This is a genomic window from Microcosmobacter mediterraneus, from assembly GCF_031846265.1.
GTDB lineage: Bacteria > Bacteroidota > Bacteroidia > Flavobacteriales > Flavobacteriaceae > Microcosmobacter > Microcosmobacter mediterraneus.
In genome coordinates, this window is record NZ_JAVRIA010000003.1 from 228,984 (window position 1) to 286,654 (window position 57,671).

The window sequence follows — 57,671 nt, forward strand, 5'->3', positions numbered from 1 at the left end:
TGGAATTATAATGTTGATTCTTCAATTTTTATTCAAACCACTTCATCGGATTAAATATGGGAGATATATTGCTCTAATTTGCATTACTATATTTCTGTGGAGCTTTGCTGTTATTGCTGGTTTATCACCTTCAGTATGCAGAGCAGTAACTATGTTTACGATTGTAGCTTTTGCGCTAAATATAAAACGGTTCACCAATATTTATAATACACTGGCAATCTCAGCCTTTGTCTTGTTACTATGGAATCCTATGTTTGTTTTTGATGTTGGTTTTCAACTAAGCTACATCGCTGTTATTGCTATAGTAAGTATTCAACCATTACTTTTTAAGTTATGGATCCCAAAATGGGTTATTCCAAGAAAACTATGGGAAGTCTTTACTGTTACAACAGCAGCTCAGTTAGGTGTTCTACCTTTAAGTCTATTTTATTTCCATCAATTTCCAGGATTATTTTTCTTATCTAATTTAGTAATCATTCCATTTTTAGGTATACTGCTTGGAACAGGATTAGTAATAATTCTACTCGCTTATTTTAATGTATTACCAGATTTAATATCAGAGGTTTTTGGTACTGCTATATATTTGCTTAACACATTTATAGCTTGGGTTTCCGAACGAGAATCTTTTTTATTTACAGAAATATCTTTTGGTATTCTGCAAGTTATGGCCTGTTACGTACTCTTAAGATTGTTATACAAATATTACATAAATAAGACCTATAAGAATCTACGTTATGCTCTTTTTGCTGTGGTTCTATTACAGCTGTCTTTTATCTATTATACTTGGCAAAGAAACGACGATTTATTAATTGTATTTAATAAGAATAGAGCAAGTTTACTTGGTGTTCAAAACAACTCTAAACTAGATCTATATAGTAATTTGGAGAGTCTACAAAATGATTATATCTTATCAAATTACAAGATAGGAAACAGGATAAGAGAGATCACTTCAAAGCCTTTAAAATCCGTTTTTAAATACAAAGACAAAACAATCTTAATTATTGACAGCTTAGCAGTTTATAATGTAAGCTCTTTTAAACCTGATGTTATTTTGCTAACTAACTCTCCAAAATTAAATTTGAATCGATTACTAGATTCTTTAAAACCTCAACATGTTATTGCTGATGCTAGTAATTATAAATCTTATGTAGAACGCTGGAAAGTAACTTGTGAAAACAAAAAAACCCCTTTCCATAGTACTTATGAAAAGGGAGCATTTATGTTATCTGAATGATTAACCCTTAAACGTTGGTTTAAACGCTGTATAATAGGTATTAAAATCTTCTTGAGATTTCATGTTTTTGTAATCATCATCTTTAAAAAGTTTCAAATATAACTCTAACTGTTGCGGCTTTTGATAGCCTCTTAATGGTGTTATAAAGTTAGACTCTTCATCTAAAAATACAATGGTCGGAAAAGCCTGAACCTTAAATGCTCTTGCTAGCTCATGTGTAGCGTTTCGCCTTTGAGCTTTTGCAGGATCATAACCAGGATTAGAGAAGGTTTTACCTTGATAATTTATAGTAGAGTTTCCTTGCGCATTAAACTTTACTGCATAATAATTTTTGTTGACAAAATCTGCCACATCCTGATTTTGAAATGTGTTTTTATCTAACATTTTACAAGGTCCACACCAAACAGTATAAACATCTATCATTATCTTTTTGGGTGACTTTTTTTGAAGCTCTAAAGCCTCTTCTAAAGATACCCAATTAATCTTGTCTTGTGCTGAACTAATTGTTGAATATCCAACAACTAGTAGTAATAGTATTAATTTCTTCATAACTCGATTTGTTGCAATTTCTATTCCGAACTTACAAAAAATGCATCTTTACAGATGCATTTTGCGTTTATTTTAACGTTTTACTCGATTATCGTACACCATGCATGAGTTTTTTGAGTGTAGGGTTCAGTACCATTGATACAAATCCTATGGCAACAGAAACAAGTGTGAAAATTAAAAAGAAAGTACTTAAAGAGTACTGCTCAGTAATTTTATCTATCATGCCTCCCATAGTACCTGCTGCTTTTTGACCAATAGCAATAGCTAAATACCAAATACCAAACATAAAACCAATCATACGACCAGGAACTAATTTACTGAGGTAAGATAATCCAACTGGTGAAATACATAATTCTCCCATAGTATGAAACAAATAAGCAAGAATTAAAAATATCATACTTACAGATGCGGTTTTAGCGCCTTGAGGAATTCCCATTGTACCAAATACTAAAATACCAAAACCAAGACCTAACAATACCATTCCGATACCATATTTCATGGCTGCACTTGGATTATATTTACTTTCCCACCACTTAGAAAAGAATGGTGCTAACGTAATGATAAAGAACGAATTTAAAATACCAAACCAAGAAGCAGGAACTTCAGTTGCCTCTTTACTAAACTCACGATTCAATTTGTAGTATACTATATACCATAAGAAAACAAAGGATAAAGCAAGAATAATATTGGAGTACGGGATTTTTGAATATGTTTTTTTGAATAATAAATAGAGCACCCAAGTTATTATTGCTAAAGGTCCAACAGTTAAAACTAAATCTATAATCTTGAATATCATTGCTGAATTTCCTGTTAAAGCTCTCTCTGTGTAGTCCCTTGCAAAAAGGGTCATAGACCCTAAAGATTGTTCAAAAGCAGCAAAAAAGAATACTGTAAATATCCCAAATACAGATACTGCGATAATTTTGTCTCGAACAATCTTAGTATATCGTGATATTCTGGTAATTATTAAATACAAAAACATAGCTAAACTAGCGAGTATTGTAACATTAGAACCATCCATATCTCCTAGGCTAAAATCAAGCAGATTGATGTTTCCAATAGCAGACATAGGACCATTAAATAAGTATAACAATCCACCCAAGGATGATAATACTATTAAAGCTTTATCAATACTTGTAAATGGGTTTAATTTTTCTTCTGAATCAACACTTTCAGAAGGAGAATCTTCATTTATATTTTGTGGTAATTCAACTTCATGAACTTTTGAAGGTCGTTCACCAATTTGCCCAAATAAATCTTTGGCTAACCAAAACTGAATTAAACCTAATAACATAAAAATACCAGCTAAACCAAAACCATAGCTCCAACCTATATTTTCTGCTAAATAACCACAAAGCATCATTCCGAAAAAGGCACCAGCATTTACTCCCATATAATAAATCGTATACGCACCATCCTTTTTAGATTCTTTGCCTTTATACATTTCAGAAATCATAGAGGTCATATTTGGCTTAAAAAAACCAGTACCAATAATTAACAATGCTAATCCTAAATATAGAGACCAAGGAGTTTCAACAACCATTGCTGCATGACCTAACATCATGATAAAACACCCAATAATTACTGCCCACTTATAACCTGTATACTTATCTGCTAGCCATCCTCCAAGAATTGGAGTCAGATATAACAAAGCACCATAGGTACCAATTAATTCTAAAGCATGTTGACGTGGCCATTCCCAACCTGGATTGTCACTAATTATTGGTGCTGTTAAAAATAGTATCAATAATATTCGCATTCCATAAAATGAAAAACGTTCCCACATTTCAGTAAAAAATATCACAAACAAGCCAGCAGGATGACCAATAACCTTGTCTTTAAATAAATTTTCAATATCTGTACTCATAATAGTTAGTTTAGTTATAAGGAAAAACCCTCAATAAAGAGGGTTTGTATTTTAATTATCCGCTAATTCAAAGCCTTCAGCTTCTTCATATTTTAAATCTCTTTCTTGATCTTCAACACCATGAGTTAATCGTTTTAGTGGTTTTAAAATTGCAATAAACAAACCTCCTATTATGACTGTGAATATCACAATTCCAGCAAAAATGGTTTTCTCGCCATAATCGGTTGCAGATTCTCCTACAATACCTGCAACTTTATTTCCTAATCCTGTTGCTGCAAAATATACTCCCATCATTAAAGATGCATATTTAATAGGTGCTAGTTTTGTAATAAACGATAATGCTACTGGAGAAATACATAACTCTCCAATGGTATGGAATAAATAAGCTAAAACTAACCAAATCATACTTGAAGATCCTGATTTTTCAAATTCCATAGCTGCAAATACCATGAATAAAAATCCAAATCCCATAATGATAATACCTAAAGCCATCTTAAACAAAGATGAGGCTTCTCTACCTTTTAATTTTCGTTTAGCCCAATAACCAGCAACTCCTGTTGCGAAAAGGATAATAAATCCTGCATTTAAACTTTGAAACATTACAGTTGGTATTTCCCAACCAAATAACATTCTATCAGTATTGGTTTCTGTGTATAAATTCATTAATCCACCTGCTTGCTCAAAAGCGCCCCAAAAAATAATTACCATAATAAATGACAATAATAGTACAAGAAAACGATCTTTATAAGCTTGTGAATCTAGTTCTTTATATATCATCATTAATAAAGCAGCAATTGCTGTTAAGAATAAAAATAGTAATCCGTAGCCCCAACCTAAATAATACCATCCTATCCCAGATAATACAGCTAGAATGATTGTAAACGTAAGTTGTGTGGGTGCACTAGATAATTTAGAATATAATTTACCATAAGATATCTCATTTGGGTCATCTTTTGTTGGTTTTACAAAATTTCCAACATGTGTTAAATATTTTTGTCCATATAAATAGTTTATTAATCCTAGAACCATTACAATTCCTGCTAATCCAAATCCTGCATGCCAACCCCATTCTGCTACAACAAGACCTACAATCATAGTTGCTAGTAAAGAACCTAGATTAATCCCAATGTAAAAAATACTAAAACCTTTATCTCGTCTTATATCACCTTCCTTATAAAGTCCCCCAACCATTGTAGATATATTTGGTTTCAACAAACCAACTCCTAAAATTACAAGTCCTAGGCCAGTATAAAATGCCCAAATATCTGTTAGAACTAATACACCGTGTCCTAAACATAGAACAATTGCTCCTACCAAGACAGCCTTTTTTTGTCCAATTAATTTATCTGCTATCATACCTCCAGGAATTGACATCACATAAACCAACATGGTATACCATCCATAGAGTGCTAAAGCTTCTTTACTTGTCCAGCCTAAACCAGCACCTCTATCATCTCCAATAGTCTCAGTAGTCATATATAATACCAACAAAGCTCTCATTCCATAATATGAAAATCGTTCCCACATTTCTGTTAGGAATAGAATATAAAGACCTATTGGTTGCCCAAAAAGTTCTTTTTGATGTTGTTCAGTTACTGTTGCCATAAAATTTATATTAGTTAGTTATAGTTTAGTTTATCCTTTAATTTTTGAAGTTTCTTGTTTCTCTTCTTCTTTCATTTCTCGTTTATCTCCTAATGTTTTATGAATGAAGTTGGTCATTTTTTTATACAAATGTAACCTTGTATTTCCTCCATAAATACCATGATTTTTATCTGGATAAATCATCCATTCAAACTGTTTATCTGCTTGAATCAATGCTTCTACCATACGCATGGTATTTTGTAAATGTACATTATCATCTCCTGTGCCATGAATTAATAAGAAATCTCCTTTTAATTTATCTACATGATTTATTGGTGAGTTTTCATCATAACCACTGGGATTTTCTTGTGGTGTAGTCATATAACGCTCAGTATAAATGGTATCGTAAAAACGCCAGCTTGTTACTGGTGCAACAGCGATGGCCATACTAAACACATCGTTGCCTTTAAACAAAGCATTACTACTCATAAAACCTCCATAACTCCAGCCCCAAATTCCTATCCTATCTTCATCTATATAAGATCGTTTACCTAATTGCTTAGCTGCTTCTATTTGGTCTTCTACTTCGTATTTACCTAATTCATTTTGCGTAACTTTTTTAAATGCCGCACCTTTTAATCCCGTTCCTCGGCCATCAATACAAACCACTATATAGCCTTGTTGTGCGAGATGCTGATACCAATAATCATTGACTCCATTCCAACGATTGGATACTTGTTGCGAACCAGGTCCAGAGTACTGATACATAAATAAAGGATATTCTTTGTTAGCATCAAAGTCTGCAGGTTTTATCATCCACATGTTAAGGTCATTGCCATTAACGGAAATAGTACTAAACTCTTTTCTAGAGGTTTTATAATCTAAAAGTTTCTTGGACACCTTATCATTATCAACAATACTCTTAATGACATTACCATTTTTAGAGCTGTTTAGTGTATACTCTGGAGGTGAGGTTGCGCTAGAATGTGTATTAATGTAGTATGTAAAGTCAGCACTAAACGATGCACTATTTGTACCATCTGTTTTAGATAATCTAGTTTTCTTTTTACCATTTAAACCAATGCTGTAAACATCTCTATTTATTGATCCATTCTCTACAGATTGATAGTATATACGTTTATTATTAGCATCGTAACCATAATAGTTAGTAACTTCCCAGTTACCATCAGTAACCTGATTTATTAGCTCACCAGACTTATCATAATGATAAATATGGTTGAATCCATTTTTTTCGCTTGTCCAAATAAAGCTATGATCTTCAAGAAAAGTTAAATCAAAAGTAACATCTATATAAGCATCATCCTTTTCAGCAATTGCTAATTTAGAAGTCATGTTAGATGCATTAATCATCCACAGATCTAATTCATTCTGATGGCGATTCATATATTGAGCACTAAGGATATTAGCCTCATTAGTCCACTCTATTCTAGGTATGTAAAAATCTGAATATGATTTATCCACTTTTACTTCACTAGTAGAGTTATTTTTTAAATCATGAATATGTAACGATACCAGAGAATTTGCCTCACCAGCTTTTGGATATTTAAATACTTGTTGTGTTTGATATAACTCAGATCCATATACATCCATAGAAAATTCAGGCACATTGGTTTCATCAAACCTAATAAAAGCTATTTTGTTGCTATCAGCATTCCAGTCAAAGGCTCTCACAAAACTAAATTCTTCTTCATAAACCCAATCTGTAATACCATTAATTACTTTATTGGTTTCACCATCAGTTGTAATTTGTAATACCTTACCAGAGGTTAAGTCTTTAACATACAAGTTATTTAGGTATCCATAGGCAACTTTAGTTCCATCTGGAGATAAAGTAGGCTCTTGGATTTTATTATCAGAAATCTTTATTAAATCAGAATTATTGGTGTCTAAAACATAATAAATTCCTAATCGAGAACGTCTAAAAACAGGAACTTCTTCTATAGTTAATATAACCTTAGATTCATCATTATTGAAGGTGTAATCTATAAAGTATTGAATTTCTGATAAATCTGCAGAATTGACTAAAGTCTTCTCTTTTTCAAGTGTTTTGTAATTATAAATATCAATAGAAGATGTTCTGTTTGCTCTATCAAAATTTAATACTGAATATTGCTTGCCATTTTTCATAGAATGCAAAGACTGCATTCCTTGTGTTCTAAAAGTTCCGCTCCAAATATCCTCTAATGAGATTTCTTTGGTTTGAGCATGGATAGAAATAGCTGATAAAAAGGCAATAAAAGCGAAGAACTTAATAATTTTCATTTAGTTAATTTTTGTGCAAAATGATGCCAAGTTTACTAAAAATAATGCAAAAAACCCTAATTATTTACAGTAAATCGGTATTAAAACTATAACTCGAACAATTTTCGTACCAAGAGTACTATCTTTGTATTTACAACATTTTTAATGTAAAAAATACTTTAGTGAACGGTTTCTCCAAGTTAACAAAAACTGAAAAAATAGATTGGATTGTTAATGAATACTTTTCTAATCCAACTGAAGCTCAGCAACTTCTTAAACAATATTGGAATACAGATTCTAAATTACAACAGTTGCATGATGAGTTTATAGAAAATACAATATCTAACTATTATTTACCTCTTGGTGTTGCTCCAAATTTTATTATTAATAGCACTAACTACACTATACCAATGGCTATTGAAGAAAGCTCCGTAGTTGCTGCTGCTAGTAAAGCTGCCAAATTTTGGGCAGAACGTGGTGGTTTTACAACCAACGTTATTTCTACAACCAAAATTGGGCAGGTTCATTTTAAGTATTCTGGGCATTTTAGTGATTTGACCGAGTTTTTTAAATCGATTAAACCTAAACTTATTGAGGATACTAAACCTATTACCAAGAACATGGAAGCTCGTGGTGGTGGTATCTTAGATATTGAGCTAAGAGATAAAACAGCTTCATTAGACAACTATTATCAACTACACTGCTCATTTGAAACCTTAGATGCCATGGGAGCAAATTTTATAAACTCGTGTTTAGAACAATTTGCAAAGACGTTAAAATCTCAAGTTGAATCTCATCTTAATGAAACTATTGACATTATTATGAGCATCCTTTCTAATTATGTTCCCGAATGTTTAGTTAGAGCTGAAGTAAGTTGTGATGTTATTGATTTAAAAGATAAAGGCTTAGAAAATCCTCAACTATTTGCTGAAAAATTTGTCCAAGCTGTTGCCATAGCAGAAGTAGAACCTTATAGAGCAGTGACACATAATAAAGGAATCATGAATGGTGTTGATGCTGTAATATTAGCAACAGGAAATGATTTTAGAGCTGTAGAAGCTGGTGTTCATGCTTATGCTTCAAAAGATGGTCAATATAGAAGTTTAACACATGCTACTATTGTAGATAATATTTTTAAATTTTGGATAGAAATACCATTAGCACTCGGAACTGTTGGTGGTTTAACACGTTTACATCCTTTAGTTAAATTTTCTTTAGAATTATTAAGAAATCCCTCAGCAAAAGAATTAATGTCAATTGTTGCTGTTGCTGGATTAGCTCAAAATTTTGGAGCACTTCGTTCTTTAACTACTACAGGAATTCAGGAAGGCCATATGAAAATGCATTTAATGAATATTCTCAATCAGTTTGAAGCCAATACAAAAGAGAAAGATTATATCATAACACTTTTTAAGGATAAAGCTATAACACATAATGCTGTTGTTGAAGCTTTAGATTTATTTAGACAATCTAATAGTGATTAAAAACAAAACATATTACAGCAACGGAAAATTATTAGTAACTGGAGAGTACGTCGTATTAGATGGTGCAAAATCTCTAGCTGTACCAACTTCCTTTGGGCAATCTCTTACTGTAAAATATTCAGACAATGATGTATTACAATGGAATAGCTACGATTATACTAATTCCATTTGGTTTGAAGCTAATTTTAGTGTTGAAAACAACTTTGATATTTTAGACACAAATCATCGAGATATTGCTAATAAATTAAAAGATATTCTAAAATATATTCAACGAATACAACCAGAATTCTTTAAATATTCTAGAGGAAAATTAGTTGAAACTCACCTCGATTTTAATAGAGAATGGGGTTTAGGAACCTCATCAACATTAATAAACAACCTTGCAACTTGGTCTAATGTAGATCCATATATCTTACTAGAAAACACCTTTGGTGGTAGTGGATATGACATAGCTTGTGCCAAGTATAATAAGCCTATTACATATCAGCTATCTAATGATAGTAGAGTTGTAAATACTGTAACATTCAACCCTGAATTTAAATCTCATCTCTATTTTGTATACCTTAATCAGAAAAAAAACAGCAGAGAAGCTATAGCACAATATAAAGGCAATCAACCGATTTCTTTAGCTACAATTTCTGAAGTTAGCTCACTAACAGAAGCAATTATAGACTGTTCTAATTTATCAGAGTTTCAATTTTTGATACGCAACCATGAACTAATAATATCTAAAATAATTAATCAAGAGACGATTCAAAACAGATTGTTTAGCGATTTTAAAGGTCAGATAAAAAGTTTAGGAGCTTGGGGAGGCGATTTTATTTTAGTGGCTTCAGAAATTAACCCAAAAGCGTATTTCAAAGAGCTTAGGTTTTCAACAGTAATTCCGTATTCTGATATGGTTTTGTAGACTTTCTTGTTTATAATAATCTTCAATTCTATTTCTTTATCATCGTAATATTGCAATATCACGATGATAAAGAAATTTACAAAAAAAGCCGTACGTCATGTACGGCTTTTTTTCTAGTATATTTAATTACTAATAGAATGTAGCTCTATTATCATCTATATCTGCAACTTCTTTTAGTGCATTGTATACTTTAGATTGCGCTCCATTAACTCTGGCAGTACTTAAACGATTTGCAATTGCCGAATAGTTATCTAGAGGAGTAAATTCATTTACCTTGGTAACCTCTACCATAAATACGCCTTTTTCTCCATCAATAAGTTTAGAAGTTTCGCCTTCGTTTAATCCAAAAGCAGCACCAACCACTAATGGCTCAGGTCCTGCACCTGCTAATGTTGGGTTTTTCATGTTAACTGCTGCTGCAGTTCTTCTAGATTGACTTTGGTTTTTAGCTACATCTGCTACTGTTGTTCCTGTGATTTTTTCACGAATCATTTGTGCTTTCTTAGCATTTCTAATTTCATTCAATGCTATAGCTGATGCATTTTCTGCAGACATTAATCCTTCTTCTGTTTCATTAACTAATTGCACTATTACAAATCCTTTACCAGGAATAGAAAATCGTTTGTAATCACCAATATCAGTTCCATCTTCAAAAGACCATTTAACAATTTGTCTTTGAAAGCCTAAACCAGGAATATTCTCGTCCATTTTACCAAAAGTAACTGGTCTTACAGTTAAATCTTGTTCTTTAGCTAAGGTTTCTAGATCTCCATCTTTTAAGGCAATCTCAAACTTTTGAACGTTATTGAAAATTTGATCTTCTGTCTCAAGAGAAGCCTCTATTGTTTTTGCTATAGTGGCAATTTTAAGCGCTCTGTTTTTAGCGTTCTGTTTTAAAATTTCAATAATGTGATAACCAAAACTTGTTTTTACAACTTCTAAATCACCTACATTATTTTCAAAAGAGAAATCTTTAAATTCTGGTGCCATTGCTGCTTTGTAATCAAATTCTATTTCACCATCTTTTTCATTACTCACTTTATCTGAAGACAATTCTAAAAGATCTAAGAATTTTGCGCTTCTAGATGTAATAACATTGTAAATACTATCTGCAGTCTTTTTGGCTTGTTCATCAGTTTTAGTAACATCAGCTGCTGCACGTTGTCCACCAACGAAAGGAATTAAAATATGACGTACTGTTACTGAATCTGGTATTTGTTTTTCTACTACAACTTTAGAGACTTTATAGTAAGCTCCATCTTTATATGGTCCGTAATACTCACCAACATTTAATTTAAAAATACTATCTGCTATAGCAGGAACTAAATCTGCTTTAAATGTGAAAGTATCATTATAATTAATGTCAGAATTTAGATTAACATATTCTGAAACATCTTTAGCGTCTAAAAACCCAACAATGGTATCTGCAATAGTTACACCTTCAGCTTCACTGTAATCTACTCTTGTATTAAGACTCTTTACAAGATTAGCTTTCATATCTTCTTCATCTTGTGCTGATGCAATTTCTTGAAACTCTACAAACTTCACCTCCTTACTTGCCTCTACTTTATAGTCTTCTGGGTTTTTCTTTACAAAATCATTAATATCAGATTTTGTCACAGCAACTAAACTGTCGGCAATACTTGTATAAGGCACAAATACAAAGCTTAAATCTCTGGTTTGGTTTTCTAGTGCGTAATCTGCTTCTGCTTCACCTAAGGTAGCACCAACTCCAGCTTTAATAAGATTGTAATATGAAGTTTTAAGACCTCTTGCCGCAATACTTTGCTCATTATTAGTCCATTCATCATAATTAATTTGGAAGGTACCTAATTGCGCTCTCTCTGGTCTAATCGCTTCTAAATTAGCAACAAAAGCTTTTAGTTTACCTTCATCAAACGTTCCGGCTTCATTCTGAAATTCTGGGTAAGAACCAAAACCTGGTTTTAATAATTCCATCATCTGAGCATTTTCTACTGTTAGACCTAATTCGTCAAACTCAGTAGACATGATTGCTTTTTCTAATTCTTGATTCCAAACAGAATTTACAGCTTGTAACGAGGAGCTATTGCCTCTTAATCCTCTTTGAGCATTTTCTACTCTAAAAGCAAACTCATTACGCTTTATATCTTTGCCATTAATTGTACCTACAACGTCAGCAGAGCCACCTAATAAAGCGTCGCTGTTTCTAAACAAATCTGTTAATACAAAAGCAAATAATGCCATTGCTATAACTACAATAAGTACTAATGTTCTCTGTCTAATTTTATTTAATATTGCCATTCTATAGTTTTATTTCATTAAATAAGTGTGCGAAAATAGCGATTTTAGTGCGATTATAAAAGCTGAATAACGGTTTTTGCAACCTTATAACGTATTATTCTTCTGGAAGTAATTTAAGTCTTACAACTTCGATTTTAGATGAGGAGGCTTCCAAGATTTTAAATTGAAAATGATCAACCTCCACTAATTCATCTTTTTCAGGAATTCCTTCAGTAACACTCACAATAAAACCACCTAAGGTTTCGTAGTGATCACTTTCAGGAATATTGAGCTTGTAAGTCTCGTTAATGTAATCAACCTCTAGTCTAGCCGAAAACTTAAATACATGGTCTTCTATATGCTCTTCAACCATTTCCACGCTATCGTGCTCGTCTTCAATTTCTCCAAATAATTCTTCTACAATATCTTCAACAGTCATAATACCAGCAGTACCTCCATACTCATCAATAACTACTGCTATACTTTTACGTTTTTTTGTAAGGACGTTCATGATATCTTTTACGTACATAGTTTCTGGAACAAACTCAACTGGCATTGTAATAGACTTGATGGTTTTTGGTTTTTTAAATAAATCAAAGGAATGTACGTATCCTAAAATATCATCAATGGTATCCTTGTAGATTAGAATTTTTGAGCAACCTGTATCTATAAATTCTTTACTTAAATTTTCTATGGTATTAGAGATATCTATGGCAATAATTTCTGTACGTGGCACCATAACTTCTCTAGCTTTAACATCTGAAAATTCTAATGCATTCTGAAAGATTTGAATTTCACTATCTACCTCATCATGCTCTTCTATAGATTGCATTTGTTCTGCAATGTAGTTACCTAATTCTACTTTAGTTAAGGCTAAACCAACTACGTCTCCATCAGTTTTAAAAAAACGTTTTAAAACCGCATCAGAAATCCAAATGACGGAATCTGAAATAAACGAGAAAAGCATATAAAAAACGTAAGCGGGAAATGCCAATAGTTTTAATAAGGTATTAGAATAAATTTGAAAGAAAACTTTGGGTAAAAACTCAGCTGTAAGTAATATAATTAGTGTAGAGAGAACGGTTTGCGACAATAAACTTAAATCGTCTAAAAGGTAATTAATAACATTGTACTGAGATGGTAATATAGATTGAAACCAATGCATTAAAACATCTCCCATAACAATACCATAAATAACTAAGGCAATGTTATTGCCTATGAGCATTGTTGTAATAAATTTAGAAGGTTTTTTGGTTAACTTCTGAAGGATTTTAGCTAACAATCCATCTTGTTTTTTTTCTAACTCAATATGGATTTTATTAGACGAGACAAAAGCAATCTCCATACCTGAAAAAAAAGCTGAAAGCAGTAAAGAAAAAATAATTATAACGACATTACTGTCCATGAATTATTGATTTTTATTTTGTTCAAACTTTCGTCTAAACTTTGCTCTGAAAAAGAACATAAATAGAGCAAGTACTGCTAATCCTATGTACAGGTAAGATTTGTTTCTATTGATCGTCCAGATTTGGAATGCTTCGTAAGATAGAAGCACTGCAAAAACTAAATAGACGTACTGAAAAAACTTTAAAATCTTCATATTAAAACCTTTTGGTAGTACAAAGATAGTTAAAGATTAAAACTCTTTAATAGGTTAGGTAAACTAAATGCTTGTATTAATTCTCAAACTTTAGATCGCTATCATTCATACCTATAACACGCTTGTCTTTAAAGTCGATATCAGAATCTAAATGAAGACCATAAGTGTTAATTTCTGAAGATTTAATTTCAAACGGCTTATCGGTAAATAACCATTCTATCTCTTGATTGTAATAGAGCTGCTCTGTAAACAAGGAATCTTTAGTATGCGAAGCAACGACAACATTTCCTCTTAGATCAATTAAACCACTTTCATTGAATTGAACAGCATAATCTGATGTAATGATTGTTTTCCTAGCATCTTTATCAAATAAAATAAGATTAATCCCTTCTGGAAACTCAGAATATCCAAAATCTCTATTAGAGTAATCGAGCATTTTAGGACTTATTAGGTTAGCAGTGATTGCTCCAGAATCTGTGTATTTAAGGTTAATATCTTCAGCTACACCAATAGGAGCGTTTTGTAGCATTCCTATTTGCTGTACTTCTTTAAAGTTATTTTTACATTGAAAAAACATAGCCATAGTTATTACCATGGCTATGTTTGTTATAATATGTTTTAAGCTTAACTTCATTAAAGAGTTGGTACTTTAACCGATCTTCCAATCCAACAACCAATTTTAATAGTTTTTCCTGCCATACCAGAATTAAATATTTCTGCTCTAGTAGGTGCTTTTGCTTCGTAGTTTTTGCCACTTCCACCGCCTTTCCTAGCTTCTTGTGCAGCTAACCAAAATACAGCTCTTTTATTAAAGTTAGTATCTCCACAACGGTTTGCACTCTTAGCATACATGGCTGCAATTGATAAATGAGGTTTTCTATCCGAAGGATTTAGTTTTAAAGCTTCTTGATAATATTGTCTTGCTTTTCCGTAGCTACCTTTATCCTTAAAGTCTCTTGCAATTTTCTTGTAAAGCTTAGCCTTTTTTATTGGATCTGTTTCTAATTGTACCGTTTGATCAAAATATTTTTGCTCTCCAGTAAGTAAGTATAGATAGAATGCTGTATCAGCATTTGGCTCTATAGCATTTTTTTGCTCTACTATTTTTACAAACATTGGATCATCTTTACAACCTTTGGCATACATTTTATTCATAGCTCTTTGTAGCCAAACAGGATTGTCTTTATTGCCTTCAAAATCTTTTTGGTAAATAGGTATCAATACTTCACAATTAGCTCTATCACCAATTTTCTTATTCATTCCACTCTCAATTAGATCGTAATTTTTTAAATAACTTTCGTAACTTCTTTTTCTTTGACCATCTTTTTTAGACAATGTTTCACCAGCCTCTTCTTTAGCTACTAATTTATTTAATTTGTCTTGGTAAGCACTAACCTCAATTTCTACTTTCTCACTAACATCATCAAACTTATCAAACATCTTCTGAGCATCATCTGAAGTTTTAGCACCAGCATCATAAAGATCTACTGCTAATGAAAAATAAGTATAAAGTGCTTTTGGGTTTACGAAAGATTTTAAATCTTCTTTATACGCAGCATCAAATTCATTATACAACGCTTTATCGTCCATGTTAAATAATGCTTTGTTATCGTACTTTATCTGAGTAATTTCACTCTTTGTACCACCAACAGGATATTTTTTTGGATAAAATTCCATGCCTTTATTTAATAGTGCAATATGATCTTTCAACAAGGTTAATAAATCTTGTCCTTCAGCACTTTTTTCTTTGTGCTTTAGAATTCGTTCTCCATAAATATAAATGGCACTGTTAAACTTTGGGCATTTGTTTCTTACCAACATCCAAGGCTCATAAGCCTCATCGTAACGTTTTTGCTTTGCAAGATCAGAGAATACTTGCAGATTAGCAACACACTCTTCGTCTTGTTGAGCATAACTCACATTAAAACCGATTAACAGGGCAGCAATTATTAAAGTAATTCTCGTTTTCATCGTCTTTCTATTTTATTAGTGTTAGTTAAATTTTCGTTTTTGAAACCATCTATCATTTAATGATAAACTTATACTTAGCGTAAAGAAGTTTTCTTGAATTAAATTTTGGTTTGTTGTACCTCTCTGTCCAAACTCAAAACCAATATTAGCATTAGAGAAAGCTCCGCCTACTGGTAATCCTGCTCCAAAAGATATGCCAAACTCGTTTATAGATTCATTATTAATGTTTAAACCTGTACCTTCAAACCGAACTCCAGCTCTGTAAACCACTCGTTTAAAGTAACTTGAGAAAGAATTATAATCTGGAATAAAGAATCCTCCAAATGAAAAAGATGAGGCGTCTTCAAAAGTTGTACTACTATTAGTGATAATAGGGTTTGAAAACTGACTAGTGTTTACTTTAGTATATTCTGCTCCAACAAACCACTTTAATGGTTTCCCAATACCTGCACCAAAAGAAAAACGCGATGGTAATGTGAGGTCTGTCTTTTCTAAATTATTTAATGAAAGATCCTGATCAATAGTACTCACAACAAACTCACTACCAGTAATAGCATTAATTACCACAGAAGACAATGATCTTGTATTATTAGAAGTAAGATTACTTTTTGGTGTGTAAGCTACTGATGCCATAACCTCGTACTTATCATTAATCTTTGCGTTGTAGGCTAAACCAACATCAAAATTAAGACCACTTAAATCTGATCTGTTATCTTCTCTAGTTTGAAACTGTACAGGATTTCCTTGACTATCATAAATAAAGGCGATGGCATTATTTTGAACATTGCCAAAATTATACTGTCCATCTATTCCTATTCTAAAATTATTTGTTAATTGATAGGCAAATCCAATAAAGGCTTTATTTAGACCTCCTTCTCCACTGTATCTATTGGCTGGATCTCCTGCTGTATTTAGCGATTCTAATTTATAACCAACAGAGGTAAATGGCAATAAGCCAAAACCAAAACCAAATTTTCCTAAAGGCACATTTAGCGCCAAATAATCAAAGGTAGTAGAGCTAGCTTGCTCTTCTCCATTTGCTGCAATTAGGTTTAAACTATTATAACTTCCACCAACTGTAAATTTTACAGGTCTACTTTCGTTATTGTAACGTCTAATATTTTTTCCTGTGTAAAATGCTGGGTTTCTAAGGTTAATATGAATACTATCTGAGAAGATACTCAGTCCTCCCATACTTCTATTCTCAACCGTTCCTTTAAACTTTAAAGTACCTATTCCATAAAAAGAATAAGGTGATGCTGTTCCTTGTTGCGCATAACTTTTAATAGCAAAAACAGCAATAAAAACTATAATAAGTTTTTTAATCATTAGTCTGAGTTAAATTCTAAAATAAAGTTTAAACCTTCTAAAAGAAAATTAGAGTTCGCAAATATGCTACTTTTTAATTGCTTTGACAAGAATTCTGTATCTCCACCTGTTAAAATAACTGTTAAATCCTTGTATTTTGTTTTGTATTCTTTAACAACTCCATCAATTTCTTTAACAACACCATTAATAACACCAGAATGAATAGACTCTGCAGTAGAATTACCAACAATGGTATTTGGATGTTTTGTTTCTAATAACGGCAGGTTTGCAGTTAAATTATTAAGTGCTTTGTAGCGCAGTCTAATTCCTGGAGAAATTGCTCCACCTAAATAGTGATTGTTAGAGGTTATAAAATCGTAAGTAATACAAGTTCCTGCATCAATAATTAGCACATTGCTTTTATTGTAATGCTTTACTGATGCACTTACAAGAGCTAATCTGTCTGCTCCTACTGTTTTAGGTGTTTTGTATTTATTTATAAATGGTAATTTAAGTTCAGAATCTAAGATAATGAGGTCTAGTTCTTTTTTAAGTGTATTTATTTTAGTTTGGTTTAGTTTACCAACTGATGAGATTATAGCTTTATTAAAGACATACTTCCATTTTAATAGCTCTCTTAATCCTGATATTATTTTTTTTGTTTTAGTTTTATAAAGTTTTATCTGTTTTCCTTTAGAAAAAACAGCAAATTTTACATAGGTATTTCCAACATCTATAATAAGATTCATAAGCTTTTATAAGAATTCAAATTTACAAAAGGGTTTTTTTATATTTTTATTTTTGGGAATAATAAAAATGAACATATATTTGCATCCGCTTAATTAAGCAACTGGTGCCTTAGCTCAGTTGGTAGAGCAAAGGACTGAAAATCCTTGTGTCCCTGGTTCGATTCCTGGAGGCACCACCATCAAAAACCCAATTCAAATGAATTGGGTTTTTTGGTTTAAAGATTATTTTTCAGATTAATTGCTGATAACTATATAGTTTGTAAATATTTAGACTTTTAAAGAATAATAAACTTAGAAAACTATAAAATCATTAATTTTAATTAACAATGTGTACATTAAGCATAACTTTAATGTATTTTTGTGCTATTAGCAGCTAAATTCCCATCACAATGACAATGATTAAAGACAAAAAAGTAAATGGCGAAGTGAAAGAGACAAATTCTAAAATCGACGCTATTAAAGAATTAATTTTTGGAGAAAACATTCAAGCTTATAATTCTGAATTTGAATCCGTTAAATCCGACATACTTTCCAAAAAAAATGAGCTAGAACAGCTAATTAATGATATTAGAAAGGAACTACTTACTAGTATAGATAACCTAAGTACCGATCTTAATATTAGAATTACTGATCTAGAAGATGCTATGAACTCTAAGTTAGACACATTAGATAGTAAGAAAGTAGACAGAAAATTACTAAGCAACCTCTTCATTAAACTTGGTGAAAAAATAAGCGATCAATAAGAAATTTGTTCTTATGAATCAAGAAGAGAAACTAAGTATCATTAAAGATATTCTCCTTACTGATGAGCGAGAGTTTGCATCTTCTATTGAAAAAAAAATAAATATACTACAGACCACTCTCAATAAAAAAGAACATCTTGCCGATAAAGTAGACCCTATAATTGATGATAAACTTAATGCCTTTATAAAAGAAATCCCTCAAACATTAGGACCTACAATTACTGAAGCATTAAAAGAAGAAATAACCAACTCACAGGACGCTGTAGTTGAAGCCTTATTCCCTATTCTAGGTAAAATGGTAAAACGTTTTATACAGAATGAGATGAGACTTTTATCTGAAAAAATAAATAATCAATTAAATAAAACATTTTCCTTTAAACGCTTTTTTAGCAATCCAAAGTCTAATAAAAAAGGGGTTACCAAAGCGGATCGTATTTTACAAAAACAATTTAACCCAAAAATTGAACAATTAATTTTTGTCGAAAAAGGATCTGGTATTGTACTTGCGGAGTACTCCAAGGAAAAGGCTATAGATGAGGATATGGTTGCTGGAATGCTTACAGCAATAAAAAGCTTTGTAGAGGATGCTTTTAAAAAAGAAAGTCAAGATTTAAACTACATTGAATATGACCATTTCCATATTCATTTACAAAACTTCTCATCGTATTATATTGCTGTAATTGTATCTGGTGCATATAATGTTATCTTTAAAGATAAATTAGAGGATAAACTTTTAGAATTTACGAGTACATTTGTATCTTCTAAAGATTTGAAGAACAAAACTAAATTAACTCAAAAAATTAAAGATTTCTTTAATAATGACAGCTTCTAAAAAAATCGTTTTATTAGGTCATTTTGGCGTTGGTAAGTCTTCTCTAATCAGACGCTTTATAGAAAACATCTTTTCTGAAGATTATAAGGTTACAATTGGTGTTCATATCTCTAAGAAAAAGGTGGAAATTTCAGAAAACGAAGATGTGTCTCTGATTATTTGGGATTTAGAAGGACAAGATGATATCAAAAAAACGAGGTCTTCTTACCTTTTAGGTTCTCATGCGTTTATCTATGTTTTTGATTTATCAAGACCTGCAACATTTAATAATCTTGGTACTGAGCTTAATTTTTTAAAAGATCATTTTACTAATGTTCCTGTAAAAGTAGTTGGTAATAAAAAAGATTTAGTTACAAAGGATTATATATTGCAATACAACGATGTTTTTGATGACTTAGTCGATTATTACACGAGTGCAAAAACAGGTAGTAAAGTTGAAACTCTTTTTTCTAAATTAGCTAAAGAGCTGATTTAAACCTATAAGAGATGCTTGACAACTACCAAAAAAAATACCTTAAAAATAATTTTCAACTCCTACTAGTAGATAATGAAGGTTCTATACTAGAAGTAGGCAATCCTTTTATTAAGGTAGGTAATAAATTACAAGATATTCATCCTTTTTTTGAATCTGTACAAGACTTACTCCTAATAAAAAATCAGCAGCATTCTTTTTCTTGTGTAAACCTTGATTTTGATTACGATAACTTTATTGTAGATATCATTATACACACCGTTAAAAAAAACGAAACTGTTGTTATTATTGAAAACTTAACTAAACATTATAACAATTACCAAATAACAGCTCAGCGTAGAAACGAAACAGTCATAAACTACGAGGTTCTTGAGCTAAAAAATAAATATTTACTAGAAAAAGAAACATTTAAAAATAACTTCATTGCTAACTTTAGCCATCAGCTTAGAAATCCTATCACTGCATCTGCTATTTTTAGTAAACTATTACTAGATACTAATTTAAGCTCTGAACAGAAAAATTATTTAGACATCATTCTGTCTGCAAATAAAGATCTTAAAGAGCGAATAAATGACATCTTAGATGTAGCAAAAATTGAATCTGGTAAGCTTATATTAAGTGAATCCGTTTTTAATTTCAAAGATTTGCTAAATGAACTTATCACTGGTTACAGTATAATAGCCTCAAAAAAAGGGTTAGACTTCAAAACTGAACTAGCTTTTAACTTACCTGATTATATTAGAGGAGACGCTTATAGGTTAAAACAAATATTAGGTAATATTCTTAGCAATGCATTTACATATACAACTAAAGGGTCTGTACATTTTAGTGCTTCTTTAAACTATATAAGAGCCAAAAAAGTAAACTTACATTTTGAAATAAGCGATACAGGTATTGGCATAGACCAATCTCAACAGGAAGAAATTTTTGAGCGTTTCACTAAAGTTAATGAACAAAATAACAGAAATATTGGATTAGGTTTATCTATAGTTAAACATCTAGTAGAACATATGAATGGTAATATTTCTATAGAAAGTCAACTAGATAAAGGTTCTAAATTTATTTGTAATCTAAGTTTTAAATTGGCTAATGAAGATGATATTAAATATAAGAGTAGCCTTAAAGAGCTTCGTCCTAAATTTGACACAAAGAAAAACCTACTACTTATTGAAGATTCTGAGCTAATACAACTTTCTGTTTTAAAAATATTATCCTCTGATGGTAATTTCTTTTTAAATATCGTTTCTAATGGTGAAGATGTTATTGCTTCAGTTGAAAACCAAGAGGTCGATATTATATTAATTTCTAATACTATACAACGCTATGCTGCAGAGGAGATAGCCAAGTCTATTAGAGCTATCTCTAAAGAAACAAGAAAAATCCCAATCCTTGCATTAAGCTCTGAAGTTTTTAGAGATGATATTAAACGTTATAAGTCCTTTGGAATTAAAGATGTTATCTCTAAACCATTTAATGACGTTAGCTTTTTAGATAAGATTTACAAACACGTAAAATAAAATAGCGAGCCAAATTTGGCTCGCTATTTTATTTTATTACTACCAATCTTAATCCAAGATTAATAATAACTATTATAAACTTAAAGTATTTTACATTTTAACAATTATAAATTCTGATCTTCTGTTAAATTGGTGTTCAGCTTCTGTACAAGATACACCATCACTACATTTATTAATAAGTTGACTTTCTCCAAATCCTTTAGCACTTTCAATTCTATCGGCACTAATACCTTGAGAAATAATATAATCTCTAGTAGATTTAGCTCTTCTGTCTGATAGTGCCATATTATAGCTATCTGTGTTTCTAGAATCTGTGTGCGATTCTATTTGTATAACCATATTTGGATACTCTTGCATTAGCAACACAATTTTATTTAGCTCTATAGCTGCATCGTTCTTTCTTATATATGACTTATCTAAGTCAAAATAGATAATACCAATTTTAATTTTAAGTATTCCTCCTTCTTCAACGATAAGTTCATTAACTGTTTCTAGACCAAGAGCTACAACTGTTTCTCCAGTTTCGTCTAAAGTAAGAACAGGCTTTTCTTTAGGTCCATAACCAGTTTTGGCCGCAGTAACATTAAATTCTGTAGCACAACCCAATACTTTTTCAAAAGCATAAGCTCCACTAATATCTGTTGTTGTTTTTTCTAATTCCTTACCACTTTCATCATATAGTGTCATAGCTACATTAGCAATGCGTTCTCCTGTAATAGTATTAGATACATAACCACGTATAATTTGATCACATGGTTTTGGCGCAGCTTCTGGTAAGCGAACAAATGAATAAATATCATCATCTCCTTTACCAGTTAATCTATTAGAACAAACAAAACCTGTATTTTTATCTTCTCTAATGATAAAACCAAAATCATCTAGTTCACTATTTAAAGGTGCTCCTAAATTAATTGGTGTGTCAAAAGTCTGATCTTTAATCTTACTTTCAAATACATCCAAAGCTCCTAATCCTAGGTGACCATCTGATGCAAAGTAGAGTGCTCTATCTGTAATGTAAGGAAACATTTCTCTTCCTGCTGTATTTACATTGTCTCCTAAATTTCTTGGTTTAGAATAGCCTGAATATTCTGCATCACTTGTAGCATCATCTTCTAAAATATCTACAACAAAAATATCTGTTGCACCAATAGATCCTGGCATGTCTGATACAAAATATAATAGTTTACCATCCTCACTTACAGATGGATGACCAACAGAATAGTCTTCACTATTAAATGGTAGCTCCTTTATATTATTCCACGATAAAATGCTGTCGTTATCTCTAGATAATTCAGCACTGTAAAGTTTTAAATGGTTTGTTCCGTTACCATCTCTTCCAAGGTCACCATCATAATTGTTACGAGTAAAATATACTTTCGTTTCATCTGGTGAAAAAGCTAATGTAGCTTCGTGATATCTTGTATTTATTTCTTCTGAAAACTCATTTATCTTATCCAAATCAGATTCAATATCATTAAGTTCTCCAAGATACATATCAAGAAATGGCTGTTCGTTCCAATGGTAAATCCTAGTATGATAATTAGAGGTATCTATAGCTGAAGAATACACTAATTTATCCTTATAATACATTGGTCCAAAATCTGAATATTTTGTATTCACAGAAACATTTTTTAATGTAAATCCAGGTTCTATATCTAAAACATCTTCAACCGTTTGGTTTACTTGGTTTAACTTATCAGACCTATCATCTTTATTTTCTGTACGTTTAGAAAATTCTTTCATCCAGCGCTTAGCCTCTCTGTACCTTCCTATACCTTCTAAAGTATGTGCATATCTAAATATGTACTCAGGTTCTACATCTGAATAATGATTAGACAGTAATTCATCATAACATCTGTTAGCATTTTCCATGTCTGTATTAAAAAAGTAAGCATCTCCTGCGCGTTTTAAAACTCTAACGTAATCTTGATGATCTTCACTAGAATTTCTTTTATCGTTATCGGCAAGTTTTTGGGCTTGTGCTTCGTATAATACAGAAGCTTCCTTATACCACATTCTATCAAACAAGCGATCTGCTTTCTCGGTTGAACTCTTTTGAGCAAACATCAATGATGTTGCACTAATTAGGAGTATTGTAATTATATTTTTCATGTAGATTAAGTTTAAAAGAATCGAGGTGATTTAAGTTGTCTTTCTTTAGATTTTAATTCGAAACGCAGCATTATTTCGTGAGTTCCTGTATTAAAATTTTGTAGTTCTGTAGTAGTGTAATCGTAAGAATAACCTAACAATAACTGTGGAGTAAGCTGAAAGCCTATTAAACCACTTACAGAATCATCCCAACGGTAAGCTAGACCTAATCTAAAATTATCATTAAACATAAAGTTAGCTGATAAATCAAATATCAAAGGTGCTCCTACAACATGCTTTACTAGAAAAGCAGGTTTAAATTTAGTACGCTCACTTAGGTCAAACACAGTTCCTCCAATTAAGAAAAAGTGTAAACGTTCTGCTGCAACAGATTGCTGAATATCATCGTAGTGTTGATCTGTAAAGAAATTTGGTACAGACAAACCTAAATAACTGCGTTCTCCATGTAAATAGAGTCCTGCTCCAACAGTAGGTAAAAACTTATTTCTTATGTTTTGTTGAAATACAGCATCTGGATTTTGAAATTGTCCTCTTGACCAATCTATATTCAACATTCTTCCACCTGCTTTAATACCAAATGATAAACGTTTAGTATCTGATACATTAATAGTGTAAGAAAAATTTCCGTCGATATAAAATTCATCTGATGGTCCTAGTCTATCGTTAACAATTGAGAGACCCAAACCAACATTTCTACCAACTGGTGTATCTATGGTGAACGACTGTGTTGTTGGTGCACCATCTAAACCAACCCATTGAGTTCTGTGGAGACCAAAAACTGTGAGATGTCCGCGGTTACCTGCGTATGCAGAGTTAACACTCATTGGGTTATACATATAATTAGTAAACTGAGGATCTTGTTGGGCAAAACCTATGTATGCTGACATTAGCATAACTAATCCTACTAATTTTTCGATTTTTAAATTCATTTTAAGATTTGTTAAATTATGGTAAAGCATTAAAGCTGAACATTTTAAATATTTTATTATCTATTAATATATAGCCATCCTGCTCTTCTCTCTGAACCATCTCCTAAATCTAAAATGTAGTAGTAGGTTCCTACAGGTAATTTTTCTTCTTTGTAAAGTACTGCTCTTCCGTTTGATGTACCATCAAAGGTGTTGTCATATCTATCTTTACTGTAAACAATATTTCCCCATCTGTTATAAATCTCCAATCTATTATTTGGATAATTTGCTATACAATCTATATAGAACACTTCGTTAACTCCATCATTATTTGGAGAGAACTCGTTATAGATTGTTAAACATACAGGATCTATAGTAGCATCGTCTGAATCATTATTTGCATTAGCATCGATTTGATCTAAGAATTCTAATGATGCAATGTTTAGATAATTATCAACATCTAATACAGTAACTGTTATTTCTAATGTTTCAGTTAAGCCAGCACCAACTGTTGGTATTTGCCATAAACCAGTGGTTTCGTCGTATACACCTGCTGTTGTAGTAGCAGATTCAAACTCATAACCAGATGGTAAGTTATCTCTAATTTCTACTGAAGTTGCATCTAAATTACCAAGATTAGAGGCTGTTATTGTAAAGGTAACTTGATCTCCAATTGTTGGGTTAGGATTATCTACCGATTTAGTAACTTCAATATCTGTTGTTGGTGTGTTAATTGATGCTGAATCTTCATCATCTTCACTTTGGTCACCATCATCATTATTTGGTTCACTATTAGGATCAAACTGATCGCTAGCAGTAATCTCAGCTACATTAACATATTCACCTTCATCTAGAGTTGGCATATTAACTGTTGCTTCGTAGGTTAAGATTAATCCTGTTAAAGGAATAGTTAACCCTGTCCAGTCAATTATACTTCCTGTTAAAATACCTCCATTACTTATGTTGGTAATGTTACTAAATCCAATAGGTAATATATCTTGTACTGCAACACCTGTCGCTGTATTTGCACCTGCATTATTAATTTGAAGTGTAAACGTTACAACATCACCTACATTAGCATCTACATTATTTACAGATTTATTTAAACTTAAATCTGCGGTCTGAGTTTCTACTAAAATACCATCTTCATCATCTTCACTTTGATCTCCATCGTCATTATTTGGTTCACTATTAGGATCCATAATATCGCTTCCTGTTACTTCAGCAACATTAAAGTATTCGCCTGGTGTACCAGTTGGCTCATTAATAAGAACATCAATAAATAATGATTGAGAATCTCCACTTGCAATATCACCTACAATCCACAATCCTGTTGTCTCGTTGTAAGTTCCTGAAGTTGCACTAAATAGTATGAAATCAAAACCTGGTGGTAGTAAGTCTGTGACTTCTACTCCTGTAGCTTCGTCAGGACCAGCATTAGTTACCGTAATTTGGAACGTGATCTCGTCACCAACGTTAGGCATAATATCATTATCAACAACTGTTTTAGTTAATGATAAGTCTGCCATTGCCTCAACAGGGATGACTAAAACATTATCTTCATCATTTTCACTTTGATCTCCATCATCATTATTAGGTGTACTATTAGGATCAATAACATCACTTGCTGTTACTTCTGCTATATTCAAGTATTCATTTGGCGCACCTGTTGGAGCGTTAACTAATACATCTATAAATAATGATTCTGTTTCTCCAGCACCAACTGTACCTACTGTCCATAAGCCTGTTGTTTCATCATAAGTGCCTGATGTGGCACTAAATAGTATGAAATCAAAACCTATAGGAAGTAAATCTACTACTTCTACACCTGTAGCAGCATCTGGTCCAGCATTACTAACAGTAATTTGGAATGTGATTTCAGAACCAACAAGTGGTGTAGTGTCTCCATCAACAACAGTTTTCTCTAAAGATAAATCTGCCATTGCATCTAAAGGTGTTACTAATACATTGTCTTCATCATCTTCACTTTGATCACCATCGTCATTATTTGGAGTGGAATCGATATCTAAAATGTCTGAAGCTGTTACTTCTGCAATATTCAAATAGTCTCCTGTTCCGTTAACTAATACGTCTATAAGAAGTGTTTCTGATGAACCATTTTCAATAGAACCAATACTCCATACACCTGTTGTTTCATCATACGTACCAGCTGTTGAACTGAATAAGATGAAATCAAAACCAGATGGTAATAGATCCGTAACTTCAACACCTGTTGCATTATCTGGACCATTATTAGTAATCGTTAAGATGAATGTAATTTCTTCTCCTACTAAAGGTGAAGTATCATTATCAACAACTTCTTTAGTTAAAGATAAATCTGCTGCTGCTTCAACTGGTGTTACAATAGCATTATCTTCATCATCCTCACTTTGGTCACCATCATCGTTATTTGGAGTGGAATCTATATCTAATATATCTGAAGCTGTTACTTCAGCTATATTTAAATAGTCTCCTACTTCATTAACAAGAACATCAATCAGTAAAGTTTCAGACTCGCCTGCAACAATACTACCAACAGTCCATAATCCTGTTGTTTCATCATAAGCTCCAGATGTTGAACTGAATAATATAAAGTCATATCCTGATGGTAATAAATCTGTGACCTCAACGCCAGTTGCATCTTCAGGACCATCATTAGTTACAGTAATCTGGAACGTAATCTCAGTTCCTATTAATGGTGTTGTATCTCCATCAACAACTACTTTAGTTAATGATAAATCTGCTACTGCTTCAATTGGCGTAACTATTGCATTATCCTCATCATCCTCACTTTGGTCACCATCATCGTTATTTGGAATAGAATCAATATCAAAAACATCAGACTCTGTAACTTCAGCGATGTTAAGGTAATCTCCAGAATCATTTACTAAGACATCTATTAATAAGGTCTCTGATTCTCCTGCACCTATACTACCAATAGTCCATAATCCTGTTGTTTCATCATATAATCCAGCTGTAGAACTATATAAGACAAAGTCATATCCTGATGGTAATAAATCAACTACCTCTACATTAGTAGCATCTTGTGGACCATCATTAAACACTCTAATCTCAAATGTTATTTCTGTTCCAATTAATGGTGTTGTATCACCATCAACAACAATCTTAGTTAATGATAAGTCAGCTTGTGCTGGTGCTATCGTAATAACATCCTCATCATCATCATCACCATCACCATCACCATCTTCATCTACATCATCTCCTGTGGTTGGATCTGAATCTGGATCATACTGATCACTATCTGTAATCTGTGCCGCATTGGTGTACTCGCCTGCTGCTCCTGTTGGTGCATTTACTGTGGCTTCATACGTTAAGGTTACCATACCATTATTTGCTGGTACTGTTAAACCTGTCCAACTCGCTATATTACCTGCTTGAACTCCTCCATTGTTTACTAAAGTTAATGTAAATCCTGATGGTAAAATATCTTCTACCGCAACGCCTGTAGCTACATCTGGTCCTGCATTGGTAACTACCAAGGTAAAGGTTACTGTATCGCCTACATTCGGACTCGTATTGTCTATACTTTTTACAATACTTAAATCTGCCTGTTGGATAACTACGCCTTCTGTATCTTCATCATCATCATCTATTCCATCGCCATTATCATCTGTATCTGAACCTGTGCTTGGATCACTATCTGGATCAAACTGATCGCTCGCTGTAATCTCTACACTATTTAAATACTCATCTGCTGCACCTGTTGGTGGATCTACAGTAACATCAAAAGTTAAGGTAACAGTGTCAACACCTACTGGTACAGTTAAACCTGTCCAATCTATTTGGTTACCTAATGCTACGCCTGAACCACTTATGTTAACTATATTACTATAGCCTACTGGTACTACATCTTGTACAGATACATTCGTTGCATCTACACTACCTGCATTACTTACATTTATTGTAAATGTAACTACATCGCCTACATTTGGTGTACCATCACTTACGATCTTCTCTATCGATAAATCTGAGGTTTGTGGTGTTATTTCGAATGTATCTTCATCATCATCGTCTCTATCACCATCACCATCTTCATCTACTGTTCCATCTGTAGATGGGTCACTATCTGGATCATACTGATCACTATCCGTAATCTGAGCTGAGTTTCTATACTCACCTGCTAAACCTGTTGGTGGGTTTACAACAACATCATAAGTTAGTGTAATACTTCCTCCATTTGGTATACTTAGACCTGTCCAATCTATTTGATTACCTGTTTGAATACCAGAGTCACTTATTGTTCCACCTGTAATTATATATCCTATAGGTACTATATCTTCTACTGCAACACCAGTAGCATCATTTGGACCTAAATTGTCTATTGTTAATTCAAAAGTAACTGTGTCACCTACATTTGGTGTCGCACTACTCAATGCACTAATACCTTTTGTTAGTTCTAAATCAGCTTGAGCTGGCACTACGATTTCATCATCTTCATCGTCATCATCACCATCACCATCACCATCTTCATCAACTGTATCATCTGTATCTGGATCACTATCTGGATCAAACTGATCGCTATCTGTAATCTGCGCAGTATTTCTATACTCATCTGCTGCGCCTGTTGGTGCATTTACTGTAACTTGATACATAACTACTGAACCTGTTAATGGTACACTTGCTAAATCCCAAGTAATTGTTGTGTTTCCTGCATTGAAAGTTCCTCCATTATCTATACTACCTGGCACTAATGTATACCCGATTGGAAGTATATCATCTACACTTACATTAGTTGCTACATTTGGACCATCATTTGCAATAGCAATGCTAAACGTTAATACATCACCTACATTAACTGGCGCACCGTTTACATCAGCAACTGTTTTATCTAATGATAAATCTGCAACTTCTGGCACTACATTAAATGTATCTTCATCATCATCATCACCATCGCCATCGCCATCTTCATCAACTGTATCATCTGTATTTGGATCACTATCTGGATCAAACTGATCGCTATCTGTAATCTGTACTGAATTGGTATACTCACCTGTTGCACCTGTCGGAGCATTTACTGTAGCTTCATAAGTTACTGTAATACTTCCGCCTGCTGGAACTGCTAAACCTGACCAACTTGCTGTATTACCAGCTGCTGTTCCTGCATTATTTACTGTTCCTAAAGTATAACCTACTGGTAAAATATCTTCAACAGCTACACCTGTGGCATCATCTGGTCCATCATTAGTAATAACTAATTCAAAAATCAAGGTATCACCTACATTTGGTGTTGCACTTCCTGATACTAAACCTTTTGAAATACTTAAATCCGCTTGCTCTGGTGCTATTGTGATTTCATCCTCATCATCATCATCACCATCACCATCACCATCTTCATCTACATCATCTCCTGTGGTTGGATCTGAATCTGGATCATACTGATCACTATCTGTAATCTGTGCCGCATTGGTGTACTCGCCTGCTGCTCCTGTTGGTGCATTTACTGTGGCTTCATACGTTAAGGTTACCATACCATTATTTGCTGGTACTGTTAAACCTGTCCAACTCGCTATATTACCTGCTTGAACTCCTCCATTGTTTACTAAAGTTAATGTAAATCCTGATGGTAAAATATCTTCTACCGCAACGCCTGTAGCTACATCTGGTCCTGCATTGGTAACTACCAAGGTAAAGGTTACTGTATCGCCTACATTCGGACTCGTATTGTCTATACTTTTTACAATACTTAAATCTGCCTGTTGGATAACTACGCCTTCTGTATCTTCATCATCATCATCTATTCCATCGCCATTATCATCTGTATCTGAACCTGTGCTTGGATCACTATCTGGATCAAACTGATCGCTCGCTGTAATCTCTACACTATTTAAATACTCATCTGCTGCACCTGTTGGTGGATCTACAGTAACATCAAAAGTTAAGGTAACAGTGTCAACACCTACTGGTACAGTTAAACCTGTCCAATCTATTTGGTTACCTAATGCTACGCCTGAACCACTTATGTTAACTATATTACTATAGCCTACTGGTACTACATCTTGTACAGATACATTCGTTGCATCTACACTACCTGCATTACTTACATTTATTGTAAATGTAACTACATCGCCTACATTTGGTGTACCATCACTTACGATCTTCTCTATCGATAAATCTGAGGTTTCTACATTGACTCCTGCATTATCTTCATCATCTTCATCTTGGTCTCCATCATCATTATCTGGATCACTATTTGGATCATCCTGATCACTATCTGTTACTTCAGCAATGTTGAAATACTCTCCACTTGTTCCTGTTGGAGCATTAACGGTTGCTGTAATATTTAGAGTAGCAGCAGAACCATTAGCTATACTAGCAATAGTCCATAAGCCTGAAGCTGAGTCATAATTTCCACCTGAATCATCACTTACATAAGTGAAACCCATAGGTAACTGATCAACAACCTCTACATTAGTCGCATCATTTGGACCTGCGTTATTTACAACTACAGTAAACACTACAGTATCTCCTACTGTTGCATCTGTTGGAGCAACAGTTTTAATTAAATCTAAGTCGGCTTGTTCTATGATAAATGTTGTAGTGTCTTCATCATCATCATCGCCATCGCCATCACCATCTTCATCAACTGTATCATCTGTATCTGGATCACTATCTGGATCATCTAAATCACTGTCTGTAACTTGAACTGAATTCGTGTAGTTTCCAGAATCGTTAACAACAGCGTCATACGTTAATGTAATTGATAAGCCATTATCAATTGCTAAATCTGACCATACAATTGAATTATTTCCAATAATAAATACACCTGAATTAGATATTGTACCAGGTACGATGTCAAAACCAGATGGTAATAAATCTTCAAGATCTACTCCTGTAGCATCTCCAGGACCATCATTTTCAACAAGAATACTAAAAGTCACAGTATCTCCTACAGAACCTGAGACTGGTAATACAGATTTAGTAATTTCGATATCAGCTTGCTCAAGAACAACCTCTGCATTATCTTCATCATCTTCACTCTGGTCACCATCATCATTGTCTGGATCACTATTTGGGTCATCTTGGTCACTAGCTGTAACTTCAGCTACATTAGTATACTCTCCACTTGTTCCTGTTGGAGCATTTACAGTAGCTGTTATATTTAGGACTGCTGTTCCACTATTAATTATAGTTCCTGCCATCCAAAGTCCAGTTCCTGAATTATAGTTACCACCTGAATCATCACTTACATAGGTATAACCTGATGGTAATTGGTCTACTACTTCTACATTGGTAGCATCATCTGGACCTGCGTTAGAAACAGAAACCGTAAAGACAACTGTATCTCCTACACTTACAGGTGAAGGTGCTACTGTTTTAGACAATGATAAGTCTGAAGACTGAAAAGTTACTTCAGCATTATCTTCATCATCTTCACTTTGATCTCCATCATCATTATCTTCATCACTATCTGGATCTATATTGTCGCTAAATGTTATCTCAGCAGTATTTTGATATGGCCCAGTTGCATTTACTGTGGCATTAAACGTTAAATTTAATGTTGCTCCATTAGCTATATCTAAACCAGACCAAGTAATTGTCTGCGTTCCTAAATCGAAAGTACCACCATTGGATACTGTTCCTGGAACTAAAGAATAACCTAGAGGTAATACATCTTCAACGCTTACTCCTGTCGCATCTGAATTAGTACCACTTGAGTCGTTATTAAATATTGACACTGTAAATGTTACAACATCACCAACATTAACACTAGATGGTGAAACATCTTTTGTGAGTTCTAAATCTGAGACTGGTAATATTTCTACAGTCATTTGATCTGTAGCTATACTACAAGGACCATTCATAACTGTCCATTCAAATACATAAACTCCTACTGCAGTGTTTGTAACTTGAGTAGTTGGATCGTTAATATCTATAAAATTAGCTGTTGTTGGACCTGAAACTTGTGTCCAAGTACCAGTTCCTGCACTTGCAGGATCAGCGCCTAGCATTACAGGATCAAATTCTGGTATGGTTTGATCAGGACCAGCTTCGGCAGTTATTGGATCAGAAAATACTACTATCTCCATAGTATCTACTGATGTACATCCTCCACCTACAGCAGTCCATGTAAACTCATAAGTACCATCTGTAAAACCTCCAACTAAACTGTTAGGATTGCTTGGTGCAAATATATTTGCTAGAGCTCCACCTGTTTGTGTCCATGTACCTGTACCTTCAACTAGAGGTGTTGCTTCCAGGAATGTTGTTGGACCTTCACATAGTTCTTGGTCTGGTCCAGCTTCTGCAATTGATGGTGGCACTCCTGTGAATGTTAAGGTCACTGTATCACTTTGTGGTGCACATAAAGATGGTGCAACAAAAGGACCACCTGTAGCTACGGTCCACTCAAATACATAAATATCGTCTAAACCATCATTTAAGTAATCATCTGCTATATTAGATAATGTACTCAATGGGTTGTTTGGGCTGTCAATTGTTACTATGGCATTTCCTGTATTATCAGTATCTGTTGTAGCACCAGATGTTACTGAGACAAAAGACCAAGTACCAATACCAACAGTTGGTGTTGTAGCTCCTAATTGAGCATCTTGCTGACACGCTAAAGGCTGATCAGGACCAGCTTCTATAGGCATTGGACCATCGAAAACTTCAACTCTTACTATATCCGACTTGTCTATACAAGTACCTATTGAGAAGTTTAACTCAAATATATATAATCCTGGAACTGATAATCCATTGACATCAGTTGTTAAGCTATTATCTTGATTTGTAAATGTAACAGTTGCTCCTCCTGGCTGTGATAGTAAACGCCATTGTGCTGTAACTCCTGCCGGAATTGATGGATTTGCAGAAGTTAAGGTTGCTGTATTGGTATCTAATTCACAAATCTCCTGGTCTAAACCTGCAAAAGGATCAGTTCCAGGACCACCTCCCACTGTAATAGTCACTTGAGAAGAATTATTACATACAACTCCGCTTCCTGTATAGTCTGTAGTATATTCAAATACATATACGGATCCAGCATCTACAGGAGCATTTGCTGTGTTACTATTAGAAGGTGACTGAGATGGTGTGTATGGTGCAATAACACCTGGTGTAGTATCACCATCAACTGATACGATGCTCCATGTACCAGTAGTACCTGAAGTTGCTTCTAAAAACACACTAGTCGCTTCACATAAATCTTGGTCTGGACCAGCATCTGCAGGAGCAAATACTTCAACCGTTACATCAGTGAATGAATCACTACACAATGGAGACCCACTAACCGTTGTCCATCTGAATATATATGTTCCAGTTATTAAATCTTCGATATCAACAATATGATTATCGCCCACATCTGAAGGATCTTGATCTATATCTGGTGAATTAGGTCCACTAATTAATGACCAAGCACCAGACTCAGCATTGGGATTTTGCAATGGATCTGCTGAAATTGTCGTATTATCATCAGCACAAATAATTTGATCACCTCCAGGAATATTGGCAGGAGTTGGTGGTATTCCAACTTCAATTTCTACTTGATCAGCTGCTCCTCCTGTTGTACAATTACCATAGTCAATAACCCATTCAAAAACATAGGTTCCATCTAATAAATTTGAAAATGTAGCAGTTGGACTATTTTCGTCATCAACAGTGTAACCTGTTAATCCTGATACTAAAGTCCAAGTTCCGACACCTCCAAAAGGCGAAGGGTCATCTGCATTCAAGGTAAATGACTGTGTAACAGGATCTAAACATAATGTTTGATCTGGGCCTGCACTAACTGTAGTTACTGAATCTGCTATCACAATTTCTACTTCATCAAAAGTATCTGGGCAACCATTAGGCGCTGGCGCTGTGTAACCAATACTCCATCTAAATATATATTGACCATTTATTAAGTTATCTACAGCTGTAGTTGGATCGTTTACATCTATAAAGTTAGCTGTGTTAGGTCCTGAAATTTGAGTCCAGGTTCCTGTTTCATCTGTATCAGGTGTATTACCTGCTAAATTTGGTATAGAAATCGTTCCATCTGGTAAACAAAAATCTGTACCAGCATCAGCTATGGTTGGAGACTCGTCCGCTAAGGTGGTAATTTCTACAGTATCTACTTCAGCTGGAGCACAATCTGGAAAACCAGCAGCCTCATCAACTGACCATGTGAGTGTATAAACTGTTGATGGTGAGGAAAAACCTGTTGCTATAGTATTTGGATCTGTATCATCTTCAAAAACAATACTAATATCAGATGCAGTCCAAACTCCTACTTGACTGTCTGTTAATGAAGCTGCAGCTAACTGAACAGGTGCATTAAAACAAATCGTTTGATTTGCACCAGCATCTGTTGGTAAATTACTTAATGGTGTCACCGTAATTGTTGTAAAGGATACTGCTGGTGGTGTACAATTGGGGCCAGCAGAAACTGTATAGCTAAACGTATAGACTCCAGGAATTAATGACGGTAAAGGTGTAATAGGATCATCATCTCCTACATCGGTATTTTGTGAATACCTATCAACGATGATGTCATTAGTCATGCCATCTGGACCATCTACTAAAGACCAAATTGATGTTTCTCCAGGTAATATTGAACTCCCAGCTAAACCTCCATCTATCTGACCACAATTAAATTGCTGTGGTGTACCAGCATTAGAACCTGAGATTGGAGTGGAAATATATATACTAATGCTACTATTAGCAACATCACAACTTTGAAGTAAGTTCCCTGTTCTTATTCTTCTAAAATTTACGGTGTATGTGCCAGGTACATCAAAATCATCTATGGTGACATTGCCAGGACTTGCTCCTGGAGCGTTTTGGTATGCTGTTGGAAAACTTAAAGCTGAATCCGCCGGACCACTTATTATACTATATTGTGTTTGATTACCACTTGCATATGTAAAAGGGACATCAATTGAGGTTTGACCACAATCGCCAGTGATGTTATCACCGTTATTAGCAAGTACACTAATTGTATCTATATTGTATCGGATAGTTACATTGGCAGTAGATGTACATAAAGTAGATCCATTTGTTATGGTATAACTAAATGTATATGTATTTGGCGAGGATAAACCTGTAACTTGAGTAGTACTATTGTCTTCATCAACTATAGTTACTGCTGGACCGCTTGTTTGCACCCATAAGACTTCTTCATTAGTAAAAGTAGGAAGTGAGCCTATTAAGGTGGCTTCGTCTACCGAAGGATCACAAAATGTAATGGTAGCATCTTGTACTGTTGCCTGAGTCACATCTTGAGTCGCTGGTGGAACTGTTATAGTAACAGTGTCGGTACCAGAAACACAAGGCCCTTCTACATCCCATCTAAAGGTATAAACACCTGCCATAAGACCACTCACTCCTGTAGTATTGCTATTAGGATTACTAATAGTAGGGTTCGTTGGTCCAGAAACAAAAGTCCAAGTTCCTTGTTGTCCATTAATATTATTACCTCCAAAACTTCCGTTTAGGTTAGTATTTTGATCTACTGTGTAGCAATTAGATAGCGTTTGATCTAGTCCTGCATCCACAGGATCTACACCACCATAATTAGTTATTAAAATTTCATCAAACGTTTCACAGAAACGCCCCGGTAAAAATTCACTACCTGTTATTACCCAACGTACAGTGGTTGTTCCTGCTGATCCTTCAGGTAAAGAAATCGTTGTTGAAGGAGATGTATCGTCGCCAAAAGATACGCCTGCCGGATTGGCACCAGGTATAACCCATTGACCTGTTTCACCTGGATTTAATGGTGTATTACCATTAATCACTAATGAACCTGATGAATCTGGACAAGATTCAACATCTGCTCCTGCGTCAGCTTGTGTAATCGGCTCAACGGTAATACTAATAGTCTGCGATGGTTCCTCACCATTAAAACATACTGCAGCCAATTCAAAAACGTAAGTGTTTCCTCCTGTATATCCTGTAATTGTTGGATTAGGAATGGATGGATCACTAATGATTACTGATGGACCACCAACTTGTGTCCATGTAGGACCTTCTGCGTAGGTATCTGGTGTATTACCATCCAACTGTAAAGCTTCATTCTCACATATAGAAAGATCGAGGCCTGCATTTACTGTACAAGATTGCGCATAAACATATGCAGATTGGAATGATAGTAATACAAGAAATAAGAATAAATTCTTTGATAGGTTAGAACTTATTTTTTTACTGAATAAGTAGATCTGATTCATTTATATATATTTTATAGGCATAATATCCACGAAAGTAATTTTTCATCGATTATTTGTAATTTTTAGGTATGCGTAAATGAATAAAATCGATAAAATACATATTTAATCGATAAAATGCATATTTTAGTAAATATATTTATGAATTAGCTCGCTAAGAATATTTTAATTATGTAAAAAGCTACATTATAATACTAATTGATTTAATTAAAACCTTTAACTTTTGTAAACTTTAAGAATCTAAACCGACATTATATTGTATATTGATTTTTCGTACAAATTTTAATTTTTAGTAGAATGTCTAAAACATATTATGATCCTGCCGACTTAAGAAAATTCGGTAGCATCACAGAATGGAGTGAGGAACTTGGTAATAAATTTTTTGAGTATTACGGTAAAGTATTTGAGGAGGGTAGATTAACAACTCGTGAAAAATCTTTAATTGCATTGGCTGTTGCTCATACAGAACAGTGTCCTTATTGCATAGATGCTTATACCAAAGACGGATTGCAACGCGGTGTAACCAAAGAAGAAATGATGGAAGCCATACATGTTGGAGCAGCTATTAAAAGTGGCGCTACTTTAGTTCATGGTGTCCAAATGATGAATAAGGTTAATAAATTAGATGGCTAAATCCAAAACCATACTTCAACAAATCTCATAAGTTATATTAATTGATTTAACATTTTAATGGCAACAAAGTCCCTAAAAAAACGCGAAAGCGAATTAGCAAATAGTAATCGTCAATTAGAGATTCTATCAAATGGTATTTTTCAGAATGGTGAACTACCCACTTTTAAAACAAAAATAGCAGAAACAAATCAATTTCCGCTGAAAGCCAAAAAACTAGAAGTTCTTCAAATTAATGTTGGCTACATGTGTAACCAAGTATGTGAGCATTGCCATGTTGATGCTGGGCCTGACCGAAAAGAAATAATGACACGTGAGACGATGTCTCAATGTTTAGAAGTCATTAAAAATACTGGAGCACACACTCTAGACTTAACTGGAGGTGCTCCAGAGATGAATCCTGATTTTCGTTGGTTTGTTGAAGAAGCTGCAAAAGCTGGGATTAAAGATTTTATTGTACGTTCAAATCTAACAATCATTAGAGCCAACAAAAAACATTACGATTTACCTGAATTTTTTAAAAAACATAATGTGCATGTTGTGAGTTCTATGCCACATTGGACTCGAGGAAAAACTGATAAACAAAGAGGAGATGGTGTTTTTGATAAATCAATAAAAGCATTACAAGATCTCAATGCAGTTGGTTATGGTATGCCAGAAAGTCCACTAAGATTAGATCTTGTCTATAACCCTTCTGGTGCTTTTTTACCAGGTGATCAAGCCTCGATGGAGAAGGATTTCAAAAAAGCGTTGGTGGAAGATTTTGGCATCCAGTTTCATAATTTGTTTGCCATTACAAACTTACCAATTAGTAGATTTTTAGATTTCCTCATAGCTTCTGAAAATTATGAGGACTATATGTATGCGCTTGTTGAAGCCTACAATCCTGAAGCGGTAAAAAATGTAATGTGCACCAATACGCTTTCCGTAAGTTGGGATGGTTATTTATATGACTGTGATTTTAATCAGATGTTAAACCTTCCTGTAAATAGCAAAGCAAAACATATTGCTGAATATAATGAAGAACTTTTAGAAGGTAGAAATATTGTTATATCACAACATTGTTATGGCTGTACTGCAGGAGCAGGAAGTAGCTGCCAAGGTTCTGTAACTTAGCCTAATTCTTGCGAAGACAAGAATCTAAAAACCATGAAAGAAAAAATTCTATACATATTATTACTCTTTACTTCGATTGGATACGCACAAGAAACCCTTTCAGAATTATTAAAACAATATAACACACAAGCTGTACCTTATATTACAGTTCAGGAATTAGCCATGCCAAAAACTAATGCCATTATTCTTGACGCAAGGGAAGAAGCCGAGTACAATATAAGTCATATTAAAGATGCCCTAAATGTAGGATATGATAGATTTAACATAGAGACTATTATCAATAAAATAAATAATAAAAATGCTGTAATTGTAGTCTACTGTTCTTTAGGAATTAGATCAGAAGACATCGCTGAAAAACTTAAAAAAGTAGGTTACCATAAGGTCTATAATCTGTATGGTGGCATTTTTGAATGGAAGAATGCTGGTTTCAAAGTTTACGATATTAATTCTAAAATAACGGATAATGTACACGCTTTTAGCAAAGAGTGGAGTGTGTGGTTAACCAAGGGGAATAAAGTTTATGAGTAAAAATCTTATTATCATTTTTACACGAAACCCAGAACTAGGTAAAGTAAAAACCCGATTAGCTAAAACTATTGGTGACGAATCTGCTTTAAACATTTATCGCTTTCTATTAGAGCATACCGAAAAAACTGTTAGGAAGATAAACGTAGACAAAGCTATCTACTATTCAGTTGCTATCCATGATAATGATATTTGGGATGCTAATATGTATACAAAATTTAAGCAAGAAGGAATAGATTTAGGACAACGTATGTGTAACGCCTTCAAAAATGCATTCATCGATAATTATAAAAAAGTATTAATAGTTGGTAGTGATTTAATTGATTTACAGCCTAAACATATTGAAGATGCCTTTTTAGCATTAGAAACAAACGATATAGTTATTGGTCCAGCGCAAGATGGAGGTTACTATTTATTGGGTATGAAAATTCTTCATAAAAAACTATTTAAAAATAAGTTTTGGGGAACTCATTCTGTTTTTAAAGACACTATGGAAGATTTAGAAAACGAAACAGTATTTTTGTTAGAGGAATTAAATGACATTGATACATTTGAAGATCTTAAGAACAACCCAACACTAAAAAGCCTCATTTTACAAAATGATTAAATACATAACAGAAACCGTAGACTACTTAAAAGACAAAGGATTTGATGCTCCAGAAATTGGTATTATCCTTGGCACTGGCCTTGGGCAATTAATTAATGACATAGAAATAATCAAGGAGGTGAGCTACAATCACATTCCAAATTTCCCAACAGCTACAGTAGAATTTCATAAAGGCAAATTAATTTATGGCAAATTAGCAGGTAAAAAGATTGTTGTGATGCAAGGTCGATTTCATGTGTATGAAGGGTATTCTTTACAAGACGTCACCTATCCTGTTCGTATTATGGAAAAACTAGGTATAACAACCTTATTGGTTTCTAATGCTGCAGGTGCTATAAATTTAAACTTTAAAAAAGCTGAACTCATGTTAATTGAAGATCACATAAATCTTCAAGGTAGTTCTCCTTTGGCATTTAATGGTGTTGAACAACTAGGCGAACGCTTTACAGATATGAGCGCACCTTATGATGCAGCAATTAATTTGGCATTTAAAAGTATTGCAGCCAAACATAATATTACGTTGCACCAAGGAGTTTATGCAAGTGTTGTTGGCCCTCAGTTAGAAACCAGAGCTGAATATAGAATGCTAAAAATATTAGGCGCAGATGCTGTAGGCATGAGTACTGTTCCTGAAATAATAGTTGCCAATCATCTTAAATTAAAAGTGGCAGCAGTGTCAGTTTTAACAGATGAATGCGACCCAGATAATCTAGAACCTGTTGATATTGGTGATATTATAGGCAATGCTGCTAAAGCAGAACCCAATATGATAACTTTATTTAAAGAATTGATTAAGACCCTATAACATGAGTAATTACTTAGAAACTACGCACGATGTATATAAAGAAGCTGCATTAACTCCAGATATTGGATTATGCTGTACAACAAATCCAATTTGGGAATTACCAGGACTTAAAATACCAAAGATCATGCAAGAAATGAATTATGGTTGTGGTAGTACAGTCCATGCAAGAGATTTAACTAACAATCCCAAAATGCTTTATGTTGGTGTAGGTGGCGGAATGGAACTCTTACAGTTCTCCTATTTTAATCGTCAAAAAGGTGGTGTGATTGGTGTGGATGTTGTTGATGAGATGTTAGATGCTTCGCGTAAAAATTTTAAAATTGCAGAAGCAGAAAACGATTGGTTTAAAAGTGATTTTGTTGTATTAAAAAAAGGTGATGCTATGAATCTTCCTGTTGAAGACAATAGCATTGATGTAGCAGCTCAGAATTGTTTATTCAATATATTTAAGGAAGACGATTTAAAAAAAGCCATTGCAGAGATGTATCGAGTTCTTAAACCTCATGGACGCTTAGTAATGAGTGATCCTACTTGCGAACAACCAATGAATGATGCTTTACGTAATGATGATCGTTTACGCGCGCTGTGTCTCAGTGGTAGCTTACCAATTAAAGACTATGTAAAAATGCTTACAGATGCTGGTTTTGGTACTATAGAAATTAGAGCACGCAAGCCCTATAGAATTTTGGATCCAAAGCATTACGAAACTAAAGAACTTATTTACATAGAATCTATTGAAGTTGCTGCAATAAAAGATCCAATGCCTGCAGATGGACCATGTGTATTTACTGGTAAAGCAGCAATCTATTTTGGTGATGAAGATTACGTTGATGATAAAAACGGTCATATTCTTTTAAAGAATCAGCCATTAGCAATTTGTGATAAAACGGCAGCTGCTTTAGCTTCATTAAATAGAGATGATATTTTTATCAGTGAATCTACTTATCATTATGATGGTGGAGGTTGTTGTTAGACGATGTTCGCTATTAATTTATCTCATTACGGTGAGAATATTACTATGGAGAAATACATAGACATCATTAAAAATTCGTATTCTGGGTATTGGAACTACCTAAAAAATGAAGTATTGCTCCAAAACAACTGGGATAACTATTTTTATGGTCTTATTATAGTTTCCATTGCTGTTTGGCTTCTAGAAATCGCATTTCCTTGGCGAAAAAACCAAGCGGTTTTTAGGAAAGATTTTTGGCTAGACAGTTTCTATATGTTTTTTAACTTTTTTTTGCTAAATCTAATTGTACTTATTGCTTTATCTAATACTGCAGCCGAATTTTTCAACGACATTTTAAGTTCAATAGGTTTAACATTATCAAGCTTTCAATTATTTGATTCTACAGATTTACCAAAGTGGTTAGGCTTAATCATTTTCTTTCTAGTCAATGATTTTGTACAATGGAATACGCATCGATTATTACATCGTGTGCCTTGGCTATGGAATTTCCACAAAGTGCATCACAGTGTAAAAGAAATGGGATTTGCAGCCCATTTACGTTACCATTGGATGGAGCCAGTAGTTTACAACTCTTTACGTTATATTCCTCTAGCAATAATAGCTAATTATAGTGCTCAAGATGTGGCTATTGTTCACTTTTTCGCCCTAGCAATTGGTCATTTAAACCATGCTAATTTAGGTTGGGACTATGGTCCTCTTAAATATGTTTTAAATAATCCAAAAATGCACATTTGGCATCATGCTAAAGCGTTGCCAAAACATGCTCGATATGGTGTTAATTTCGGACTTACGCTTAGTCTTTGGGATTACCTATTCAAAACCAATCATATACCATATGATGGCACCTATATAGAACTCGGTTTTGAAGGTGATGAAAATTTTCCAAAAGATTTTATTAGTCAGGAATTATATCCTTTAAAGAAATGATAAAACAGATTGCAATTGCACTTCTTATAGTTTCAATCTCATCTTGTAATAGTTCAAAAAAAGCTATAGAAAATGAAACTAACGACTTGCTTAAATCTGAAACCAATTTAGATCCTAAACAAGATCCTAAAGGCGGAGCATTTGAACCTAATAGTCCTAGTGAAATCCATGACCTAAAAAATAATGATAGTGAAATTCATGAAATGGTTGAGATCATAGATCATGAGGGAAACACTGTTGCTGAAGTGAGTAGTCATAAAGAAGCTAAAGAAATTATGAAACAAAGAGATTCACTGAATAATGGTATTAACATTAATCAGAATGTTTCTAAACGATTTTATGAAAACCATGAACTTTGGAGTGAATTATTAGAAAAACATGTTTCTAATAAAGGCAAGGTGAATTATATTGGTTTTAAAAGGGATTACAAAGACTTGAAAATCTATATTATGATGCTTAAGATGGGTTATTCTAAAATCGATGAGTATTCAAAAGATAACAAACTCGCCTACTGGATCAATGCTTACAATGCACTTACCATAGATCTAATCCTTAGAAATTATCCTGTTAGTAGTATAAAAGATATTAAAGATCCTTGGAAACAGCGCCTTTGGAAATTTGGAGACAAGTGGTTAAACTTAGATGATATAGAACATAAAATTATCCGTAAAATGGGAGAACCAAGAATACATTTTGCCTTAGTTTGTGCTGCAGTATCTTGTCCTAAATTGTACAACAAAGCATTTACTGCTGCAACTCTAGATGAAGATTTAACTAAACTTACCAAGGAATTCTTAGCAGATACTTCAAAAAATAATATCGCTAAAGACGAACTTAAGCTTTCTAAAATTTTTAGCTGGTTTGCTAAAGATTTTAAAGAGAATGGTAGCTTAATTGATTTCTTAAACAACTACACTGATATTAAAATTTCAAGTAAAGCTAAAAAGCGTTTCAATAGTTATAATTGGGATTTGAATGAATAAAATTTCAATTATTATCCCAATCCTTAATGAAGTTGACTACATTAGCAAACTCCTTGAGCAGCTCATTATAAATTCCTCACCTGTAAACATAGCCGAAATTATAGTTGTTGATGGTGGTAGCACTGATGGTTCTCTAAATAGTGTTAGAGCCTTAAGGTTTTTAAAACCTGAAGGGTCTGTTAAAATATTTTCATCGGAAAAAGGTAGAGCCAAACAAATGAACTTAGGAGCTTCAAAAGCCTCAGGTAATATTTTATACTTTCTACATGCAGATTCACTTCCACCACAAAACTTTGATCAATTGATCATTAATGAAATTAATAAAGGGAATCTCGCTGGTTGCTTTCGTATGCAATTTGATAGCAACCATTGGTGGTTACGATTAGCGAGTTGGCTCACTCAATTTTCATGGCGCGCTTGTCGTGGCGGTGATCAGAGTCAGTTTATTACAAAAGGGTTATTTGAAAATATAGGCGGCTACGATGAAAATTATATTATATATGAAGACAACATTTTAATCAATGAACTCTATAAACGAAAGCAATTTGTGGTTATTAATAAAAAAATTAGAACCTCAGCTAGACTTTACAAAAAAGTAGGCATTTGGAAACTTCAGTATCACTTTTGGAGTATTTATGTTAAAAAATGGTTAGGAGCTTCTGCTGAAGAACTTCACAATTATTACAAGAACTATATTAGTTCTAAAAATATAGTATAAAAAAAGCCACCAAAAGGTGGCTTTTTTAAGTTGTATAATAGTTGATTATTGTTTTACCATTCTATATTCAAATTGTCCTGTTTCAGTGAAATCACCAAAGGTTTCAGAGTAATTACCAGTAAAGTAAAGGTTAGTACCATCAAATAAAGTTACATCTACAATTCCTCCATCTAAATTTATTGTCCTACTTGTATTATCAACTGAATAAGTTCCCGACTCATCAAGCATAACAATCTCTTCATTAGTTTCTGGAGCCTGACCAGTTACAGTCACTGTATAAACCTCTACATAACTTCCCATTAAAGAATATGTCCCATCTGCATTGAAAGTTACTATGGCATTTGTAAAAGTCTCGCCAAAATACGTATCAGATTCTGTAACTACAATACTACCATCTGTTGCTTGAACGGTTGTTTCTGATGATCCTTGATAAAATGTAATCGCAAAAGAACCTGCAAGATTCTCATTTGTCAACTCAACAGAAGCAGGTCCATCATCACTACTACAAGCAGATAATGTTGCAATAGTTATAGTAAATAAAAAGAATTTAAAAATTTTCATGTTGTTAGATTTGAATTTAACCGCAAATATATAAAAACGAAGTAATTACAGATTAATTATATTTAAATAATGTTAGTCTTTAAAAACATTACTATAAACCTGTATATTAGTTGTTTAGAACAATTTAAAAATACTGACCAATCCCAAAAACAAAACCATTAGTAGCATTATTAGTAATACCATAACCATAGTCTATTCTAAAAATGGCATTAAAGATTTTTTTATGAATAAAACGTAGCCCAACTCCTGGATAAACTCTCAAATTTTGACTTTTCCCAAAATCACCCAACTCTCCTCCTGGATTTCTCCAACTTCCTGCATCTATAAAGGCGTTGCCTTGCAATACAAACCAGTTTTTTTCGTATAGCGTATGCCTATATTCTGTATTTAAAACAATAACTCCTGTTCCTCTATCTATGGTGTTACCAACACCTCTAATATTTAAATTATTATCTACAGAAAAAGGTGCAAAAGGTGTATCGTCATTACTAGATAAGCCTAAACGTAAACGATTAGCCCAATTGCCTTTAGTGCCAACACGTTTAAAATATTGAAAATCATTCCAGCCAATTAAAAAATCTGGTAATTGAGCATCGTTGGTAGAATGTACGTATTGAAAATTAAATATACTTCTAAAACCTTCAACATATTGGTAATCGTAATTAAGATTATTATGCTCATATATAAGCTTGTAAAGCATTTTTTTTACTCTTAAAGCTTGAGGTATATTAGGATTGGTGGCTCCAAATTTATATTCATAATCCTCTGTAAAAAAGTTAAGGCCAAATTCTATACGATTTGTAAAATTGAATTGATATAATCCAAGTACTTCAAAAGATTCATTATTGTATTTATAATCTGCAGTGGTATTATCAAAAAAAACGGGTTCTTGTGTGGTTAAATCTTGATAGTTTACTGCTAGTCCAATTCGCTTAGAAAACAAAAATGGTGCTCTAAAATTTATAGCATAAGAGCTGTAAATATCCTTCTGATAGAACCCTCCAAAAGTCATATTCTGACCAAATAAATTAAACTCATATAATCCTAAACGATAGGCAAATTCTTCATCATTGGTGGTATAAACATTTGCTGATGGAATTATAGTAAAATTCTCTTCAATATTATAGAATACATTAAACTCATTAGGTTCTTCTGCAGGAAACACTTGATAATACGCATGTGCTATGGAAGGTAAGCGCTTTAGTAATTTAATATCAGCTTCAATTATTGTAGAGTCTAATGCAACTCCAGGTTTAATGCTAGACACTTTTTTAACAAAAGAAGATTTAAGCTTTTTATTGCCTTGTACTATAAGATCTGCAACTTTATTATCTTGAGAATAAGAGAAGCCACTGAATAGTAAAAAAGCTACTAATAAACGTTTCATAAGTTGGTGATTATTAACCTTTGTCGTTAACAACAACTAACCTTACTAAAATTCAGTAATTTAATCTTCTATTTTGTAGTAAGCTTTTATAATCTCCTCAACAGGCTTATTTTGTGGTGTAAATTGATTGTCTTCTTTTCCTCCAGCACGCTCATGAAAGGTAAACCATTTCCAAATAAATCCACCAGCAAACCACTCTTCGTTCCAAAAGGTTTCATAAAGTGCTCTTGTAGCATTGACTTGAGCTTGCAAATTCACCTGATTCATACTACGATCATAAACCCAAGGTTCTCTAGCACTATAATCAACACTTCTGTAGCCATACTCTGTAAATAAAATTGGCTTTTGATATTGTTCTGATAAACCTTTAATGATAGGTTTATGTACTTTCCATCCTTCTATGCAAGTCTCTACAGTTGGTGTTTTTTCATCACTAACTGGGAAATAAGCATCTACTCCAATATAATCTAATTGATCCCAAAAAGGTGTGCGCTTAAATTCGTCCCAATTAGCAGCATAGGTTAATTTACCTTTATACTGTGTTCTAATCTTACGTATTAAATCTGTCCAATACTCTGGTCTATGCTTGATAAACAATTCGAGTTCTGTACCTATACATAACATTTCCGCATTTATCTCTTCTGCAAGTTCTACAAATGTTAAAATAAAATTAGAGTAGGATTCTTCTAAAGCCTTCCAATTAGCCTCAGAAGTCATTTTAATATTTCCTGTAAAATCACCTCTACCAACCCAAATCTGAGGCTTTATCATCACTTTAATTTGATACTTTCTCAGCTCCTCAATATACTGTTTTACACCTTCTACTCTCTCTCCAAACCACTGCCTATCTGAATTAAACATAATCTCTGAATGGTCTAGACTTTTTATATATGCAAAAGGCATAATAGCAGCATAATTGGCATTCGCATTAACAATAGGTTGGACTTCAGAACTATCCGTTGCTCCTCCTGCTGCAACAAAACTGACACCATTAATCTTTATTTCATCTTGACCATTACAAGCTGATAGCGTTAAAAACAAATACCCTATTAATAAGCACTTAAGAATTCGCATAAGAATCTAGTTAAGTGCCTAAATTATATAAATCTTAGAACAATGCTCTTAAACCTATATTAAAAGTTTCACCTAAACCTGTATTATTACCTCTTACAAAGTTGGTATACAAGGCTTCAATATTTAACACCTTAGTGAGCTGATATTTTAAACCTCCACCAAGAGCTGTGAAATCTTGCTCAAAATTATTACCTGTATCAATTCGTTGTTGGTGTTGCAATAAACCTAGAACGGTAAATTTTTGGCTTGGAAAATAACTTAAGAAAACACCTGGAGTTAATAAAAGACTGTTATTAGCAAAACTATCTTCTTTTTTTCCAAAATTATATTCTGTATTTAATTCTGTAAATAGTTGCCAATCACCACTTGGAAATGTATAATCGTAGAAAAATCTATTCTGAAAAATAAACCCCTTTTGGTCTAAAAAAACACCATTGTTATTATTTACTGGCAAAAAATCTTCTGACTCATTATCTACTAATGGAATATGAAATGCAGTCTGAATGGTAAAATTACCAACGTCTTTGATAGGATTGAACTTCACAGCTGGTGCAAAAGAAGTAAACCCAGAACGTGCTGTTCCTCTTTCACCATCAAATGAAAATACATCTAATGCATTTCTATCAGCAACAACATTAGATCTAAACTCTAGAAGCAAGCCAATATTAAATCTACTAGTCTCAGAAATACCAGTAAAAATATCTATAGTTGATGTAAAAAATGTTTGCCTTGCTTCTTTACCACTACTAAATGTACTTTCAGTTTGTGTGTAAAGGTTGTTAAACCATTTAATATCCCACTGTCCTTTATTTAATAATTTTGAAGGTGTGTATTCTTGTATGACGCTTTTCTGAGAATCTTCACCGTCTTGAGAAAATCCTAAATATGAAGTCATTACTAATAGTAATAGCAAACTAATCTTTTTCATTTGTAAATTGTTTTTTTGGTTATTGTTATTGCTTGTTTAAGTTCCAATTATAGGAGAAATAAGACAGCTTAAAATCCGTAGGTATTTTTTCTTCTCTATAGGTATTAATAAAATCTATTTCAGATCCATTCTGAACAAAATCTTCTTTATACCATTTTAATATTTCTGAACCTGAAACACGTTTCCTTTTGGTATTAACTTTTATAAAATCTCCATTTAAAGCAAGCTTTGTTTGTGTATCTAATTGATCATTCAAAGTACTAGGCAAGTAGGCATTATTTATTAAAGGAGGACATCCAACAGCACCACAAACCAACACAAAGTGGAAGCGAGGATCACTAAATTTAGCGCGTAATAGTTTATTTTCTATATCATTTAAGGTGACAGATTTATCACCAATATTGTATTTGGTTTTGTCAAAAAATCCTGTCTTATCTAGTGGTGATTTTATAGGATAATGATCTACAATGCCTTTAATGACAAAAATATTATAGGCATTAATCCAAAAGGCTTGGTATTTTTTTGGACTACTTTCAGAAACCTTTATGCTTTTTGCAAATACAATTAATTCATCTAATTCAGATGTATTCTCGTAAATTTTTGAATAGGCAACTTTTCCATCAGTGACATGTTGCTTTAAAAAAGCATCTGTTTTTTTTAAAAACATATCTAAGTCCTGTGCTAAAACATTAAAGGATACTAAAAGTATTAATGCGGTTATTATTGTTCTCATAATTCCTAATTTAGAATTGATACTGCAAATAAATGACCCTTCTGTCGTTTAATATGTTAGTTAACTTACATTGTATATAAAAGTTTTTTAGCGTCTTCATTATGCCTAAAACCTTTCAAGCACTAATTAATTTAAATCTATTCTAAATTGAAATCCTATCTTTAAGTTCTTATCTTTAGTTGCGACATAATGCATATCAACTAACAAAAAACACCCGATGATTTGGGTAATACATATGGAACACATTGTTATTATTGGTAATGGAATTTCTGGTGTTACTGCAGCAAGACACATTAGAAAATTATCTGATAAAAAAATTACCATCATTTCTGCTGAGACGGATCATTTTTTCTCTCGTACTGCTCTTATGTATGTTTATATGGGACATATGAAATTTGAACATACACAACCTTATGAAAACTGGTTTTGGAAAAAAAACAGAATCGAATTACTTAATGCTTACGTAGAACATATAGATACAGACAATAAAACTCTAAATCTCTCTGGAGGCAATACTTTAAACTATGATAAACTTATAATAGCGACTGGAAGTAAGCCCAATAAATTTGGATGGCCAGGACAAGATTTAGATGGTGTTATGGGACTATATCACAAGCAAGATCTAGAAAATCTTGAACATTATGCACCCAATAATAACGTATGTAAACGTGCAGTCATTGTTGGTGGTGGATTAATAGGTATTGAATTAGCAGAAATGCTTAACTCTAGGAATATTCCTGTTACTTTTTTAGTAAGAGAGAGCAGTTTTTGGAATGGTGTTTTACCAGAAGGTGAAAGCGCCATGATTAATAGACACATTAAAAACCATCATATCGATTTACGTTTATCTACTAATCTAAAAGAAATTAAAGCCGATGAAAACGGCAAAGTAAAGTCTGTTATTATTGAGGAAACTGGTGAAGAACTACTTTGTGATGTAGTTGGATTAACCGCAGGTGTATCGCCGAATATTGATTTCATTAAAGATTCAGAAATTGAAACTGGTCGAGGCGTCAAGGTAAATCGTTACTTGGAAACAAATATCCCTGATGTTTATGCTATTGGTGATTGTGCTGAGCAACATGAAGCTATAGGAAATAGACGTCCAATTGAAGCAGTTTGGTATACAGGACGAATGATGGGAGAAACCTTAGCACAAACCATTTGTGGTAATCGCATTCAATACAAACCAGGTCATTGGTTTAATTCTGCAAAGTTTTTAGATATTGAATATCAAACTTACGGTTGGGTTTTTGGACGAAAAGGCAGACCAGATTATGAAACTCATTTTCATTGGAAACATAATGATGATACTAAATGTGTAACGATTGCTTATCATAAAAACACAAAAGAATTTCTAGGCATTAACACCTTTGGAATAAGAATGCGCCATGAGACTTTTGATAAATGGCTAACCGAAAAGAGAGATGTGGATTATGTGATAAATAATCTATCCGAAGCTAATTTCGATCCTGAACTTTATAAACATTTTGAAAACGCTATTCTAAACGCATACACTAATCAATTACAAACCGCTTAATTATGAGTAACAAATTAAATCATAGTATGTCTTTAGCAAAACCAGATGCTCAAGATTTATCAACTAAGCAAAAAATTGCTATTGGTTTAGGAACGTTAGGGTTATTTATCTTAACGCTAGCATTATTCAATACTGATTTTACTAATAAAGGAATTTTCTTAACATTAGCGTTAGGCTTAATCACAACAGGAACAGTTATTTATGCAAACAATGCTTATTTAACAAAGCTTGAAGGCATTAAAAATGATGGTGTTTGGTTTAAATCTATCTCGTCTCGAGGCACTTTAGGTTGGATTACAGGTGTTTTACTTACAGCATTTTATATTGTACTGTATTTCTATCCTCATCTATTAGGTCTTGGTTCAGAAGGGCTAGCAAATACTGGCTTAATAAGTCTTTTCGACCCTTTAAGTCAATTACTTAGTGGGCGTAATGCGAGCCAATGGTTTGTTTATGGTTCGCTATACACTGTTGCTATTTTAGCTTTTGGTTATAAATTCATTTTAAAGTATAGACACAACCGTTATCAACAAGTTAGAACTGTATCAGTAATGTTCTTTCAATTGGCATTTGCCTTTTTAATACCTGAGTTTATGTATCGCCTTAACTCTGGTTTACCTTACTATGATTTAAAAAGCATTTGGCCTCTTAACTATTATATTTTTGATGAGTGGTCTGTTAATGGTTTCTTATCTAATGGAAATATTGGTTTAGCTTTAATACTATTTGGTATTGCATCTATATTTATTTTAACACCTATACTAACCTATAAATTCGGAAAACGTTGGTATTGCTCTTGGGTTTGTGGTTGTGGTGGATTAGCAGAAACAGCAGGTGATTCTTTTAGACAACTATCGTCTAAAAAGCAGTCGGCTTGGAAATTAGAACGCTGGTTAATTCATACTGTTTTGGTATTCTCAGTAGTTATGACAATAGCTATGGTATACACCTATTTAGGTTATGACAAAAATGATTTTTGGCTAACAAGAGATCTATTTATTTGGTCAACTATAGGTTTTTTATCCCTTGTATTCAGTCTAGTTATGCTTTTTAAAAGAAAAGAACTAGGTAAAGATGCAAGATATGGTGCCATTGGCTTCTTTGCCGTAATAGCATTATTATTAATACTTCATTTTACAGGTACCACTAACGAAGTCTTTTTTATTAAAAGTGGTTCATTACGTTCAGCATATGGTTTTTACATTGGTTCTATATTTTCAGGCGTTATTGGCACAGGGTTTTATCCAATTTTAGGAAGTAGAGCTTGGTGTCGATTTGGCTGTCCTATGGCAGCTATTTTAGGATTTCAACAACGTTTGTTTTCAAAATTCAGAATCACTACAAATGGCGGACAATGCATATCCTGCGGAAATTGCTCCACCTATTGTGAAATGGGAATTGATGTTAGAGCCTATGCTCAAAAAGGTGAAAACATTGTGCGCTCTAGTTGTGTTGGATGTGGTATTTGTTCTGCTGTTTGCCCAAGAGGTGTATTAAAATTAGAGAATGATCGTATGGATGATCGTATTAATCCGACAGAAGTGCTGTTAGGAAACGATGTTGACCTAATGGAACTTGTAAATAAAAAATAATGCGATTCATAATTCTTTTAGTTTTAGCTTCAACATTTGCCTTTGGTCAAAAACAATATCAAAAAAATACAGATCAAAATGGCAATCTCCAATCCGAAGGTTGGTTAGAAAATAACGAAAAGATTGATTATTGGAAATTCTATCATAGTAATGGAACATTATCAAGTGAAGGTCATTTTAAAGCCAATAAAAAGGATGGATTTTGGAGTTTTTATGATGATAAAGGTCAATTAATTAAAGAAGGCCATTTTAATAATGACAGTAAAATTGACTTCTGGAAAATCTACGAAAATGCACAATTAATTGAAGAAGGATACTATCACAATAATCAAAAATCTGGACATTGGAACTTCTATTATGTTAATTCTAAACTAGAAAAAGAAGGCGATTTCAAAAATGATAAAGCAATAGGATACTGGAAATTTTACTACAAAAATGGACAATTAGAAAAAGAAGGTAAATTTAAACTAGGAAAATTCACTAGCTATTGGCAATTTTACAGTTCCGATGGTAAAAAGGTATCAGAAGGTCATTTTAAAGACGGTAAAAAACAAAACTGGTGGTTATTTTATGACGCTAATGAAAAAATTAATCATAAGTGCCAACTTAGCAACAATAAAAAAAATGGTTTCTGTTTAATGTATACTGATGAAAAGCTAACTTCTGCCGTAAAGTATAGCAACGGAAAACGAATTAAAGAATGGACAGATTTAAAATCTTTCAAACGCGATAATAAATTATCTGATTTAAGAAGTTAATGACCAGAATTGTAGTCATAATTCCTGCTTATAACGAAGAAGAATCGATTTCTCTTGTTATAAAAGATATTCCTAAAATAGTAAATGAGGTAGTTGTAGTGAGTAATAACTCCATTGATAACACCGAAGAAAATGCTAGAAAAGCAGGAGCGACTGTTTTATTAGAACACCAAAAAGGCTATGGCTATGCTTGTTTAAAAGGCATGGAATACATTGCTAGTTTTGACTATACAGAAAGACCAGATATCATAGTATTTTTAGATGGAGATTATAGCGATTATCCTGAAGAGCTAACCAAAATCGTTAAGCCTATTATTGAGGACAATATTGATTTTGTCGTTGGGGCAAGAACTAAAGATCTCAGAGAACAAGGCTCTATGACACCTCAGCAAGTCTTCGGCAACTGGTTAGCAACGTTCTTAATGCGATTATTTTTTAAGTCAACCTTCACTGATCTAGGGCCTTTTAGAGCAATTAAATATGACAAGCTCTTAGATTTAAAAATGGAAGATAAAACCTATGGCTGGACAGTAGAAATGCAATTAAAAGCGTTAAAACAAAAACTGAGTTATAGAGAAATCCCTGTTAACTACAGAAACAGAATTGGTGTCTCAAAAGTTTCAGGAACCGTAAAAGGTTCTATCTTTGCAGGCGTAAAAATTCTTGGTTGGATTTTTAAATACAGTTTTAAGTAATGATTCTGGAAACAGTAATTTTAGTTATATACACCTTAGCTATTGTACTCATTTTTATGTACTCTTTAGCGCAGCTTAACTTACTGTTTAATTACTTATCGTCGCATAAAAAACAAAAGGATTCGCCAAAATTTGATTTAACAAAGTCTGACGAAACACCTTATGTAACTATTCAACTACCTGTGTTCAATGAACTCTATGTTATGGAGCGTTTGTTGGATAACATTGCTGAACTAGAATATCCTGAAGGAAAACTAGAAATACAAGTCTTAGATGACTCAACAGATGAAACTGTTGAAACCACTGCTACACACATTGCCCAACTGCAGGCCAGAGGTTTAGACATTAAGCATATTACCCGAACTAATCGTCAAGGCTTTAAAGCTGGTGCTTTAAAAGAAGGTTTGGAAGTTGCAAAAGGTGAATTTATTGCAATTTTTGATGCTGACTTTTTACCACAAAAAGACTGGCTAAAACGCACCATCCCTTTTTTTAAAGATAATGAGATTGGCGTTGTACAAACACGATGGGGACATATTAATAGAAATTATTCTTTACTAACAAAAATACAAGCCTTTGCTTTAGATGCGCATTTTACCTTAGAGCAAGTAGGACGAAACAGTAAAGGACATTTTATAAACTTTAACGGAACAGCTGGTATTTGGCGTAAAGACTGTATTATTGATGCAGGAAACTGGGAAGGCGATACACTCACAGAAGATTTAGACTTAAGTTATAGAGCGCAATTAAAAAACTGGAAATTCAAATATCTAGAAGATGTAGAAACACCTGCTGAATTACCTGTTGTAATCAGCGCAGCTCGTTCTCAACAGTTCCGATGGAATAAAGGTGGTGCTGAAAATTTTAGAAAAATGCTTTGGCGTATTATTAAGTCTAAAAACATTTCTGTGAAAACAAAAATTCATGGCATGCTTCATTTACTCAATAGTTCTATGTTTTTAAGTGTGTTTGTGGTTGCTGTTTTAAGTATTCCTATGCTATATATAAAAAACGAATATGCACATTTGCGCTATTACTTTTATATTATGAGCTTTTTTGTAGTAAGTACCGTAATTTTCTTTATTTGCTATTGGTTTATGTATAAACGAACCTATGGAGATGGTTTTAAAAATTTCTTTGGCTATATAGGTATGTTTTTTACATTTTTCTCCATAGCTATGGGCTTTTCATTGCACAACTCAATAGCAGTTTTAGAAGGTCATATTGGTAAACGTAGTGAATTTGTTCGTACACCAAAATTTAATATAAAATCCTTAAAAGATTCTTGGAAAGGCAATAAATACTTAAGAAAGAAGCTATCACTAAATGTTATTATTGAAGGTGCATTAATGCTTTATTTTGCCTTTGGTTTGTACAGCGCTTTTGTTGTTGGTGACCAAGGTGGTGATTTTGGATTATTCCCGTTTCATCTTATGCTATTTCTAGGATTTGGATATGTGTTTTTTAAATCCTTATCCTCGAAAGTATAATGCTTTTTTGGAAGCTTCATAAAGCACCTCTCCTACTTACTTTTGTTAGTCTATTCTTATATTTTTTATTTGCTTATGATTTAGAACGCATTCAGTATGAAAAATTGCTACTGCTTTACTCAGCACTATTTGGGTTGTTTGTTGTTTTACTTCGTTATACCAAAACAAATTTTAGGCTTCTTGTTAGTATTGCAATTCTAACAAGGTTAGTTTTTTTGATAGCTATTCCCAATCTATCTCAAGATTTTTATCGCTTTATTTGGGATGGTAGAATGCTTTTGGAAGGATTTAACCCATACCTCTACACACCAGAGTCTTTCATTACCAAAAATGAATTCCCTATATCACAAGCTAAGGAGTTATACAATGCTATGGGACAACTCAATGGCAGTCATTTTACCAATTATCCTCCAATAAAGCAGTTGTGTTTTGCTATTGCTGCATTAATTTCTGGTAAGAGTATTTTAGGGTCTGCTATTGTATTACGAGTTATAATTATTGTTGCAGATATTGGTACACTTTATTTTGGTAAAAAACTACTAGAAAAATTAAACCTACCAATAAAAAACATCTTTTGGTATATCCTAAATCCTTTCATTATTATTGAACTTACAGGAAATCTACATTTTGAAGGTGTGATGTTGTTCTTTTTAGTCTGGAGTATGTACTTATTGTATTCTAAGAAATGGAAATGGGCTGCCGCTGTCTTTGCTTGTTCTATTTCAGTTAAGCTTATTCCTTTAATGTTTTTACCATTGTTTTATAAATGGTTTATGAAAAGACCTCTCGACTGCGCTCGAGGCGACAATCAAATAATAAAGATTAAAGAATTGTCAGGTCGAGCGGAGTCGAGACCTAATAATTTTACTAAATTATTTTGGTTTTACTCCATAGTTGGCATAACCACACTCTCATTTTTCCTTCCTTTTTTTAATTCAGAATTTATTAATAACTATACAAAAACGGTTGGCCTTTGGTTTAATAACTTTGAATTTAATGCGAGTATTTACTACATAGCAAGAGCTATAGGTTATGCCATTACTGGTTATAATGAAATTGCAATTATTGGAAAAATCCTACCTGTTTTAGTAGTAACCTATATTTTAGTCTTGACCTTCAAGAAAAATAAAGGTGAGGCTAATACTCTTGTAACTTATATGCTATTATCGATAACGATTTATCTCTTTTTTAGCACCACAGTTCATCCATGGTATATAGCAACACCATTGTTACTCAGTATATTTACAAACTATAAATTCCCTGTTGTTTGGAGTTTTATAATTATACTTAGTTACCTCGCTTATATAAACATTAATACCATGGACAAATCTGAAAACCTCTGGATTATTTCTGTAGAATATATCGTGATATTTACAGCCTTTTTTTGGGAGGTAATACTAAGAAAAAAACTACCTCTTGAGTAGCTGTTTATTTTTAAAACAAGTTTTAATCATCATCTGGTAGATCAGAAACTTCAGGGTCTTTAACTGCAATAGGATCATCATCATCAAAATCTTCATAATCATCCTCATCGTAGTTTTCCATTGTAGTCTCTAATTTTGTGCTTACTTTAACCAAATACTTGGTATCTTCTGTAGATACCTCAACAGCTTCAATTAACTCGTTTTTTGCGTTTCTAAAGGTAATAATATGATCGTCGTCATAGCCATCTGGATATTTTTCTACAAGCATGGCTAAAATTTCTGGTGTTAACTTTTTAAAATCAACAATAACTCGCTTCTTATTATCTTTCATAGTGTTAGTAGGTTATATTAATAGCATAACTAAAGTACAAACAAAAACATTACAAAGACATAAAATAATTATTATTATATCTTTAGCTAAATAACACATTTTTAATGCTAAAATTTTTTCGTAGAATACGATACAACCTCATGGAGCAGAACAAAACAAGCAAATACTTTAAATATGCTTTAGGCGAAATTATCCTTGTAGTCATTGGTATTTTAATCGCATTAGCGATAAGCAATTGGAATACGGAACGTATTAACACTAATAGAAATTACGATTTATTAGTTAAACTATCTAGAGAGTTAGATCTAAACATTGAGCGTTGTGCTTTATTAGACTCTATTAATGAAGGTGGTTTTAAGTATCGTTTTATCTACACAGACAGTATAATGAAAATCTTAGATAATGGTGTTGAGCGTGAAAATCTTGATTTCCTAGTAAGTAATCAAATCTTCTATATAAATACATTTAATTTAAACACATCTGTGTTTGAAGAATTAAAAAACACAGGGAGTCTTTATGCTTTAGGTTCTGATAGCTTAGTAACTTCCATACAGCTTTATTATCAACTTTGCGATAGAGAATCCTTTTATAATTTAACTTATAGTAACGAAGTCATACATTTAAAAGAAATATGTTATGAAAGTGGCTGGGCTAATTTCAATCACCTATACAAGATAAACCCAACAGAAGCTATTAATGACAACCCTTGGATATTTAATCCTAAATCTAAAGCCTATTTAGACTTCATTAATTTTGTAGAGTATGCTAGTAATCATAGCCTGTTAATCTCCGGAAAATTAAAAGGCATAATAAAAGCCTCACAAGATTTACAACAACTAATCGCAAAAGAATTGCCAAATGATAAGTCCTAGAATCTTAACATTTCTAAATTCAAATCTTACCTCGTTTTTACTACCTTAGTAGTCTGTTAATGAGGATTTGAAAGAATTATCTTAACTAAACAAAAAAACACGTTTACTCAATCAAAGTGGTTATTAACTCATTAGTATTTTATAATACGATAATGGAATACTAGTTTAGAGGTAAACAAAATATTTATAATTATGAAAACACTACTAGCGCAAACCCAGAACATCAACGTTAAAGCTTTAAGCTTTATTAGTTTTATTATGATTGGCCTTTTGGCTTTTAATCCTATTTATGCTCAGAATTCTGCTTCTGCACAAGTTACTGTAAAAGGTATTGTAAGTGATGAGAGTGGTCCATTACCAGGTGTAAATATTGTACTCAAAGGCACTAAAACAGGAGCAATTACTGATAGCAAAGGCGAATTTACTTTCCCAAAAACTTTAGCAGTAGGTGACGTTTTAGTGTTTAGTTAC

At 33.1% G+C, this 57,671-nt stretch carries 43 protein-coding genes and 1 tRNA gene (2 of these 44 cut by a window edge); 25 read left to right on the top strand and 19 right to left on the bottom strand.

What is annotated here, in order from left to right:
* Positions 1-1,234 carry the 3' portion of a ComEC/Rec2 family competence protein gene (locus RM697_RS07495; RefSeq protein WP_311427248.1) on the top strand. It extends 791 nt beyond the left edge of the window, so the window shows 1,234 of its 2,025 coding nt (coding positions 792-2,025); its start codon lies off the left edge, out of view; the stop codon is at positions 1,232-1,234.
* Here the strand turns inward: RM697_RS07495 and RM697_RS07500 are convergent, their stop codons facing one another.
* From RM697_RS07500 to RM697_RS07515, 4 genes are all read right to left on the bottom strand, one after another.
* On the bottom strand, positions 1,235-1,783 hold the full coding sequence (locus RM697_RS07500; protein WP_311427249.1) for a thioredoxin family protein: 549 nt from the start codon (positions 1,781-1,783) through the stop codon (positions 1,235-1,237).
* 88 nt (positions 1,784-1,871) lie between these two features.
* Positions 1,872-3,650, bottom strand: a complete 1,779-nt coding sequence (locus RM697_RS07505; protein WP_311427250.1) for a peptide MFS transporter — start codon at positions 3,648-3,650, stop codon at positions 1,872-1,874.
* A gap of 51 nt (positions 3,651-3,701) precedes the next feature.
* Positions 3,702-5,255 carry a peptide MFS transporter gene (locus tag RM697_RS07510; protein WP_311427251.1) on the bottom strand — a complete coding sequence of 518 codons (1,554 nt, stop codon included), beginning with the start codon at positions 5,253-5,255 and terminating at the stop codon, positions 3,702-3,704.
* A 30-nt stretch (positions 5,256-5,285) separates the two neighbouring features.
* A complete protein-coding gene (locus tag RM697_RS07515; RefSeq protein WP_311427252.1) occupies positions 5,286-7,517 on the bottom strand; it encodes a S9 family peptidase in 2,232 nt (743 codons plus the stop codon).
* Between the two features lie 161 nt (positions 7,518-7,678).
* Here RM697_RS07515 and RM697_RS07520 point away from each other — a divergent pair, with 161 nt between their 5' ends.
* The gene (locus RM697_RS07520; RefSeq protein ID WP_311427253.1) at positions 7,679-8,980 is read left to right on the top strand and encodes a hydroxymethylglutaryl-CoA reductase, degradative; all 1,302 of its coding nucleotides are present in this window, start codon (positions 7,679-7,681) and stop codon (positions 8,978-8,980) included.
* The gene (locus RM697_RS07525) at positions 8,973-9,890 is read left to right on the top strand and encodes a GYDIA family GHMP kinase (RefSeq protein WP_311427254.1); all 918 of its coding nucleotides are present in this window, start codon (positions 8,973-8,975) and stop codon (positions 9,888-9,890) included. The genes RM697_RS07520 and RM697_RS07525 overlap by 8 nt, the downstream gene beginning before the upstream one ends.
* 129 nt (positions 9,891-10,019) lie before the next feature.
* Here RM697_RS07525 and RM697_RS07530 read toward each other — a convergent pair whose 3' ends face one another.
* From RM697_RS07530 to RM697_RS07555, 6 genes are all read right to left on the bottom strand, one after another.
* Complete coding sequence (locus tag RM697_RS07530) at positions 10,020-12,173, bottom strand: peptidylprolyl isomerase (protein ID WP_311427255.1); 2,154 nt, start codon at positions 12,171-12,173, stop codon at positions 10,020-10,022.
* A gap of 94 nt (positions 12,174-12,267) precedes the next feature.
* Complete coding sequence (locus RM697_RS07535; protein WP_311427256.1) at positions 12,268-13,557, bottom strand: hemolysin family protein; 1,290 nt, start codon at positions 13,555-13,557, stop codon at positions 12,268-12,270.
* A gap of 271 nt (positions 13,558-13,828) precedes the next feature.
* The gene (gene lptC, locus RM697_RS07540; protein ID WP_311427257.1) at positions 13,829-14,386 is read right to left on the bottom strand and encodes an LPS export ABC transporter periplasmic protein LptC; all 558 of its coding nucleotides are present in this window, start codon (positions 14,384-14,386) and stop codon (positions 13,829-13,831) included.
* Positions 14,386-15,723 (bottom strand): hypothetical protein, encoded by a 1,338-nt coding sequence (locus RM697_RS07545; protein WP_311427258.1) that lies wholly within the window; start codon positions 15,721-15,723, stop codon positions 14,386-14,388. Before RM697_RS07545 ends, lptC begins: the two co-directional genes overlap by 1 nt.
* 21 nt (positions 15,724-15,744) lie before the next feature.
* A complete protein-coding gene (bamG, locus tag RM697_RS07550; protein WP_311427259.1) occupies positions 15,745-17,052 on the bottom strand; it encodes a BamG family beta-barrel-assembly machinery protein in 1,308 nt (435 codons plus the stop codon).
* Complete coding sequence (locus RM697_RS07555; protein WP_311427260.1) at positions 17,052-17,780, bottom strand: type III pantothenate kinase; 729 nt, start codon at positions 17,778-17,780, stop codon at positions 17,052-17,054. The genes bamG and RM697_RS07555 overlap by 1 nt, the downstream gene beginning before the upstream one ends.
* Positions 17,781-17,883: 103 nt before the next feature.
* On the opposite strand from RM697_RS07555, the gene RM697_RS07560 reads away from it, so the two are divergent.
* The 5 genes from RM697_RS07560 to RM697_RS07580 all read left to right on the top strand — a co-directional run bounded on the left by RM697_RS07560 (position 17,884) and on the right by RM697_RS07580 (position 21,344).
* Positions 17,884-17,959: transfer RNA gene (locus RM697_RS07560), tRNA-Phe, on the top strand.
* Positions 17,960-18,175: 216 nt separating this feature from the next.
* Positions 18,176-18,523 (top strand): fructose 1,6-bisphosphatase, encoded by a 348-nt coding sequence (locus RM697_RS07565; RefSeq protein WP_311427261.1) that lies wholly within the window; start codon positions 18,176-18,178, stop codon positions 18,521-18,523.
* Positions 18,524-18,536: 13 nt separating this feature from the next.
* Positions 18,537-19,355 (top strand): cell envelope biogenesis protein OmpA, encoded by an 819-nt coding sequence (locus RM697_RS07570; RefSeq protein ID WP_311427262.1) that lies wholly within the window; start codon positions 18,537-18,539, stop codon positions 19,353-19,355.
* The gene (locus RM697_RS07575) at positions 19,342-19,830 is read left to right on the top strand and encodes a Rab family GTPase (protein ID WP_311427263.1); all 489 of its coding nucleotides are present in this window, start codon (positions 19,342-19,344) and stop codon (positions 19,828-19,830) included. Before RM697_RS07570 ends, RM697_RS07575 begins: the two co-directional genes overlap by 14 nt.
* A gap of 11 nt (positions 19,831-19,841) precedes the next feature.
* Positions 19,842-21,344, top strand: a complete 1,503-nt coding sequence (locus tag RM697_RS07580) for an ATP-binding response regulator (RefSeq protein WP_311427264.1) — start codon at positions 19,842-19,844, stop codon at positions 21,342-21,344.
* A gap of 90 nt (positions 21,345-21,434) precedes the next feature.
* Here RM697_RS07580 and RM697_RS07585 read toward each other — a convergent pair whose 3' ends face one another.
* Genes RM697_RS07585 through RM697_RS07595 form a run of 3 tightly spaced genes read right to left on the bottom strand, consistent with a single transcriptional unit; the run spans position 21,435 to position 36,534 of the window.
* Positions 21,435-23,456 carry an OmpA family protein gene (locus RM697_RS07585; RefSeq protein ID WP_311427265.1) on the bottom strand — a complete coding sequence of 674 codons (2,022 nt, stop codon included), beginning with the start codon at positions 23,454-23,456 and terminating at the stop codon, positions 21,435-21,437.
* 11 nt (positions 23,457-23,467) lie between these two features.
* Positions 23,468-24,385 (bottom strand): PorP/SprF family type IX secretion system membrane protein, encoded by a 918-nt coding sequence (locus tag RM697_RS07590; protein WP_311427266.1) that lies wholly within the window; start codon positions 24,383-24,385, stop codon positions 23,468-23,470.
* Between the two features lie 56 nt (positions 24,386-24,441).
* Positions 24,442-36,534 (bottom strand): PKD domain-containing protein, encoded by a 12,093-nt coding sequence (locus RM697_RS07595; protein WP_311427267.1) that lies wholly within the window; start codon positions 36,532-36,534, stop codon positions 24,442-24,444.
* 294 nt (positions 36,535-36,828) lie between these two features.
* Here RM697_RS07595 and RM697_RS07600 point away from each other — a divergent pair, with 294 nt between their 5' ends.
* The 9 genes from RM697_RS07600 to RM697_RS07640 are packed head-to-tail and all read left to right on the top strand — an operon-like array spanning position 36,829 to position 43,815.
* On the top strand, positions 36,829-37,164 hold the full coding sequence (locus RM697_RS07600) for an arsenosugar biosynthesis-associated peroxidase-like protein (RefSeq protein WP_311427268.1): 336 nt from the start codon (positions 36,829-36,831) through the stop codon (positions 37,162-37,164).
* Positions 37,165-37,221: 57 nt separating this feature from the next.
* Complete coding sequence (gene arsS / locus RM697_RS07605) at positions 37,222-38,277, top strand: arsenosugar biosynthesis radical SAM (seleno)protein ArsS (RefSeq protein ID WP_311427269.1); 1,056 nt, start codon at positions 37,222-37,224, stop codon at positions 38,275-38,277.
* 33 nt (positions 38,278-38,310) lie between these two features.
* The gene (locus tag RM697_RS07610; protein ID WP_311427270.1) at positions 38,311-38,805 is read left to right on the top strand and encodes a rhodanese-like domain-containing protein; all 495 of its coding nucleotides are present in this window, start codon (positions 38,311-38,313) and stop codon (positions 38,803-38,805) included.
* Positions 38,798-39,409 carry a TIGR04282 family arsenosugar biosynthesis glycosyltransferase gene (locus RM697_RS07615; protein WP_311427271.1) on the top strand — a complete coding sequence of 204 codons (612 nt, stop codon included), beginning with the start codon at positions 38,798-38,800 and terminating at the stop codon, positions 39,407-39,409. The genes RM697_RS07610 and RM697_RS07615 overlap by 8 nt, the downstream gene beginning before the upstream one ends.
* Complete coding sequence (locus RM697_RS07620) at positions 39,402-40,214, top strand: purine-nucleoside phosphorylase (RefSeq protein ID WP_311427272.1); 813 nt, start codon at positions 39,402-39,404, stop codon at positions 40,212-40,214. The genes RM697_RS07615 and RM697_RS07620 overlap by 8 nt, the downstream gene beginning before the upstream one ends.
* Position 40,215: 1 nt before the next feature.
* Positions 40,216-41,187: an arsenosugar biosynthesis arsenite methyltransferase ArsM gene (gene arsM, locus RM697_RS07625; protein ID WP_311427273.1), complete on the top strand. Its 972-nt coding sequence runs from the start codon at positions 40,216-40,218 to the stop codon at positions 41,185-41,187.
* Positions 41,188-41,232: 45 nt separating this feature from the next.
* Positions 41,233-42,114: a sterol desaturase family protein gene (locus RM697_RS07630; protein ID WP_311427274.1), complete on the top strand. Its 882-nt coding sequence runs from the start codon at positions 41,233-41,235 to the stop codon at positions 42,112-42,114.
* Positions 42,111-43,097: a DUF547 domain-containing protein gene (locus RM697_RS07635; protein ID WP_311427275.1), complete on the top strand. Its 987-nt coding sequence runs from the start codon at positions 42,111-42,113 to the stop codon at positions 43,095-43,097. The genes RM697_RS07630 and RM697_RS07635 overlap by 4 nt, the downstream gene beginning before the upstream one ends.
* The gene (locus RM697_RS07640) at positions 43,090-43,815 is read left to right on the top strand and encodes a TIGR04283 family arsenosugar biosynthesis glycosyltransferase (protein ID WP_311427276.1); all 726 of its coding nucleotides are present in this window, start codon (positions 43,090-43,092) and stop codon (positions 43,813-43,815) included. The genes RM697_RS07635 and RM697_RS07640 overlap by 8 nt, the downstream gene beginning before the upstream one ends.
* A 45-nt stretch (positions 43,816-43,860) precedes the next feature.
* Here RM697_RS07640 and RM697_RS07645 read toward each other — a convergent pair whose 3' ends face one another.
* The 5 genes from RM697_RS07645 to RM697_RS07665 all read right to left on the bottom strand — a co-directional run bounded on the left by RM697_RS07645 (position 43,861) and on the right by RM697_RS07665 (position 48,498).
* The gene (locus RM697_RS07645; protein WP_311427277.1) at positions 43,861-44,376 is read right to left on the bottom strand and encodes a hypothetical protein; all 516 of its coding nucleotides are present in this window, start codon (positions 44,374-44,376) and stop codon (positions 43,861-43,863) included.
* Between the two features lie 124 nt (positions 44,377-44,500).
* Positions 44,501-45,763, bottom strand: a complete 1,263-nt coding sequence (locus RM697_RS07650) for a POTRA domain-containing protein (RefSeq protein ID WP_311427278.1) — start codon at positions 45,761-45,763, stop codon at positions 44,501-44,503.
* A gap of 60 nt (positions 45,764-45,823) precedes the next feature.
* Positions 45,824-46,837 carry a glycoside hydrolase family 113 gene (locus tag RM697_RS07655; protein ID WP_311427279.1) on the bottom strand — a complete coding sequence of 338 codons (1,014 nt, stop codon included), beginning with the start codon at positions 46,835-46,837 and terminating at the stop codon, positions 45,824-45,826.
* 34 nt (positions 46,838-46,871) lie between these two features.
* The gene (locus tag RM697_RS07660) at positions 46,872-47,765 is read right to left on the bottom strand and encodes a hypothetical protein (protein WP_311427280.1); all 894 of its coding nucleotides are present in this window, start codon (positions 47,763-47,765) and stop codon (positions 46,872-46,874) included.
* 25 nt (positions 47,766-47,790) lie between these two features.
* The gene (locus RM697_RS07665; protein WP_311427281.1) at positions 47,791-48,498 is read right to left on the bottom strand and encodes a DUF547 domain-containing protein; all 708 of its coding nucleotides are present in this window, start codon (positions 48,496-48,498) and stop codon (positions 47,791-47,793) included.
* A gap of 235 nt (positions 48,499-48,733) precedes the next feature.
* Between RM697_RS07665 and RM697_RS07670 the strand changes: the two genes are divergently transcribed.
* Genes RM697_RS07670 through RM697_RS07695 form a run of 6 tightly spaced genes read left to right on the top strand, consistent with a single transcriptional unit; the run spans position 48,734 to position 55,997 of the window.
* Positions 48,734-50,038: an NAD(P)/FAD-dependent oxidoreductase gene (locus tag RM697_RS07670; RefSeq protein ID WP_311427395.1), complete on the top strand. Its 1,305-nt coding sequence runs from the start codon at positions 48,734-48,736 to the stop codon at positions 50,036-50,038.
* Between the two features lie 2 nt (positions 50,039-50,040).
* Positions 50,041-51,630, top strand: coding sequence for a 4Fe-4S binding protein (locus RM697_RS07675; RefSeq protein WP_311427282.1), 1,590 nt, complete (start codon positions 50,041-50,043; stop codon positions 51,628-51,630).
* On the top strand, positions 51,630-52,388 hold the full coding sequence (locus RM697_RS07680) for a toxin-antitoxin system YwqK family antitoxin (protein WP_311427283.1): 759 nt from the start codon (positions 51,630-51,632) through the stop codon (positions 52,386-52,388). Before RM697_RS07675 ends, RM697_RS07680 begins: the two co-directional genes overlap by 1 nt.
* On the top strand, positions 52,388-53,083 hold the full coding sequence (locus tag RM697_RS07685) for a glycosyltransferase family 2 protein (RefSeq protein WP_311427284.1): 696 nt from the start codon (positions 52,388-52,390) through the stop codon (positions 53,081-53,083). The genes RM697_RS07680 and RM697_RS07685 overlap by 1 nt, the downstream gene beginning before the upstream one ends.
* Positions 53,083-54,573 carry a cellulose synthase family protein gene (locus RM697_RS07690; protein WP_311427285.1) on the top strand — a complete coding sequence of 497 codons (1,491 nt, stop codon included), beginning with the start codon at positions 53,083-53,085 and terminating at the stop codon, positions 54,571-54,573. The genes RM697_RS07685 and RM697_RS07690 overlap by 1 nt, the downstream gene beginning before the upstream one ends.
* Positions 54,573-55,997: an MptA/MptB family glycosyltransferase gene (locus RM697_RS07695; RefSeq protein ID WP_311427286.1), complete on the top strand. Its 1,425-nt coding sequence runs from the start codon at positions 54,573-54,575 to the stop codon at positions 55,995-55,997. The genes RM697_RS07690 and RM697_RS07695 overlap by 1 nt, the downstream gene beginning before the upstream one ends.
* Positions 55,998-56,019: 22 nt before the next feature.
* Here RM697_RS07695 and RM697_RS07700 read toward each other — a convergent pair whose 3' ends face one another.
* Positions 56,020-56,328 (bottom strand): hypothetical protein, encoded by a 309-nt coding sequence (locus tag RM697_RS07700; protein WP_311427287.1) that lies wholly within the window; start codon positions 56,326-56,328, stop codon positions 56,020-56,022.
* Positions 56,329-56,432: 104 nt separating this feature from the next.
* Between RM697_RS07700 and RM697_RS07705 the strand changes: the two genes are divergently transcribed.
* Positions 56,433-57,200, top strand: a complete 768-nt coding sequence (locus RM697_RS07705) for a hypothetical protein (RefSeq protein WP_311427288.1) — start codon at positions 56,433-56,435, stop codon at positions 57,198-57,200.
* 192 nt (positions 57,201-57,392) lie between these two features.
* Positions 57,393-57,671 carry the 5' portion of a carboxypeptidase-like regulatory domain-containing protein gene (locus RM697_RS07710; protein ID WP_311427289.1) on the top strand. The gene runs 135 nt beyond the window's last position, so the window shows 279 of its 414 coding nt (coding positions 1-279); it begins with the start codon at positions 57,393-57,395; its stop codon lies beyond the right edge, outside the window.

Coding starts and splice junctions, on each gene's coding strand:
- RM697_RS07580 (WP_311427264.1), top strand. CDS start 19,842: ATGCTTGACAACTACCAAAAAAAATACCTTAAAAATAATTTTCAACTC.
- RM697_RS07650 (WP_311427278.1), bottom strand. CDS start 45,763: ATGAAACGTTTATTAGTAGCTTTTTTACTATTCAGTGGCTTCTCTTAT.
- RM697_RS07700 (WP_311427287.1), bottom strand. CDS start 56,328: ATGAAAGATAATAAGAAGCGAGTTATTGTTGATTTTAAAAAGTTAACA.
- RM697_RS07620 (WP_311427272.1), top strand. CDS start 39,402: ATGATTAAATACATAACAGAAACCGTAGACTACTTAAAAGACAAAGGA.
- RM697_RS07500 (WP_311427249.1), bottom strand. CDS start 1,783: ATGAAGAAATTAATACTATTACTACTAGTTGTTGGATATTCAACAATT.
- RM697_RS07575 (WP_311427263.1), top strand. CDS start 19,342: ATGACAGCTTCTAAAAAAATCGTTTTATTAGGTCATTTTGGCGTTGGT.
- RM697_RS07645 (WP_311427277.1), bottom strand. CDS start 44,376: ATGAAAATTTTTAAATTCTTTTTATTTACTATAACTATTGCAACATTA.
- lptC (WP_311427257.1), bottom strand. CDS start 14,386: ATGAAGTTAAGCTTAAAACATATTATAACAAACATAGCCATGGTAATA.
- RM697_RS07630 (WP_311427274.1), top strand. CDS start 41,233: ATGGAGAAATACATAGACATCATTAAAAATTCGTATTCTGGGTATTGG.
- RM697_RS07655 (WP_311427279.1), bottom strand. CDS start 46,837: ATGCGAATTCTTAAGTGCTTATTAATAGGGTATTTGTTTTTAACGCTA.
- RM697_RS07535 (WP_311427256.1), bottom strand. CDS start 13,557: ATGGACAGTAATGTCGTTATAATTATTTTTTCTTTACTGCTTTCAGCT.
- RM697_RS07640 (WP_311427276.1), top strand. CDS start 43,090: ATGAATAAAATTTCAATTATTATCCCAATCCTTAATGAAGTTGACTAC.
- RM697_RS07695 (WP_311427286.1), top strand. CDS start 54,573: ATGCTTTTTTGGAAGCTTCATAAAGCACCTCTCCTACTTACTTTTGTT.
- RM697_RS07600 (WP_311427268.1), top strand. CDS start 36,829: ATGTCTAAAACATATTATGATCCTGCCGACTTAAGAAAATTCGGTAGC.
- RM697_RS07660 (WP_311427280.1), bottom strand. CDS start 47,765: ATGAAAAAGATTAGTTTGCTATTACTATTAGTAATGACTTCATATTTA.
- RM697_RS07505 (WP_311427250.1), bottom strand. CDS start 3,650: ATGAGTACAGATATTGAAAATTTATTTAAAGACAAGGTTATTGGTCAT.
- RM697_RS07675 (WP_311427282.1), top strand. CDS start 50,041: ATGAGTAACAAATTAAATCATAGTATGTCTTTAGCAAAACCAGATGCT.
- RM697_RS07670 (WP_311427395.1), top strand. CDS start 48,734: ATGGAACACATTGTTATTATTGGTAATGGAATTTCTGGTGTTACTGCA.
- RM697_RS07565 (WP_311427261.1), top strand. CDS start 18,176: ATGATTAAAGACAAAAAAGTAAATGGCGAAGTGAAAGAGACAAATTCT.
- RM697_RS07685 (WP_311427284.1), top strand. CDS start 52,388: ATGACCAGAATTGTAGTCATAATTCCTGCTTATAACGAAGAAGAATCG.
- RM697_RS07510 (WP_311427251.1), bottom strand. CDS start 5,255: ATGGCAACAGTAACTGAACAACATCAAAAAGAACTTTTTGGGCAACCA.
- RM697_RS07515 (WP_311427252.1), bottom strand. CDS start 7,517: ATGAAAATTATTAAGTTCTTCGCTTTTATTGCCTTTTTATCAGCTATT.
- RM697_RS07585 (WP_311427265.1), bottom strand. CDS start 23,456: ATGAAAAATATAATTACAATACTCCTAATTAGTGCAACATCATTGATG.
- bamG (WP_311427259.1), bottom strand. CDS start 17,052: ATGATTAAAAAACTTATTATAGTTTTTATTGCTGTTTTTGCTATTAAA.
- arsS (WP_311427269.1), top strand. CDS start 37,222: ATGGCAACAAAGTCCCTAAAAAAACGCGAAAGCGAATTAGCAAATAGT.
- RM697_RS07680 (WP_311427283.1), top strand. CDS start 51,630: ATGCGATTCATAATTCTTTTAGTTTTAGCTTCAACATTTGCCTTTGGT.
- RM697_RS07665 (WP_311427281.1), bottom strand. CDS start 48,498: ATGAGAACAATAATAACCGCATTAATACTTTTAGTATCCTTTAATGTT.
- RM697_RS07615 (WP_311427271.1), top strand. CDS start 38,798: ATGAGTAAAAATCTTATTATCATTTTTACACGAAACCCAGAACTAGGT.
- RM697_RS07570 (WP_311427262.1), top strand. CDS start 18,537: ATGAATCAAGAAGAGAAACTAAGTATCATTAAAGATATTCTCCTTACT.
- RM697_RS07530 (WP_311427255.1), bottom strand. CDS start 12,173: ATGGCAATATTAAATAAAATTAGACAGAGAACATTAGTACTTATTGTA.
- RM697_RS07705 (WP_311427288.1), top strand. CDS start 56,433: ATGCTAAAATTTTTTCGTAGAATACGATACAACCTCATGGAGCAGAAC.
- RM697_RS07595 (WP_311427267.1), bottom strand. CDS start 36,534: ATGAATCAGATCTACTTATTCAGTAAAAAAATAAGTTCTAACCTATCA.
- RM697_RS07590 (WP_311427266.1), bottom strand. CDS start 24,385: ATGAATTTAAAAATCGAAAAATTAGTAGGATTAGTTATGCTAATGTCA.
- RM697_RS07690 (WP_311427285.1), top strand. CDS start 53,083: ATGATTCTGGAAACAGTAATTTTAGTTATATACACCTTAGCTATTGTA.
- arsM (WP_311427273.1), top strand. CDS start 40,216: ATGAGTAATTACTTAGAAACTACGCACGATGTATATAAAGAAGCTGCA.
- RM697_RS07635 (WP_311427275.1), top strand. CDS start 42,111: ATGATAAAACAGATTGCAATTGCACTTCTTATAGTTTCAATCTCATCT.
- RM697_RS07555 (WP_311427260.1), bottom strand. CDS start 17,780: ATGAATCTTATTATAGATGTTGGAAATACCTATGTAAAATTTGCTGTT.
- RM697_RS07610 (WP_311427270.1), top strand. CDS start 38,311: ATGAAAGAAAAAATTCTATACATATTATTACTCTTTACTTCGATTGGA.
- RM697_RS07545 (WP_311427258.1), bottom strand. CDS start 15,723: ATGAAAACGAGAATTACTTTAATAATTGCTGCCCTGTTAATCGGTTTT.